General features: G+C 36.0%; 50 protein-coding genes (1 of these 50 running past the window's edge). 25 read left to right on the forward strand and 25 right to left on the reverse strand.

The genetic code is table 11. The annotated features are described in order from the left end of the window. The 8 genes from A9G47_RS12270 to tssB form a co-directional block, all read right to left on the reverse strand. Positions 1 to 2,234, reverse strand: a 2,234-nt coding sequence (locus A9G47_RS12270) for a type VI secretion system Vgr family protein (protein ID WP_065643020.1), incomplete at its 3' end; no start/stop codon positions are given. A gap of 85 nt (positions 2,235 to 2,319) precedes the next feature. Continuing rightward, on the reverse strand, positions 2,320 to 5,142 hold the full coding sequence (gene tssH, locus A9G47_RS12275) for a type VI secretion system ATPase TssH (protein WP_065643021.1): 2,823 nt from the start codon (positions 5,140 to 5,142) through the stop codon (positions 2,320 to 2,322). 77 nt (positions 5,143 to 5,219) lie between these two features. After that, positions 5,220 to 5,708 carry an Hcp family type VI secretion system effector gene (locus tag A9G47_RS12280; protein ID WP_065566602.1) on the reverse strand — a complete coding sequence of 163 codons (489 nt, stop codon included), beginning with the start codon at positions 5,706 to 5,708 and terminating at the stop codon, positions 5,220 to 5,222. A gap of 35 nt (positions 5,709 to 5,743) precedes the next feature. Next, the gene (locus tag A9G47_RS12285) at positions 5,744 to 7,504 is read right to left on the reverse strand and encodes an OmpA family protein (protein ID WP_065643022.1); all 1,761 of its coding nucleotides are present in this window, start codon (positions 7,502 to 7,504) and stop codon (positions 5,744 to 5,746) included. 10 nt (positions 7,505 to 7,514) lie between these two features. Further along, the gene (tssL, locus tag A9G47_RS12290; RefSeq protein ID WP_065566604.1) at positions 7,515 to 8,180 is read right to left on the reverse strand and encodes a type VI secretion system protein TssL, short form; all 666 of its coding nucleotides are present in this window, start codon (positions 8,178 to 8,180) and stop codon (positions 7,515 to 7,517) included. Positions 8,181 to 8,190: 10 nt separating this feature from the next. Further along, positions 8,191 to 9,543, reverse strand: coding sequence for a type VI secretion system baseplate subunit TssK (gene tssK, locus A9G47_RS12295; RefSeq protein WP_065566605.1), 1,353 nt, complete (start codon positions 9,541 to 9,543; stop codon positions 8,191 to 8,193). 27 nt (positions 9,544 to 9,570) lie between these two features. Continuing rightward, the gene (gene tssC, locus A9G47_RS12300; protein WP_065643023.1) at positions 9,571 to 11,103 is read right to left on the reverse strand and encodes a type VI secretion system contractile sheath large subunit; all 1,533 of its coding nucleotides are present in this window, start codon (positions 11,101 to 11,103) and stop codon (positions 9,571 to 9,573) included. Between the two features lie 76 nt (positions 11,104 to 11,179). After that, positions 11,180 to 11,680, reverse strand: a complete 501-nt coding sequence (tssB, locus tag A9G47_RS12305) for a type VI secretion system contractile sheath small subunit (RefSeq protein WP_065643024.1) — start codon at positions 11,678 to 11,680, stop codon at positions 11,180 to 11,182. Positions 11,681 to 12,474: 794 nt separating this feature from the next. Between tssB and ubiU the strand changes: the two genes are divergently transcribed. The 4 genes from ubiU (at position 12,475) to csdE (ending at position 16,121) form a co-directional block, all read left to right on the forward strand. Next, positions 12,475 to 13,470: a ubiquinone anaerobic biosynthesis protein UbiU gene (ubiU, locus tag A9G47_RS12310; RefSeq protein ID WP_065643025.1), complete on the forward strand. Its 996-nt coding sequence runs from the start codon at positions 12,475 to 12,477 to the stop codon at positions 13,468 to 13,470. 129 nt (positions 13,471 to 13,599) lie between these two features. Beyond that, complete coding sequence (locus A9G47_RS12315) at positions 13,600 to 14,478, forward strand: U32 family peptidase (RefSeq protein WP_065643026.1); 879 nt, start codon at positions 13,600 to 13,602, stop codon at positions 14,476 to 14,478. Beyond that, positions 14,447 to 15,658: a cysteine desulfurase CsdA gene (gene csdA / locus A9G47_RS12320; protein WP_065643027.1), complete on the forward strand. Its 1,212-nt coding sequence runs from the start codon at positions 14,447 to 14,449 to the stop codon at positions 15,656 to 15,658. The genes A9G47_RS12315 and csdA overlap by 32 nt, the downstream gene beginning before the upstream one ends. Positions 15,659 to 15,725: 67 nt before the next feature. After that, on the forward strand, positions 15,726 to 16,121 hold the full coding sequence (csdE, locus tag A9G47_RS12325; protein WP_065579518.1) for a cysteine desulfurase sulfur acceptor subunit CsdE: 396 nt from the start codon (positions 15,726 to 15,728) through the stop codon (positions 16,119 to 16,121). 42 nt (positions 16,122 to 16,163) lie between these two features. Here the strand turns inward: csdE and dolP are convergent, their stop codons facing one another. Then, a complete protein-coding gene (dolP, locus tag A9G47_RS12330; RefSeq protein WP_065643028.1) occupies positions 16,164 to 16,742 on the reverse strand; it encodes a division/outer membrane stress-associated lipid-binding lipoprotein in 579 nt (192 codons plus the stop codon). A gap of 235 nt (positions 16,743 to 16,977) precedes the next feature. On the opposite strand from dolP, the gene A9G47_RS12335 reads away from it, so the two are divergent. Then, positions 16,978 to 17,676, forward strand: coding sequence for a DUF1266 domain-containing protein (locus tag A9G47_RS12335; RefSeq protein WP_065579516.1), 699 nt, complete (start codon positions 16,978 to 16,980; stop codon positions 17,674 to 17,676). Then, the gene (locus A9G47_RS12340; RefSeq protein ID WP_065643029.1) at positions 17,673 to 20,369 is read left to right on the forward strand and encodes a J domain-containing protein; all 2,697 of its coding nucleotides are present in this window, start codon (positions 17,673 to 17,675) and stop codon (positions 20,367 to 20,369) included. Before A9G47_RS12335 ends, A9G47_RS12340 begins: the two co-directional genes overlap by 4 nt. 70 nt (positions 20,370 to 20,439) lie before the next feature. On the opposite strand, the gene A9G47_RS12345 is transcribed toward A9G47_RS12340, so the two are convergent. From A9G47_RS12345 to xthA, 3 genes are all read right to left on the reverse strand, one after another. Continuing rightward, on the reverse strand, positions 20,440 to 22,110 hold the full coding sequence (locus tag A9G47_RS12345) for an Hsp70 family protein (RefSeq protein ID WP_065643030.1): 1,671 nt from the start codon (positions 22,108 to 22,110) through the stop codon (positions 20,440 to 20,442). 125 nt (positions 22,111 to 22,235) lie between these two features. Beyond that, positions 22,236 to 23,570 (reverse strand): exodeoxyribonuclease VII large subunit, encoded by a 1,335-nt coding sequence (gene xseA, locus A9G47_RS12350; protein WP_065579513.1) that lies wholly within the window; start codon positions 23,568 to 23,570, stop codon positions 22,236 to 22,238. Positions 23,571 to 23,601: 31 nt separating this feature from the next. Continuing rightward, positions 23,602 to 24,408 carry an exodeoxyribonuclease III gene (xthA, locus tag A9G47_RS12355; RefSeq protein WP_065579512.1) on the reverse strand — a complete coding sequence of 269 codons (807 nt, stop codon included), beginning with the start codon at positions 24,406 to 24,408 and terminating at the stop codon, positions 23,602 to 23,604. Positions 24,409 to 24,524: 116 nt separating this feature from the next. Between xthA and tyrA the strand changes: the two genes are divergently transcribed. The 10 genes from tyrA to A9G47_RS12405 all read left to right on the forward strand — a co-directional run bounded on the left by tyrA (position 24,525) and on the right by A9G47_RS12405 (position 33,799). Further along, complete coding sequence (gene tyrA / locus A9G47_RS12360; RefSeq protein WP_065643031.1) at positions 24,525 to 25,646, forward strand: bifunctional chorismate mutase/prephenate dehydrogenase; 1,122 nt, start codon at positions 24,525 to 24,527, stop codon at positions 25,644 to 25,646. A 142-nt stretch (positions 25,647 to 25,788) separates the two neighbouring features. Beyond that, positions 25,789 to 27,120 carry a phosphoglucosamine mutase gene (glmM, locus tag A9G47_RS12365; protein ID WP_065568351.1) on the forward strand — a complete coding sequence of 444 codons (1,332 nt, stop codon included), beginning with the start codon at positions 25,789 to 25,791 and terminating at the stop codon, positions 27,118 to 27,120. 252 nt (positions 27,121 to 27,372) lie between these two features. Continuing rightward, positions 27,373 to 28,155, forward strand: coding sequence for a F0F1 ATP synthase subunit A (atpB, locus tag A9G47_RS12370; protein ID WP_065568352.1), 783 nt, complete (start codon positions 27,373 to 27,375; stop codon positions 28,153 to 28,155). 36 nt (positions 28,156 to 28,191) lie between these two features. After that, a complete protein-coding gene (atpE, locus tag A9G47_RS12375; RefSeq protein WP_442902731.1) occupies positions 28,192 to 28,425 on the forward strand; it encodes a F0F1 ATP synthase subunit C in 234 nt (77 codons plus the stop codon). A 24-nt stretch (positions 28,426 to 28,449) separates the two neighbouring features. Continuing rightward, the gene (atpF, locus tag A9G47_RS12380; RefSeq protein WP_065568354.1) at positions 28,450 to 28,920 is read left to right on the forward strand and encodes a F0F1 ATP synthase subunit B; all 471 of its coding nucleotides are present in this window, start codon (positions 28,450 to 28,452) and stop codon (positions 28,918 to 28,920) included. Positions 28,921 to 28,933: 13 nt separating this feature from the next. Next, positions 28,934 to 29,467 carry a F0F1 ATP synthase subunit delta gene (gene atpH, locus A9G47_RS12385; RefSeq protein ID WP_065568355.1) on the forward strand — a complete coding sequence of 178 codons (534 nt, stop codon included), beginning with the start codon at positions 28,934 to 28,936 and terminating at the stop codon, positions 29,465 to 29,467. Positions 29,468 to 29,478: 11 nt separating this feature from the next. Further along, the gene (gene atpA, locus A9G47_RS12390; RefSeq protein ID WP_065568356.1) at positions 29,479 to 31,020 is read left to right on the forward strand and encodes a F0F1 ATP synthase subunit alpha; all 1,542 of its coding nucleotides are present in this window, start codon (positions 29,479 to 29,481) and stop codon (positions 31,018 to 31,020) included. 14 nt (positions 31,021 to 31,034) lie between these two features. Next, positions 31,035 to 31,904 (forward strand): F0F1 ATP synthase subunit gamma, encoded by an 870-nt coding sequence (gene atpG, locus A9G47_RS12395; RefSeq protein ID WP_065568357.1) that lies wholly within the window; start codon positions 31,035 to 31,037, stop codon positions 31,902 to 31,904. A 47-nt stretch (positions 31,905 to 31,951) separates the two neighbouring features. After that, positions 31,952 to 33,334: a F0F1 ATP synthase subunit beta gene (gene atpD / locus A9G47_RS12400; protein WP_065568358.1), complete on the forward strand. Its 1,383-nt coding sequence runs from the start codon at positions 31,952 to 31,954 to the stop codon at positions 33,332 to 33,334. A 39-nt stretch (positions 33,335 to 33,373) separates the two neighbouring features. Beyond that, complete coding sequence (locus tag A9G47_RS12405; RefSeq protein ID WP_065568359.1) at positions 33,374 to 33,799, forward strand: F0F1 ATP synthase subunit epsilon; 426 nt, start codon at positions 33,374 to 33,376, stop codon at positions 33,797 to 33,799. Between the two features lie 265 nt (positions 33,800 to 34,064). Here A9G47_RS12405 and A9G47_RS12410 read toward each other — a convergent pair whose 3' ends face one another. The 3 genes from A9G47_RS12410 to A9G47_RS12420 all read right to left on the reverse strand — a co-directional run bounded on the left by A9G47_RS12410 (position 34,065) and on the right by A9G47_RS12420 (position 35,334). Beyond that, the gene (locus tag A9G47_RS12410; RefSeq protein ID WP_065643032.1) at positions 34,065 to 34,442 is read right to left on the reverse strand and encodes a hypothetical protein; all 378 of its coding nucleotides are present in this window, start codon (positions 34,440 to 34,442) and stop codon (positions 34,065 to 34,067) included. Positions 34,443 to 34,544: 102 nt separating this feature from the next. Beyond that, positions 34,545 to 34,892, reverse strand: a complete 348-nt coding sequence (locus A9G47_RS12415) for a hypothetical protein (protein ID WP_065568361.1) — start codon at positions 34,890 to 34,892, stop codon at positions 34,545 to 34,547. 103 nt (positions 34,893 to 34,995) lie between these two features. Beyond that, positions 34,996 to 35,334 (reverse strand): hypothetical protein, encoded by a 339-nt coding sequence (locus tag A9G47_RS12420; RefSeq protein WP_065568362.1) that lies wholly within the window; start codon positions 35,332 to 35,334, stop codon positions 34,996 to 34,998. A gap of 1,143 nt (positions 35,335 to 36,477) precedes the next feature. Here A9G47_RS12420 and A9G47_RS12425 point away from each other — a divergent pair. Together A9G47_RS12425 and cobB are read left to right on the forward strand one after the other, a co-directional pair. Next, entirely contained in the window at positions 36,478 to 37,293 is an 816-nt protein-coding gene (locus A9G47_RS12425) for a hypothetical protein (RefSeq protein ID WP_141674865.1), read from the forward strand. Between the two features lie 87 nt (positions 37,294 to 37,380). Then, the gene (gene cobB, locus A9G47_RS12430) at positions 37,381 to 38,064 is read left to right on the forward strand and encodes a Sir2 family NAD+-dependent deacetylase (RefSeq protein ID WP_065643034.1); all 684 of its coding nucleotides are present in this window, start codon (positions 37,381 to 37,383) and stop codon (positions 38,062 to 38,064) included. Between the two features lie 9 nt (positions 38,065 to 38,073). Here the strand turns inward: cobB and mtgA are convergent, their stop codons facing one another. Together mtgA and mobB are read right to left on the reverse strand one after the other, a co-directional pair. After that, positions 38,074 to 38,769, reverse strand: a complete 696-nt coding sequence (gene mtgA, locus A9G47_RS12435; protein ID WP_065579505.1) for a monofunctional biosynthetic peptidoglycan transglycosylase — start codon at positions 38,767 to 38,769, stop codon at positions 38,074 to 38,076. A gap of 47 nt (positions 38,770 to 38,816) precedes the next feature. Further along, complete coding sequence (mobB, locus tag A9G47_RS12440) at positions 38,817 to 39,311, reverse strand: molybdopterin-guanine dinucleotide biosynthesis protein B (protein ID WP_065643035.1); 495 nt, start codon at positions 39,309 to 39,311, stop codon at positions 38,817 to 38,819. An 84-nt stretch (positions 39,312 to 39,395) separates the two neighbouring features. Between mobB and A9G47_RS12445 the strand changes: the two genes are divergently transcribed. Next, positions 39,396 to 40,424, forward strand: a complete 1,029-nt coding sequence (locus tag A9G47_RS12445) for a threonine aldolase family protein (RefSeq protein WP_065643036.1) — start codon at positions 39,396 to 39,398, stop codon at positions 40,422 to 40,424. 135 nt (positions 40,425 to 40,559) lie between these two features. On the opposite strand, the gene mobA is transcribed toward A9G47_RS12445, so the two are convergent. Continuing rightward, positions 40,560 to 41,147 carry a molybdenum cofactor guanylyltransferase MobA gene (gene mobA, locus A9G47_RS12450; protein ID WP_065643037.1) on the reverse strand — a complete coding sequence of 196 codons (588 nt, stop codon included), beginning with the start codon at positions 41,145 to 41,147 and terminating at the stop codon, positions 40,560 to 40,562. A 201-nt stretch (positions 41,148 to 41,348) separates the two neighbouring features. On the opposite strand from mobA, the gene A9G47_RS12455 reads away from it, so the two are divergent. Next, on the forward strand, positions 41,349 to 41,618 hold the full coding sequence (locus tag A9G47_RS12455) for a YihD family protein (RefSeq protein ID WP_065643038.1): 270 nt from the start codon (positions 41,349 to 41,351) through the stop codon (positions 41,616 to 41,618). A gap of 8 nt (positions 41,619 to 41,626) precedes the next feature. Then, positions 41,627 to 42,352 carry a thioredoxin domain-containing protein gene (locus A9G47_RS12460; protein WP_081303674.1) on the forward strand — a complete coding sequence of 242 codons (726 nt, stop codon included), beginning with the start codon at positions 41,627 to 41,629 and terminating at the stop codon, positions 42,350 to 42,352. A 143-nt stretch (positions 42,353 to 42,495) separates the two neighbouring features. Here A9G47_RS12460 and A9G47_RS12465 read toward each other — a convergent pair whose 3' ends face one another. Together A9G47_RS12465 and A9G47_RS12470 are read right to left on the reverse strand one after the other, a co-directional pair. Further along, positions 42,496 to 44,469 carry a MacB family efflux pump subunit gene (locus A9G47_RS12465; RefSeq protein ID WP_065568371.1) on the reverse strand — a complete coding sequence of 658 codons (1,974 nt, stop codon included), beginning with the start codon at positions 44,467 to 44,469 and terminating at the stop codon, positions 42,496 to 42,498. 1 nt (position 44,470) lies between these two features. After that, positions 44,471 to 45,658 (reverse strand): efflux RND transporter periplasmic adaptor subunit, encoded by a 1,188-nt coding sequence (locus tag A9G47_RS12470; RefSeq protein ID WP_065579501.1) that lies wholly within the window; start codon positions 45,656 to 45,658, stop codon positions 44,471 to 44,473. Between the two features lie 269 nt (positions 45,659 to 45,927). On the opposite strand from A9G47_RS12470, the gene A9G47_RS12475 reads away from it, so the two are divergent. Further along, the gene (locus A9G47_RS12475; protein ID WP_065566157.1) at positions 45,928 to 46,185 is read left to right on the forward strand and encodes a YfhL family 4Fe-4S dicluster ferredoxin; all 258 of its coding nucleotides are present in this window, start codon (positions 45,928 to 45,930) and stop codon (positions 46,183 to 46,185) included. On the opposite strand, the gene ispH is transcribed toward A9G47_RS12475, so the two are convergent. The 5 genes from ispH to folE all read right to left on the reverse strand — a co-directional run bounded on the left by ispH (position 46,186) and on the right by folE (position 52,339). Further along, positions 46,186 to 47,133 carry a 4-hydroxy-3-methylbut-2-enyl diphosphate reductase gene (gene ispH / locus A9G47_RS12480; protein ID WP_065566086.1) on the reverse strand — a complete coding sequence of 316 codons (948 nt, stop codon included), beginning with the start codon at positions 47,131 to 47,133 and terminating at the stop codon, positions 46,186 to 46,188. A 1-nt stretch (position 47,134) separates the two neighbouring features. Beyond that, entirely contained in the window at positions 47,135 to 47,605 is a 471-nt protein-coding gene (gene lspA / locus A9G47_RS12485) for a signal peptidase II (RefSeq protein ID WP_065566087.1), read from the reverse strand. A 112-nt stretch (positions 47,606 to 47,717) separates the two neighbouring features. Further along, on the reverse strand, positions 47,718 to 50,525 hold the full coding sequence (ileS, locus tag A9G47_RS12490; protein WP_065579500.1) for an isoleucine--tRNA ligase: 2,808 nt from the start codon (positions 50,523 to 50,525) through the stop codon (positions 47,718 to 47,720). A 37-nt stretch (positions 50,526 to 50,562) separates the two neighbouring features. After that, entirely contained in the window at positions 50,563 to 51,501 is a 939-nt protein-coding gene (gene ribF / locus A9G47_RS12495) for a bifunctional riboflavin kinase/FAD synthetase (protein WP_065566089.1), read from the reverse strand. 178 nt (positions 51,502 to 51,679) lie between these two features. Continuing rightward, positions 51,680 to 52,339: a GTP cyclohydrolase I FolE gene (folE, locus tag A9G47_RS12500; protein WP_065566090.1), complete on the reverse strand. Its 660-nt coding sequence runs from the start codon at positions 52,337 to 52,339 to the stop codon at positions 51,680 to 51,682. 188 nt (positions 52,340 to 52,527) lie between these two features. Between folE and polA the strand changes: the two genes are divergently transcribed. The 3 genes from polA to A9G47_RS12515 all read left to right on the forward strand — a co-directional run. Then, on the forward strand, positions 52,528 to 55,302 hold the full coding sequence (gene polA, locus A9G47_RS12505; protein ID WP_065643039.1) for a DNA polymerase I: 2,775 nt from the start codon (positions 52,528 to 52,530) through the stop codon (positions 55,300 to 55,302). Positions 55,303 to 55,582: 280 nt separating this feature from the next. Beyond that, a complete protein-coding gene (gltX, locus tag A9G47_RS12510) occupies positions 55,583 to 57,007 on the forward strand; it encodes a glutamate--tRNA ligase (protein ID WP_065643040.1) in 1,425 nt (474 codons plus the stop codon). Between the two features lie 62 nt (positions 57,008 to 57,069). Further along, positions 57,070 to 57,671: the 5' portion of an intermembrane phospholipid transport protein YdbH family protein gene (locus A9G47_RS12515; protein ID WP_176700711.1), read on the forward strand. It continues 1,012 nt past the right edge of the window; the window shows 602 of its 1,614 coding nt (coding positions 1-602); its start codon is at positions 57,070 to 57,072; its stop codon lies beyond the right edge, outside the window.

The raw sequence follows: 57,671 nt of genomic DNA on the forward strand, positions 1-57,671 counted from the left end.
GCCATATTGAGGTTGGCATTTTGGGCTTGCACTGCAATATCGCCTTGGTTGGCAAACAGTTTCATGCCTGATTTATGGGCAAATAGCCCTATCGCTTCGGATGAGGATACGGTGACGTTTTTTAACGCATTGATATCGGTTTGATTTTCGCTAGTTAGGGTTAAGCTGTTGTTTGTTGTCAGTTGGATGTTTTCAGGGCTAGTTAAGGCAATGCCTTCTTGCGCATAGGCCAGTAGGCCACTTTGGGTTAGCTCACTTAAGTTGGCTTTAAGCTGGTCTTGACTGTCGGTATCCGCGCTGTGTGCGTCGGACTGGGTAGCGGCATTTTGTAGGGCTTTGGCAATCGATAAGGCATTTTCCAGTTGGTTTATTGCCGCTTGCATATCCAGTTGTTTGCCTTGCGCTTTCGGCTCGGTTTGGGTGGTTAAGTATAAGCCTTTGTTGGCAGCAATCGCGCCCCATTCATCCGTGCGCAGTTCAAAGCCTTCACCGCGTTGGCTTTTTTTATTATCGACCAAATGCCCCAAATTAAGCTGAGTTTTGCCGTATTCGGTGGCGAGTTTGATATGCTCTTGTCCGCGTTTATCATCCATGCGCAGTTTGTTGTTGGCGGGGGTGCGAATGACATTGCGGTGTTTGTTTACCGTAGTCACATGGTCAGGGTGGGCGCTGTCGTGCATGGCATGGGCAATATACGGCCTATCGGGATTGCCATTCATAAAGGCAATCGCCACTTCCGTGCCGTCAATTAACGGGAAGTGAAAACCATAGGTGTTACCCGAATAAGGTTTGGCTAAGCGTACCCATAAGCTTTCATTGCCCTTTTTCCATTCTTTTAAGTCAAAGTTGAATTTAACTCGGTAGCGCCCGTGAGTGTCAATATAGCCGTAGGTGTCATTATCAGGGCTAGTCACTCGTGCGGGTAAGGTGCCACTGACTTGTGGCCAGCGTATGGGCGCGGGGCGATAAGGTTTTAAGGCTTGATAGGGAATGGCGGTAAAGGTAAGTGCATAGGCATCAGTACGGTTACCTTGTCCTTGTACACTTAAAATAATCACCCCTTCTTCAATCGATTTTAACGGACTGCCCGTGATGTTAATAAGTTGCCCTGGGGCTAATTGATAGCGGTTGCTTTTACCCGTGAGGATTATTTGCTGGCTAATCGCCTGTTCATGGCGGATTTTGGCATACCATTGACCGCTTTCAATGGCGTTATCTTGCTCAATACCGTCATCTTGCGGTGACGGGTTAGCGGTTTGTACTTGGTTGGGATTAGTGGCTTTGTCATTTGGCTTGCTCTGCTGACCTTGTCCGCTTTTATAATGCTCTTCGTAACGGTAATCAGTGCCTTGCGTGGTGGTGGTTTTGGGTTGGGTGTTGATATCGGTGAGTAAATCGGCTTTGGCATCACGGTAGTTGTAGTCTTGAACGGTCACTGAGGCCGGTACCACTTCGCTATGTAAGGTGATATCCCAAACACTTTCCACACCCGTATCGGCCATGCCACTCGGCAGTTTATAGTCGATATTGGCCACCTGTACATAGCCTTGTTCATAATCACTTAACACCATCACATCACAGTCATGCTCGGCGTGGGTTTCAAAACGAAACCAGATACCCACATCGGCCAATAAGCGTTGAATAAATTTCAGGTCGCTTTCTTGCCACTGGGTGATAAACTCCCGTTCAGGGTAGCTATCTTTGAGCACTAACCGGTAATCAATGCCGGTAAAGCCGTGACTGCGTAGTACTTCTTCAACCACGCTGACCACACTTTGATTTTGAAACAGACCACTTTTTTTCCCTATCGCTAAGCGAGCTAATCGGGAAGATAACACGACTTGGTAATGAGCTTCATCTTTATTGACCGATAGCTGGCTAAATTCAGTGATGACCCCATACAAGGTGCGTTTATTGGTGACGGCGGGCAAGTCGCTTAGTGAACGAATAGCGGAAGTTAATGGCTTGTTAATAACAGGATTAAAGAAGAAAGTCGATTTTTGATTAAGGAACACATCGGGCGATAAGGTTTTGTCAGGGCTGGTAAAGGTAACCACATAATGCCAAGGTTGATTTAACTGCTCATCACCATCAACATGCAAAACTGAAATCGGCGCGGTCAGCCCGTCAACGGTTAAGGTATAGCGGTTATGGCTAATCCCCCCTAAGCCGTCTATTAAATGGCTAAACTCGCCACCGAGTTGATCCAAAAGGCGATTAAGTTCATTCGACATAGTAGTGTTCTCCTTTATATTCAATCCTATTACTCTTTATAAATTAGTTTTCATTATTTGTTTTATCTTTTACCTCTTCCTTTTTCTACTCCTTATTTATTTTGCTTTTTTGGTTTTTTTTGCTAGTTTTTTCTGCTATTTTTCCCTTTTCAATTGGCTTAGATGTCACTGTTGTTTTTTTAGATTTTGCAGCTCTTATTTTGCTTCCTTTTGTTACCCATTCAAGTACAATGCCTTCTTTTTCATCAAAATCGAGTTGTAACATGCGGGATGGATTATTATCACTATTAGCGCTTTGTAATAAGAGGTTAGATACCACTGGTAATATTTGTTGATTTAAGATACTGTCAATATTACGTGCGCCAGTATCTGGCAATAAACATGCAGAAACCAAGGTATCATAGAGTTTTTCTCCAACATTAAAGTCAACTTTGTAATGTTTTTGTAATCGAGATGCAACTTTATTGAGTTTTATTTCAACAATTTTACGCAATGCAGCATTAGCCAATGGGGTATAAATAACTGTTTGGAATCGCGCAAGTAACGCAGGTTGGAAGTGCTCCCGTATAATTGGGCGTAATAATTCTTGTTGTGTCGCAATATCGGCATCTGGCATTTGGTCAAAAAGAGCCATTAATTCATCACTACCTAGGTTAGAGGTCATTAATATTAAAGTATTACGAAAATCAATTTCACGACCTTCACCATCTCGCATAAAACCTCGATCAAACACTTGATAAAATAGGTTTAGTACATCCCTATGTGCTTTTTCGACTTCATCCAATAAAACAACGCTATATGGGCGTTTACGAACTGCTTCAGTTAAGATTCCTCCTTGGCCATAACCTACATACCCTGGCGGTGATCCTTTTAATTGTGATACAGTATGTGATTCTTGATACTCAGACATATTAATAGTAATCAGTGATTGCTCTCCACCAAACAGAGTATCAGCAAGTGCTAATGCTGTTTCGGTTTTACCAACGCCAGAAGGACCAACCAGTAAAAATACACCCATCGGGGCATCTTCTGATGTCAGCCCTGTTTTTGCTGCACGAATTCTTTTGGCAATTTCAAATAGAGCATTATCTTGCCCGACAACACGTTGATGTAGATCTTCTTCTAGCATAAGTAAATGGCTTTGCTCATCTTTTAATAAGCTTTCTAATGGAACACCAGTCCAATCTGCAATCACAGAAGAAACCATTCGGCTATCAACATCGAGCGATAATAAAGGTGTATTTTTTTGTAGTTCACTTAATTTTTGCTGTGTTTCAATAAGTTGTTTTTGAATTTTTTCGTCTTGTTGTGGCGTTAGCTTTTCTCGTAAACCAATTAATGTTTCAACCAGATTTTTTTCTTTTTTAAATTGTGCTTGTTGAGTAGTTAATTTTTTTTGTAATTTGCTGAGTTGTAAATCGATTTCAGTTATGCGCTCTGTGGATAATACGTTTTCTCCAAGCGCTAAATCTGCCTCTATAGCCTGCTTTTCTATTGTCAATGATGCAATTCTGGATTCAAGCAAAGTGATTGATTCAGGAATAGTATCAAGTCCCATGCGTACGCGAGCTGATGCAGTATCCAGTAGATCCACTGCTTTATCAGGTAGTTGTCGGCCGCTGATGTAACGCCGAGACAATGAAACGGCTGTTTTGACAGCTTCGTCCAATATATGTACGCCATGGTGTTTTGCATACCGTGATTTTAAGCCTCGTAACATAAGGCAAGCTTTTTCATCATCAGGCTCATCAACTTTAACGATTTGAAAACGACGCTCTAACGCTGCATCTTTTTCAAAATATTGTTTGTATTCAGACCATGTTGTAGCTGCAATCGTTCGTAACTCACCTCTCGCTAAAGCGGGTTTTAATAAATTTGCAGCGTCTGCCCCACCAACTGAATTACCAGCACCAATAATGGTGTGAGCCTCATCAATAAACAGTAATATTGGAGTAGGCGATTGTTGAACTGCATCTATTACATTTTTTAGCCTTTGTTCAAACTCTCCTTTTACGCCTGCACCAGCTTGGAGTAAGCCAAGATCAAGCGTCAATATGTTGACTTTTTCAAGATTTTTTGGAACATTGCCCTCTACAATACGTAATGCAAGTCCTTCAACTAATGCTGTTTTACCTACGCCAGGTTCACCAACTAAGATAGGGTTATTTTTGCGACGGCGGGATAAAATATCTATCATCTGTCTTATTTCATTGTCACGTCCAAAAACTGGATCAATTTTCCCTGTTTTTGCTTTTTCGGTAATATCTTCGGTAAATCGGCTAAGTGCAACTTGATGATGTTTTTGTTGTGTAGTTTGATGTAGATTATTATCGTTCGTTTGAGAAACATCCTGAGTGTTGACGGTTGATTTTTTTGTGTTGTCGATATTATCATCTAAGTACTTATTATCTGAATAATAGCTACTTTTATTTGCTGGATTTTCATCGGACGTTTCATCTAATTTAGCACGCATTTTTTGCAATGAAACAACAGATAAACTGATTAATTGCCATGCTTCTTGTGCTTTTAAACAGTGAGACATTTCTTGCAGTGCTTGTAAAATATGAACTGAACGGATGACTTCTTCCTGATCCTCAAGCGAGGCCTTTAGCCATGATGACTGTAATATTGCAATCAACGATGGCGACAAACTTGGTTTTGTATTAATGGTATGGGGTAATATGTCTAGATAATTCAATAATCCTTGCCAGATTTTGTCCATATCTAATTGATAATGTCTTACAATAAATGAAATATCACCTGATCCTTGTTCTAGTAATTTTAATAACCAATGTTCAAGTGTAATTTCTGGATGTGCTCTTGTTTGACATAATTCTGCTGCCGCTTCAAGTGCTCTTGCACAATACGGATTGAGTCGCCTTAGTAAAACAGAAGGATCGGCAATCATTACTATTCCTTTCGTTATGTTGTTATTTATAAAAAATTGTTGATTCTGTCATTACAACAGAATCAACAAAAACCACATTAGCCTCTACTTTCTACCCAGCTATCTGAGTGAATAATGTTGCCGTCTTTATAAGTCCATGTGATTTTTTCGTAACGTAATTCAATACGTTCTAAATGGTTGTATTGCTCTTTTGTTGGATCTTTAATGTTGTGCATTTCAGGTTTAATAGAAACAACTTTTACGTTATCCATTAATGTATTGAAATACTCAACTTCTTGCCCAGCATCATTAATTTTGTACCATTTAATTTCAATAGACTTTAAGTTTTGGCCTGTAGTTACGGCTTTGTAAAGATAAGGCGACGAAGCATCAACTTCTTTAACAAATTCAAGTGCTTTATGAACACGAGTCCCTGTTAATTTACCTGTATTTCCATCTGTTGGAATGTAGACTTTGTGATCAAACTCAACCACTTCCACACTACCTTCACGCCCTACGACAGTTACAGAACCTTTAATTTCTGCACCGCCGTCATCTTTTAAAAACATATACGCTGGAACTGCCATTGTTTTCTCTCCTTTTTAGTTTTTGTTAAACATTCTTAGTGTTCATTTGCCAAAATACAATTTGACATTTGAGGAACTAAGACAATTTCTACTCGCCGGTTTTTTGCACGACCCTCTAAAGTGTCGTTACTTACTAGCGGTTTTTTTGCTCCATACCCTTGTATAGCAAAACAGGTCTCAGGGATATCACTGGTTTTTATAATCCAGTTTCGTACTGCTGTTGCGCGCTCAAATGATAATTGAATATTTTTATTTTCATCGCCCGTCGAGTCAGTATGCCCTGTAATTAAAACAAGCCACCCAGTGTCTGGGTTAGCATTTATCTGTTTTTTCATTTCCACTAATGCATTAATTAGTGTTTTGGTTGAATCTGATTTTAAACTTGACTGCCCACTTTCAAATAACGCTAAACTATCTAAACGAATCACTGGAGGTGGTTCTTTCATGATAATTTCTTTTTCTTTGATAATAATTTTTTCTGGTTCAGGTGGTTTTGCAACATAATCACTCATAGAGATATTTAATAGCTCAAGTAATTGTTGTCCGTGATATAGCCCCATTCCTAGGCGAACTGGTTCGCCTTGAGCTAAATATCGATTTAATACCGCTCTGTCTTTTTTGAGTTGATCAAGTGCTTGCCGCTTTTCTTCATAGCTATCCATCGAAATTAAATGATAATGTCGTATATCATTTTGTATTTGATCGGAAAGTTTAATGTTGTTCCAAAACGATGCGCCTAAACATCCAATAATAAATATAGAAGTAATCGTAATTAAACCGCATACCATCGAACCAATAGGCGAAAATGGGGAAGATATTGGCATAAATTTAATTAAGGAATCAGGCGGGGTGACGCTATCCTCGATTTTATGGTTATTGGGTAATGGTAAAGTAGTAATGCTTTCCCATTGTTTTTGCATAATATTATTATTTATAATAGATTGATTTACTGGATAAATCGCTATTGCTGTTGGTTTGCATTTTGCAATAGGCTGTTTTGTATCAGCTAATGTGGTTAATACCACATTTTCAATCCAAGATTGTATTTCGTTTAGGAATGGTCTTAATCGCAATCTCCTTTCCCGTTCACTTGAAGGCGTTTTAATATCATTGACCCAATTATTTAGTGGCGATAAATAGCGATCAAGTAGGAACAATTTATGATCGACTAATTGGTACCAGTAAACAGGTAATGGATTTTGTTCATCATAAATTAAACTATTTAGTCCAACATGTGTCGATAAGTAAACAGGTAGTTGATATTTTGCAATTCGACATGTGTCTACCCAAGATTGGCGAAACGCTTGTAATTTAGCAATCAAGAAACCTTGTTTATCTTCAAGTTCAGGAGTTAATGCAAGAAATACACCAACGCGCCCTATCATATCAGGCCATTTTGCTATTAGTGAGTCATAGACAATAGGTAAATGAGAATATTCATCAATATAGATCCAAACTGCTTCAGATGAGACAATAATATTTGATTCCGCTATAGATAAATCTTTTGGAAAGAAGTCTTTTGCTGCACTACCTACCACCAATAAAATAGGTAAGCGATAACGTTGTCTTGCGGGTAATAAATCAAGCTTTTGGGCTAAAAATTCAATATTTGTTGTTGATAATGCAAGCATTCGCCGATAGCGTCGCATTCGCCATAGTAATCCACCTGAGACGGCTAAGACTAAAAGAGCACCAATGATCTTCCAACCAATTGTTATTGGTAAAAAAACAAATAGCAGCAACAAGCTTAATATGGCTGCATAAATAATTTGAATTCTTTTAGGGTAATCGCTCATAAATTCCCCTTTAACCTACAATTTTTTTAATCAACATATCAAGTCGATAATCTAATGCAAAATAAAGAACAATAGCCAAAAGAACAGATAATGCGGTACAGGATAACAACATAGTTTTGCGCCCTAAATAACGATAAGTCTTGGTTTGTTCAATGATCGGATGAGATTGTTCTGGCTCGTATTCTCGTACTGCTTCACGTAGCGCTAGAACTAAATGCTCTCTCTCCATTTGAGGTTTATCTAGATAACATCCTTGAAAGCCAAGTCCAATGACTCTGTCAAAGCAACTTAGTACCAATGAATCTTTTTTATCTGACTTTAAACGTGTACGTATCTTTTCAAATAAATCATAACCTGCATTGTGTGTATTAAAAAAGACAACCTGTAATGGTGCACCTAACCATTCATCATAGTCTTGGTTTTTAGGGTTATCTCGATGGCAAAGTAATACTGTTTCATCTAATATGGCGCATAAAGCATAACTTACGTCATCAATTACATCTTGGCTATATTGCGCGTTATATAATGTTTCTCGAACAGTTGTTACTTGCTGCTTACAAAGCTCATATAATTTATGCCCTGATGGAATATCCGCTTTCGCTTTTAATTGGACAACAACCAATATAGAATCTCGTAATAATTCATCAATGGCTATTGTTTGTGGTTCTATACTCATAATATTGCCCCTATGATCGCAACACCGCGAAAAGTTCTAATGAAATATCAGGCAGCGCTCTTGGCACATAAAACTCACAACATCTTGTGAGCAACATGTTTTTTGCTGCGCTATGAGATAGATCCAGTGCAAAATATTGATTTTCTAAACGCATAGGTATAGCTGCCGGAACATGACTAAGTGCTTTTATTGGAATACCTGATAATGCTGAATGTATGATTTGCCTTACGTCATCAGGTGCACCTGCTTTACATAATATTGGGAACTGCGACTGTAATTGATGTCCAGGCATACTTGATCGTACAGATAAATAAAAATCAGCATCTTCAACAAGACGAGAGTCGTTTAAGCGACCAGTCCATAACGTGTCTTTGTCATGAACTAAATCTATTTTGATCACGCGAGATGGTAAGCTTTCTTCTAATAAATTACGTACTAATCCAAATAGTGGCGGAAAAACTTCATTAAGGTTAGTATGCTGATAAGTAGGGATGGCATCAACATCATTTGTCAACGAAAATGTTAATAGTGCACCAGTTAGCCCTGTTAATGTCAGATAAAGATATTCTGGGTGAATAGTTGGATTATCACGTAAAAATTTTAGTTGAGGCTCAAAAGTATTTAGCGCATTTAAAAGCCAAAATAATGATACATCAGCTATTGCAAATTCAGCCATCTGATCATTGCGCTCATGACGCATACCCATTAAACGCTGACGTTTAGCCTGTATTTGTATACATAAAAGCTCTAACTCTTTTATTAATGTTCCACTTTGAGTGAATAAATTAATAAGTGGCGGGAGATATTCAAAATCAAGAACAAAACGACCATTTAGATCACGCTTAAGATGTGCAATTGGACATGTCAAATAGTCACTATGATCTTCAAAATCAAATAAAAAGGTTAACGCATAACGTTCCACCGCTATTGTTTCAGTATTCTGGCCGAATAGATCTGCTACTTCAACCCATTCTTGCCTATAACGAAGTGGTCTTTCAAGATGTTGATTATCTTGTAAACAGTTACCGCCATTTGCTTGTAGCAATGGTATGCCGACAAATACGGTAACCTCTTCACGCTCAGGTGGAATATCCGTATTTAGTATTCTGGCTTCTGGTAACTTATCGGCAGTATCAGTGTCAATGAATACACCATCACGAAAACGAATACTGATTGACTCCGCCTGTAAGCGATCTATCGTCAGCGCTTGTATATCAATAGCTAATTTTTCAATTCCCCATGGGTTAGCTACTGTCATAGCAGCTAACTTTTGAGAGGAAAACTGTTGCCATAATGTTTGTTGTTGGAATTGTTGAGGCGTCAAAAAGACGCCTTCGTTCCATAAAGGACGAAAAATTTTCATGAATACTACCATCCAGATTTTTTGATATTAAGCCTTAGCTTTTGGCATTTGTGATACCATTGATAAATTAATATCCATACCTTCAACCTGGAAGTGAGGAATCAAAAATGTCTTAACACGGAAAAATCCTGGGTTATCTTCAATATCTTCAACAATAACTTTTGCTTCTCGTAGTGGGTGCGATGCTTGAACTTCATCACTCGGATCGGTCATTTCGGTAACAAGATTGCTAACCCATTTATTTAGCTCAAGTTCAAGTACTCGACGATCTTTTGTAGTCCCAATATTTTCTCGTTGAATTACTTTTAAATAATGAGCAATGCGTGATAATAAGAAAATATATGGTAAGCGCGCGTTTATACGGCTGTTTGCAGTTGCTTCTTTTGTATCATATAGTGCTGGTTTTTGTGCTGAATTTGCAGAGAAAAAGCAAGCATAATCTCTATTTTTATAAAAAGAAAGTGGTATAAAACCTAAATTAGCAAATTCAAATTCACGTGTTTCTGGAATAAGAACTTCGGTTGGAATCTTAACTTGATTACCCGTGCCTAAGTCATAAAGATGAATAGGTAAGTCTTCAACTAGCCCACCTGCTTGTGGACCTCGAATTTGTACACACCAACCATTACGAATAAAACTCTGTACCATGTTAGCTGCAAAAGCATATGAGGCATTAGCCCATAAATAACGGTTATGCTCAATTCCTTTAACATCTTCAATATAGTTAAAACTACGAACAGGCACTGTATCTGGACCATAAGGTAAACGAGCTAACACTCTTGGCAAGGTTAATCCAACATAACGTGAGTCATCAGTTTCGCGGAAACTATTCCATTTCGTATATTCAGCTCGATCAAAATAATTTGCAATATCTTTAATTGCTGCGACTTCTTCCATGGTTTCTTTACCAAAGAATTTCGGGCCAACAGAGCTAATAAATGGCATATGCGCTGCGGCTGCAACTTTTGAGATATTACGCAATAAAGCAATATCTTGTGGGTTACGGTCAAATTCATAGTTTGAGATAGTCACGCCAATAGGCTCGCCACCCGGAGTGTCATATTCTTGAATATAAGTGTGGCGATAAAAACCAGTTTGAATAATTTCTGGCGCATCTTCAAAATCTTGGCGAAGCTCTTCTTTTGAAGCATCTAATAATTCAATTTTTACATTACGTCGGAAATCCGTACGATCTACTAAAAATTTTAGACCACGCCATGTTGCCTCAATTTCTTGGAAAGTTTCATTATGCATAATTGCATCTAATTGTCGGCTTAGCTTTTGGTCGATTTGGCTAATGTGATAGTCTAATAAATGTTTATCTAATTTTTCAACTTTTTGCGATGAGCTCTGAATCAATTTAAGTAAAATATCAACAGCCATCGTAACACGTTCATCTTGTGAAGCTTCAAATAATGCATCATTATCTTCATATTTATCGATTTCGCCTGCTTTTTGAATCGGATTTAAATTGATTTTACTAAATAAAGATTGGTAAACACTCCCATTATCTTCTAAAACTGTTTGGCTTGCATTTTTTTGTTCTTTCTGTTCTTTCATTGCTTTTCCCTTAATTGTCTATCAACAACCATATAATTTATTTAGAAATTAACTGAATTTAGTTTGTTAAAAATACTTATTTTGTGTTTTCAGATACAATTGCCTCTAATTCAGCGCGAAGCTCATCAGATAACTGTTCATCTTTTACTATTTTCTCTAATTCATAACGAAATGTAGCGTTGTCTAGTAAGTTAGATTTCAAGTCCCTTAATAAATTACGCATAGCAAGTAAAGAACGGAGTTGAGGAATATTTCTTGCAACTTGTTCAGGTTTAAAGTCATTCATCGATTCAAAAACGAGATCTACACTAATATCGCTACCATCATCAGCAAGGGTATTTGGCACATTGATTTTAGCTGTAGGCCTAAATTCTTTCAGTACAGCATCAAAATTATTTTTATTGATGGATACTTTTTCTTTTTCCGAAAGAGGGCGTTTATCTTTACCGCGACCATAATCCCCAATAGACAAAATCTTTAATGGTAATTCTATTTTCTTTTGGGCTCCACCAGTATGAAGATCTAGTTGAATATTAACGCGAGCAGGTGGTACTTCGTTTTGATAGCTATTTGACATATATTATTCCTTATGAAACAGATAATTTAATTGCTTATTTGATAATATAAAGAGATTATCTTTAGAGGTAGTAAATTATACTAATATCCCACAAATTACAATAAAATTCCACATGTTACAAATATTTTGTAAATGAGGATTGTCAAATATTTTGATTATCAAAATAGCATAACATATTAATAAAAATTAAATTATTTTTATTTGGTAGGTATATTTTGGGAAGTTTTTTAGCGCAAAAATAAAGCAAATAAAAAATATTTTTTAATCTTTTTTTGTTGTTTTTTATTCTGCGTTGTGCGCATCAAAAATACAATTTGGGCTATGTAGCCTTCTTTAAATCTAAAATAATAAAATTAAAAAATAATCGTGTCACCATGATAGAAATGAGAATTCAAACATGAAAAAATGATATAACTTCAAATTGTATTCAATTTACAAAAAGAAAAGTTTGTGCTGTTATTAAGTAACTATTTGAAAAATTACAATTAAAAACTAAATGGTTGATAACCTCATCTTAAAATTTTGGTTTTAAGGTGGTTTCGCAAAAAAACATAATAATCATAGCATTATGTAAAATATAAACTAAAGAATTATAAACACCGTTATCTTATGTATTGAAAATAACTGTTTAACTTTAAATAGGATAAAAAACACACTCCCGTAAAGCCAAAACTGCTATCAAGATACTCAATTTGCTATTTTTTAGTTGAGAAACCGCTTTCTATTCGCTTTACACTCAGAATTATTGCATAATACCTAGCGTACAAAATACTGAATTTAAGTTAGGATTGATTATGGAACTTCTTTGTCCAGCTGGATCGTTGCCCGCTCTTAAAGTAGCAATCGATAATGGTGCTGATGCCGTTTATATTGGTTTGAAAGACGATACCAATGCCCGCCATTTTGCTGGTTTAAATTTTAATGAAAAACGGTTGTTAGAAGCTTCAGATTATGTACATAAACGTGGTAAAAAGCTACATATTGCGATTAATACTTTTGCACACCCAGATAATTTTCAACGTTGGCAACACGCTGTTGATACTGCAGCAAATATTGGGGCTGATGCTTTAATTATTGCTGATTTAGCTATATTGGATTACGCCGCTGAAAAATACCCTGATATTGAACGCCATGTTTCGGTACAAGCATCATCGACCAATGAAGAATCGATCAAGTTCTACTATAATAATTTTGGGGTTCATCGTATCGTTTTACCTCGAGTGCTTTCTATGCATCAAGTTAAACAGTTATCTCAAGTTTCACCTGTAGCGCTTGAAGTGTTTGGCTTTGGTGGTTTGTGTATTATGGCAGAAGGTCGATGTTACTTATCATCTTATTTGACGGGTGAATCCCCTAATACCGTTGGCGCTTGTTCGCCAGCTAAATTTGTGCGTTGGGAAGAGACTGATAAAGGGCTTGAATCACGGCTTAATAATGTGCTAATTGATTGTCATAAAAAAGGAGAAAATGCAGGTTACCCAACACTATGCAAAGGGCGTTATTTTGTTGGTGATATGCTTTATCATCCTATTGAGGAGCCAACTAGCTTAAACACCATTGAACTATTACCCGAATTGTTCGCAGCGAATATTGCTTCAGTCAAAATAGAAGGTCGTCAACGTAGCCAAGCCTATGTTGAGCAAGTCACTAAAGTATGGCGCCAAGCTATCGATCGTTACTTAGCTAATCCTCAATCATTCCAAGCAGATAAAAGCTGGTTGGATACGCTAGGTTTTGTTTCGGAAGGCACACAAACAACTTTAGGTGCTTATCACCGTAAATGGCAATAACCCCATGATCAGTCGATAATCAAAAAGGATAGACTTTCTGTCTATTCTCGATTTTGCTTATACAATAAGCCAATAATGCAAGCTTTAATCATTTGAATAAGATTTAACATAAATATAGTGAGCAAAACTATGAAATACGCATTAGGACCAGTGCTTTATTACTGGCCTAAAATCAAAACCGAGGCTTTTTATCACGCCGCCAAAGATAGCGAAGCCGATATTATTTATATGGGCGAAACGGTTTGCAACAAACGCCGAGAAATGAAAGTGCTAAACTGGCTAGAACTCGCAAAAGAAATTGCTAAATCGGGAAAACAAGTGGTACTTTCAACGCAGGCTTTACTTGAAGCACCATCAGAATTAAAAGACTTACGGCAATTAGTGAACAATGGCGATTTTTTAATTGAGGCAAACGATTTAGCCGCCATCAATATTGCTCAAGAACATAAATTACCGTTTGTTACAGGTCCTGCTATTAACTGTTATAACGCTTTAACGTTAAAATTATTACAAAAACAAGGTATGGTACGTTGGTGTATGCCTGTTGAGCTTTCACGCGATTGGTTAAGCAATGTTCTTAAGCAGTTTGAGGCGTTGAATATTGAGCGAAATTTTGAAGTCGAAGTATTTAGCTATGGTTATTTGCCTTTAGCGTATTCGGCTCGTTGTTTTACAGCACGATCAGAAGATAAACCTAAAGATAAATGTGAAACGTGTTGTATTAAATATCCTGTTGGTCGTGAGGTGTTTTCGCAAGAACAGCAAAAAGTATTTGTGCTAAATGGCATTCAAACCCAAAGCGGTTATTGTTATAATTTAGGCAATAATCTTAACGAAATGAAAGGATTAGTTGATATTGTTAGGATTTCGCCTTTAGGTATTGAAACGCTCGATATTGTTAAACAGTTTAAAGCTAACGAAGACGGATTGAATCCGTTGCAAATTGAATACAAGCGAGATTGTAATGGTTATTGGAATGGGATTGCAGGACTTGAACTTGCCCAATAAATATTTTACGCCTGAGCAATTTAGAGCTGATTTTCCCGCGTTAAATAGGCATTGTGTGTATCTTGACTCGGCAGCAACCGCACTCAAACCGCGTGCAATGATTGATGCAACACTTGCCTACTATTCAGAAAATACCGCAACAGCTCAGCGTAGTTTGCATAATGCGGCCTTGCAAGTCACGGCAACGATTGATAAAGCAAGACAAAATGTTGCTAATTTAATTCACGCTCAAAGTAGTGCTGAAATTATTTGGACTCGTGGTGCGACTGAGTCATTTAATTTAATTGCGCAAAGTTACGCTCGTCCGTTACTACAATCTGGCGATGAAATTATTGTGAGCGAGTTGGAGCATCATAGCAATTTATTGCCTTGGTTGATTGTTGCAGAGCAAACCGGGGCTAAAGTCATTCAATGGTCGTCAGATGTTAATGAGTTATCTTTATTAATGTCTGCTAAAACAAGAATTGTTGCAATAACACAAATGTCGAATGTAACGGGTTTTTGCCCTAACTTAGAAGCAATTAGCGATATTGTTCACCAACATAATGCAATTTTAGTCGTGGATGGAGCTCAAGGAATCGTTCATCATAATGTCGATGTAACAGCACTTAATATCGATTTTTATTCTTTTTCGGCGCATAAGCTATATGGTCCAACAGGCCTTGGGATCTTGTATGGTAAAAGAGCATTATTTGAACAAATGTCGGTTTGGCATGGTGGCGGTAAAATGTTAAAACGCACGTCGTTTGATGGTTTTATTCAAGAAGATCTGCCTTATAGATTTGAAGCAGGCACACCGAATATTGCGGGTATTTTTGGCTTTAATGCAATACTTCAATGGTTAGAACGTTGGGATAGCAATCAAGCAGAGCACTACACTAAGCAACTCGCTGATTATGCAAAATCACAACTCAACAAGTTTACTGATATTCAATTTTACAGCAAGGATCATAGCCCAATAATCACGTTTAATATCAATCATATTCATCATAATGATATTGCTATTTTATTGAGTGAACAAAATATTGCGATTCGTACAGGTGAGCTTTGCGCTCAACCGTTGATGAATAAGTTAGGTTGCCACGGCGCTATTCGTTTGTCGTTGATGCCATATAATAATCAACAAGATGTAGATAATTTTATTTCCGTATTGCAAAGTGCGATTGAAATACTCATGTGATTTTATATTCAAACGAATATCTTTCTGAGTTTTTTACAAAATAGTCAACCACAAATAGGTCAATATTATGCTATCACAGCAAAGTTTAACCGAATTATTTTCGCAACAACATAATTGGCAAGATCGTTATCGACAATTAGTAATGCTAGCAAAGCAATTGCCTGATTTCCCTGAAAATGAAAAAACTGAGCAGAACCAAGTCCACGGATGCGAAAACCGTGTATGGCTAACTTATCAAAAACAACAAGATAATAAGTATATTTTTCAAGGTGATAGTGAGGGAAGGATTGTCAAAGGCTTATTGGCCATTTTAATCATTATTGCTAATAACAAAACAGCACAAGAAATTGTTGATATTGATTTTTCATCCCTGTTAAGTCAGCTAAAAATTGCCGATGAACTAAGCCAATCACGCTTGCAAGGCGTTACTAAGTTAATTGAGCGCATAAAATCGGTTGCGTAAAAAAGGGGGGCTAATGCGCCCCCCTGCCTTTTATCGTTACCGTTAATTTTCAGTATAAGTGTAAAGTGTGATGACTTTTTTTACACCACTGACTTTGCTTGCAATTTCAGCTGCTGCTTTACCTTCTTCTGGGGTAACCATTCCAATTAAAAACACTTCGCTATTTTCGGTTACCACTTTAATTTTGCGAGCTTTTGTTTTGGCATCTAAAACTAACCGAGATTTAACTTGAGTTGTTATCCAAGTATCATTAGTAATAGTCACTGCCCCAACGGGTTCCCCAATACGAATTTGGTTATAAACTTTTTTTACTCCATCAACTTGATAAGCAAGTTTTTCTGCTTGTTCAACTTGTTGACTATTTGCTTGTCCAACTAAAAGGATATTACCACCATAAGCACTCGAAGCAATACGCGAGCCAATAAACAAAGGTCCATGGTCTTTAATTTTTATCCCCATACGTGAACTGAGCGTTGTATCATCAACTTGGGTACCAGTAGTGCGAGGATCAGAGGCAACTTTTGCCGTAGCCCCTGCACCAATTCCTATAACAGCAGCAACGCAGCCTTGCAATATTAATATGCAAGAGATTAACATTGCCATTATGGCGATCTTTTTCATTATAGCTCCTTATGATTTATTGCTCTGTAATAATCAAATTCTAATAGATTGTTTGTATTATGCCTTGTAGATATTGATTTGCAAATAATTTTATGATTTATGCTAGCTTATAGCAGTATTTCTATTTTATTAAACTATATCATAAATTTCTGTTTGAATTTCAATTGTTATTTTAGTGTGAAATCTGCTATCTTTGTATAATAAATAAAATAAATCAGATGATTGGAATAAAAATATGAATCAAGATTGTGTCGATTGGCTATATGGTTTATCTGCACCGATGGTTGCTTTAAATAAGAGACATGGTGCAAGTTACACTTCGCCATCTTTTTTTCCTGACAGAACATTTGTTGATATGGAGGATGATTGGGGAATAGACTCTCGCCAAGCATTACTAAACTGTGTGTTTAATATGGTTGATGATGGGCATGCACCAATATTATCTCGATATTATTCAGTGTACTCTCGATTTTCTGAATCAGAATGGCGTGATTATTGCCAAGCACAAGATGATTATCAAAAAGTATTACTGGCGTTTGTTGAACAAACTTTTTGTGTATGTGGCTATGGTGGCATTCGTAGTTGGGATTATGCCCGTATGGGATATTTGCTACGCAATGGCACAACTAATAAATATATTAGCGAAGAAGAAGCGCTATGGATTTTTTCAAGAATTGCCGCTCGTTCTCAATATTTTTATAGATCTTGGCACCATTACTGTGCTGGTTGGGCGATTGGATTTCAATATTGGGAAACGCTCAATAATAAAGAAGATCTGGAGGCATTACGTTGTGAATTAACCCGAGCATCACAAACACATACCATGAAAATATTAATTAGCGATAAGGATTCACCTTGTAATCGCCTACCTTGGTATACTGAAATCGACAAACTAGAAAAACCAGAATCATTAGCGGAGTATGATTGGTCATGAATACAAATTTTTGGCAATTATTGGGCATCGAAAAAACAACAGATACCACGGTTATTCGTCAAGCATATCGTGTAAAGTTACCATTATATCATCCTGAAACAGATCCCGATGGATTTAAAGCTCTGCGCAAAGCGTATGAATTGGCAATGAATTATGCCAAATCGCCCGAAACAGCTATTGATGAAACTACACAGAATTCAGAAAAATCAACGCCACAACTAACAAAAGAACAAATTAAAGCGAATGAAATTTACGATGCTTATCAAGCCCTGTTAGAAGATCCACTGCGATGCTATAACATTGATGAGTGGCAAAAATTTATCGGTTCATTCTATGACTATCCAATGGAGGTTATTGATTCGGTAAAATGGCGACTATTAGAATTAAGTTACGAAACAACAAATATCTCTGAATCATGTGTCAAAGTTTTAGCCGATAATTTGCGCTGGCGTCAGCAACTCATGACACAATACACTGATGAACTTGAAAAATATGATAATTATTTAAATCACATTGATCGTGGTGATTTATTTGATTACACATGCTTACCAGCAACAAATAAAACACTACAAAATGCAACTATCGATTATATATATAATGCCAAATGGTTATTTTGGGAAAGTAGTTCGGAAGACGTTTATGAATTTTTATGCCAAGATACCGTTATTTACCTTCCTAATGATAAAAAATTTATGCTCGAATTTGCTCATTGGCACAGTGCTGCAAGCCTAAAAAATCAATCTATTTTGGATTACGCTTTAAAATGCATTGCCGAAGGCGATCAAGACGAAAATATGACTATCGAGTGGAAATATATTGCTGCCATCCAATATACTTTGCTTGAAGATAAACAAAATGCCTTACGGGCTTGGTTAGAATTGTATTATTCAGGTCATTATCAACAAAAAGCAGAAAGCTGGATAGCAGGTTGGTGTGCTTATTTTGAAAAAAATCACTTCCCATTATTAGTTATGGCGCTAAATAATAGTTATTGTGTCGCTGCCGATAAAACAGAAAATTATTTGTATACTATTCCGCAAATAACGGTAACTACAACATCACGATTAGCCTCATTAGAGAATATTGATGAGTATCCAAAAGAAATTATCGATTTTGTTAATTGGGCTTTAGATATAAGCTGGAATTACAAACAAGTCATACCAATATTGTTACTGGATGACGGCAATAATCGATTATATCGTTTATACCGGCATGCCATTATGTTGCGTCACGGCAATGAAATATTATTACAAGAAATTTTAGACGATCAAAGCGATGATCCATTTGAACAATTTATTTTACAACATTTACAACGCCAAGCACGACAACATCTTGCATGGCTTGCAGAACTTTCACCCGTGCAAGAATTTAAAACATGGTTATTTGATAATAATGAAAATGCTCAACTTCCACCTCAATTCGATCCCGACGAGAATGGTAAGCTAGCTGTATATGCTCGTTTATGGCTAGATAGATTCAGCGATATTCCTGATATTGCTAAATCACATTTATATCAAAGTTTTTCTTATCCAAATATGGAAATGTTTGACTGGGTTACGTTTTTAAAATTTAATAATTATTATCAACTACCAAAATCTCCAGATCCTTCGGTTATTGCTAATAAGAAAGAAGCTTATTGGCAATGGTATCGTTGTTATTTATTAGTAATTGCAATTTCTTATGAACCAATAGAAACTGCAAAATATCTTCGGCAAGAAAATAATACTTTTATTATTGATGAAAATAACCCATTTAAACCATTAATAGCGATATTTAAGCATGGCAACTGGCAAAATGAAACCGAGCTGTATAACCTAATTAATAATGATAGTGGGCTAATTAATAATGTTTTAATTAATTATCCAAATTCAATTGAATGGTTTATTGATGCGCCTCACCTTATTGATTTTGACGATATTGAGCAAAAACTGGAGCAAATATGGACACAAAAACTGGCGAATCGAAATCCAATTTATTTAATGCTGTTATATATAATTGTATTAAATAAACCTGAGCAAAAAAATAAATTAGATACAATTTTACAAGATATTACAGGTGATAATAAAGAGTTAATAAAAATAGCCAAAAATCTGCAAGATAATTGGAACGCACCATCTTTTGATAGCCCAAAAAAAGACAGTTATAACAAACAAGTTGCTAAAATAATGACAATTGCCAAACGTTGTTTGTCTAATTATTACGGTATATGTGATAACTATGATCTAGAAATGTTAGACGAGTTTAAAAATAGCAGTGACAAAGATTTAGTCTTACGGCTTTGTGCGTCATTGCTTATAGCAAAACATCGTGAAAATCGACAAAAGCTGGAATCACAGCCATTACCTAAAAATAAATGGTGGCAGTTTTGGCGTTGGAAAGGACGAACTAATATAAAAGGTTTTATTATACAATTATGTTGTAACTTCATAGTGTTAGGATTGATGGTCGTACTTAACAATAATTTTGAGTTGAATAGTCCTACTTTATCTATGATTTGTTATTTTGTTGTTGTAACCAACTCGTTTTTTGCATTAAAACGACGTTTTAATGATATCGATAGAGGAGAACCTTTCAGTGCTTTTGTGGCTAAAATACTGGTTTTTTCATTATTTTTGGCGCCATTTTGGGTTTCTTACATCAAACATACTAACCGTTTTGGACCGCCAGTAGAAGAGGCTATCAAGAAAAAGTAAGCCGCGTAAAAAATCCCCTTTTATATTTATCATAAAGGGGATTGATAATATTTTTAAATATCTTTATTTGTTATCGATTCAGATCTTGTAGATTAGATTCAATTTCACCACGAATTTCGTTAATTTCTTCAGAATTTTGTCTATTTAGTACTTCCATAAAAACTTCGATATATGATCCAATTAATAGCCGTTCATTCCCCAATGATTGTGCCCATGCACGTTCCAGCCTTGCTAATAAAGTACGATTCGGCATTTCGTCGCGAGGGTGAATTTTAAGTGCTTTTAAGCGTTCATGACTTTCTTGCTTTTGTTTGTCGGTTAAACCTATCGGACTTTGATCAATCACTTTACCATGTTGCTTGCCTGTTTCAAGCAAAACCACATCAACTTCTAATAAGCCATTTAGATCATAACTAAAGCGGACATCAATTCCTTGTGTTCTTTCCATTGGCGTTAGAGGCACTTCAAACTCATCAATAAAAACATTATTTTCAACGCGTGGATTTTCACCTTGATAAACCGAAATACATATTACTTTTTGTTGAGGGTAAGTTGTGTAAAATGTTTTTACTTTCGAAGTTGGCACAATGGTATTACGTTCAATAATGGGGGAAAATAACCCACTGACATTATTTGAACAACTTTCGATCCCTAGTGTATAAGGGCATACATCAGTTAAAATAACTTCTTCAACATCAGCATTTCGCAATCGACAAGCTGCTTGAACTGCGGCACCTTGTGCCACGATTGTTGTCGGATTTATGTGGCGATAAGGTAGTTTTGCAAATAATTTTGTCACTAGCTCTCGAACTACACCCAATTGTGATGAACCACCGACTAAAACAATATGTTCAAGTTCATTAGGTTTTAAGCGAGCATCACTTAAAGCCTGTTCAACTGGGGCACGTAATCGATTAAGTAATGATAACCAAATTGATTTTGCTTTTACTTCGTTTAATGCAAATTGCCATGGTTTGTCTTGCCAAAACCAAGTCAAAGTGTGCGTTTGTTCACCACTTAGCTTACATTTTAGTTGTTCAGCTAAATCTAATAAACGCGCATAATCATCAACTGGGATATCTGGTTGTTTAAGTTTCCATTCTCTTAAGCATGCTTTGACAATTTCATCCGTAAAATCTTCACCACCTAAGTAATTATCACCTGCTGATGCATGCACCTCAATTATCGGCATGGCATATTCTAGTACAGTCACATCAAACGTGCCGCCACCTAAGTCAAAAACTAAAGTGTTACCAGACTGTTCTTCATGTAATCCATACGCCATTGAGGCCGCTGTTGGCTCATTAATTAAACGCACTGCATTTAGTCCAGCAAGCTCGGCAGCAAAGCGGGTCTGTTTACGCTGTTCGTCATTAAAATAAGCTGGAACAGATATGACGACATCATGAATTTCTTGTTGTAGAAAAGTCTCAGCATCAGCCTTTAGTGATTTTAAAACTAATGCTGAAAGCTCAGTTGGTGTAAATTTTTGATCACCTAATTCAAAAACTTTATTTGATCCTAAAAAACGTTTAAATGCCGCCACACTACGACTAGGATGAGTGGTTAAACGAGATAAAGCTGCGTGACCAACTAAAATCGAATTATCTTCATCAAGGCTGACTGCCGAAGGTGTAACAACTTCGCCTATTGAGTTGGGAATAAGTGTCGGCTGACCATTTTGCCAAACACAAATTAAACTATTGGTAGTACCTAAATCAATACCGATTGGATAATGCATAAACTCTCTAAATAATATAATAATTCCTTATTGTTTAGATTATATACTAGCGATCACCAGAATTGCAAAAATGATACTAAAAATGAGTAAAATAGGTTTATCTATCATCTTTAAATATAATTATTTTATTTATTGATTTTGGTAATTTGGCTAACAAGTTTACCTTTTTTCAGTCTTGTTACGATAATGTCGCCCACCGTGACTTGCTCAGAACGACGAACCACTGCATTGTTTTGGTCGGTGGTGACTGAATAACCTCGCTCAAGCGTAGCTAGCGGACTAACATTGTTAAGTTGAGAGGTTTGTAAAACGAATTGATGTTGTGATTTTGTTAACTTTTGTTTAATTAAATTAATAAGTCTTTGCTGTTTTTGTTCAACTACTTGTTGTAAATAGGTAATATTATTTTGTGGTGATACACGTAATAATCGCTTATCCAAAAAATTATAGCGATTTGATAGTCTGAGTAAATATTGCTGAATATTTTCAGATAATGAATGGCGATAAGCTAGAAGTTGATTTAATTGTTTTTCTAGCTTTGTTTGTGGATGTTGAGTTTGTAATTGATGTCGCCATTTATTGAGTCTTGCTCGACACTGCATTAAATAATAATCCATTGCCATGGATAAATGCTGTTCTTTTGCTTGAATACGTTTTATCTGATCTAAATTATCATGACTTACTAACTCGGCAGCAGCAGATGGTGTAGCCGCTCTGACATCAGCAACAAAATCTGCAATGGTAAAATCAATTTCATGTCCAACCGCACTAACCGTCGGTATTTTGCTTGAAAAAAGGGCTCTTGCTACTATTTCTTCATTAAATGACCATAAGTCTTCAAGCGAACCTCCGCCTCGCCCAATAATTAACACATCACATTCTTGCCGAATATTGGCAATTTGAATCATCTTAGCAATTTGTCCCGCTGCCTCATTGCCTTGTACTTGAGTTGGGTAGATGATTAAATGTAAGCTAGGATCACGACGCTTTAATATTTGGCAAATATCATGTAGCGCAGCACCCGTTGATGAAGTGATAATGCCAACAGTACGAATATTTTCAGGAAGTGGCTGTTTATACATGGGATCAAATAAACCTTCGTCTGACAGTTTTTGTTTTAACTGCTCAAACTTTTGCTGTAGTAATCCTGCTCCTGCGGGTTGAATTTTATCAATAACTAATTGATACTCACCACGAGCTTCATACAATGTAACTGTTGCTCGAACTAAAACTTGCTGTCCATTTTGTGGTGTAAAGCCAGCACGTAAATTACTATTGCGAAACATTGCACAGCGCACCTGTGCACTGTCGTCTTTTAATGAGAAATACCAATGGCCTGACGATGGACGAGAAAAGTTTGAGATTTCGCCCATAAGCCAAATCTGACCAATAGCATCACAAAGCAACTCTTTCACCATTTGATTGAGATCTTTAATCGATAAAATTGAACTACCTTGCATACTATTATCCTTATGGTAACTATATCTATGGTTATGATAAATCAAATTGAGCCCAAATTGGTGCATGATCAGATGGTTTTTCCATCGCTCTGATATCATAATCAATACCTGTTTGCAGGTAGTAATTCATCATTTTTTTGCTAGCTAAAATCAAATCGATGCGTAGCCCTGTATGGGTATCAAAACCTTTAGAACGATAATCAAACCAAGAATATGTTTTTTCTTTTGGATAAGCATTACGGTAAGTATCAGTAAAACCAAGTGACATTAAATCGTTTATCCATTCACGCTCTTCGGGCAAAAATGAACATTTACCTGTACGTAACCAACGTTTTCGGTTTTCTTCGGTAAGACCTATATCTAAATCGGTTGGGCAAATATTCATATCCCCCATTATTAATGATAATTGGCTATTTAATTGCTGCTGTTCGATATAAGTTATTAAATCTTGATAAAATTTACGCTTGGCAGGATATTTTATTTCATGATGTAAACTTTCACCTTGCGGAAAATAACCATTAATTACCATTAAATTGCCTTGGCTAGTTGGTAACTCAGCAATAATCAAACGGCATTGTGCGTCTTCGTTATCGGTTGGAAAACCACATTGTACTGAAATGGGTTTTTGTTTAGTTAACAATGCCACACCATAGTGGCTTTTTTGCCCGTGATAATGTAAGTGATAACCAAACTGAGCAAGCTCTTCAACGGGAAATTGGTCATTATGTACTTTGGTTTCTTGAAGACCAATAATATCTGGTTGGTGGGTATCAATAATTGCCGCCAGCTGATGAATTCGGGCTCGAAGGCTGTTAATATTAAAAGAGATAACTTTCATGATTATTTTATTGTGTTACATTTAATGTTGTAGTTGCCCCATCCTACCAAAAATACGTTATACTGTTAAGCTATTACATAAAGAGTTGTCATTTGTGATAAAAGGAATAGCCGAATATGTCTACGGAATTAACTGCCTTGCGCGATAAAATCGATGAAGTTGATAAATCAATTTTATCATTAATTACCAAACGATTAGCATTAGTTACCGAAGTTGGTGAAGTAAAAAGTAAACATGGTATTCCTATTTATGATCCTAAACGTGAAGCAGAAATGCTAAACAAAAGGCGACAAGAAGCTGAAAATGCGGGTATATCTCCCGCATTAATTGAAGATATTTTACGTCGTTTGATGCGTGAATCGTATATTAGCGAAAATGAAAAAGGTTTCAAAAAAGTTTATACAGGCCAAGGTTCTATAGTCATTGTTGGTGGTAATGGACAAATGGGGCGGTTGTTTGCTCGGTTATTTACCTTATCAGGCTACCAAGTTAAAACGTTAGGCTCTAAAACTATGCATCAAGCTACTGAAATAGTTGCTGATGCTGCTGCGGTTATTGTCACAGTGCCAATAAATAAAACTTGTGAAATCATAAAACAATTACCGCAATTGCCAAAAGATTGTATCTTAACGGATTTTACTTCTATCAAAGCTAAACCACTTGAAACGATGCTAGAAAAGCATCAAGGACCCGTTGTCGGATTGCATCCTATGTTTGGCCCTGATGTGCCTAATTTAGCCAAACAAATTATCGTTTATTGTGAAGGTCGCGAACCGACTAAATATCAATGGTTAATTGAGCAAATGCGTATATGGGGTGCTAATTTATGCGCTATTGATGCCAAAGAGCATGATAAATGCATGTCGTTCATTCAAGCATTACGCCATTTTACCTCTTTTTCATACGGCGTAAATTTACAACGTGAACAGGCTGATTTAGAGCAACTAATTGCACTATCATCTCCTATCTATCGGCTTGAACTGATGATGGTTGGACGGTTGTTTGCTCAAGATCCCGCTCTTTATGCCGATATTATTATGGCATCAGATGATAATATTGAATTAATCAAGCGCTATTATGAACGCTTTGGGCAAATGGTGAAATTAATTGAACAACGTAATAAAACTAAATTTATTGAGAATTTTAATGAAGTCACCGCCTGGTTTGGCAATTATGCAGAACGCTTTATCAAAGAGAGCCAAGTATTATTAAAATTTGCCAACGATAGTCGAGAATAGTTTTATAATGAAACGTCTATTTTATTGAGTTTTTTTACAACTTGGGGTATACGGTTATCAAAAAAATCACATACAACTTTAAAGTAAAGTATTGTTAATTAAATGTTGTCCAACATAACAAATATTAGTATGAGGGTACAAAATGTCTAATCGGAAATATTTTGGTACAGATGGGATTCGCGGTAAAGTTGGGCAGCATCCTATTACGCCAGATTTTGCGCTTAAATTAGGTTGGGCTGCAGGCCGTGTTCTTGCTAAAGATGGTGTTAAAAAAGTATTAATCGGTAAAGATACCCGCATTTCAGGCTATATGCTTGAGTCAGCACTAGAAGCAGGTTTTGCCTCCGCTGGCGTTGCAGCAGCTTTTACAGGCCCTATGCCAACCCCCGCTATTGCCTACTTAACTCGCACTTTTCGGGCTGATGCTGGAGTGGTCATTTCTGCTTCACATAACCCTTTTTATGATAATGGTATTAAGTTCTTTTCAGCCGAAGGAAAAAAACTTGATGATGCAATTGAATTAGAAATCGAGGCTGAACTTGAAAAAGAGATCGATTGCGTAGAATCAAAACAACTTGGTCGAGCAAGCCGTATCACCGATGCAGCGGGACGCTATATCGAATTTTGTAAGAGCACATTCGATCATGATTTAAGTCTAGCTACATTAAAAATTGTTGTCGATTGCGCTAATGGCGCAACTTATCACATTGCACCCAAAGTGCTTCGTGAACTTGGTGCTAAGGTCATAAAAATTGGCTGTGAACCTGATGGTGTTAATATCAATGAAAACTGTGGTGCAACTGACGTTAAAGCTCTCGCTAAATGTGTTATTGATGAAAAAGCAGATTTAGGCTTTGCATTAGATGGTGATGGCGATCGTATCATCATGGTTGATCATAAGGGACGCAAAATTGATGGTGATCAAATTATTTACATTATTGCTCGCGAAGCACTAAGGCAAGGTCAACTCAAAGGTGGAGTTGTTGGCACATTAATGAGCAATATGGGGCTTGAAATTGCACTTAAAAATCTTGGAATTTCTTTTGTTCGAGCCAAAGTAGGTGATCGTTATGTTCTTGAAAAATTAGTAGAAAAAAACTGGCGCTTAGGTGCTGAAAATTCAGGCCATGTGTTATTATTAGATAAAACCACCACGGGTGATGGTATCGTTGCAGGCTTACAAGTACTAGCGGCAATGGTGCGTAATGATATGTCATTAGCTGATTTATGCAGTGGCATGACAATGCTACCGCAAGTCTTAATTAATATCCGTTTTTCAGGCAAAGAAGATCCACTAAATAGTACTGCTGTAAAATCAGCTATTGAAAAAGCAGAAAAACAGCTTGGCAATCATGGGCGAGTTTTGATCCGTAAATCAGGTACAGAACCACTGATTCGCGTCATGGTTGAGGGAAACAATGAAATGGAAGCCCAAAAATTAGCAGAAACTATTGCCATAGCAGTTAAAAATTAAAAATAACCTCATTTATGCCCATTAATTAAGCCATTGATTGAACAATCTTTGGTTTAAAATAATAGATGAAGTTGCGCATATTTACACAAAATTAGTAAAAAGTGTCTAAATTTTTAATTTCGTTAATCAAAGGTTGACTTAATATAGGCAATTGGGTTTAAAATAGTGGCTTCAATTATTACAACGATTGCTTATACCTTTCTAGGTAAATAAGCAGTATTCTTTATTTTTAGGAATAAGTAAGAGGGTTATATGTCTGTTTCCTCTCCAGCTTCACCACAAGCTTACATCAAGCATCATCTTGAAAACTTGCAAGTAGGTTCGGGTTTTTGGACCTTAAACCTTGACTCACTATTCTTTTCAATTCTACTTGGTGTAATCTTTTTATGGATCTTTCACCGCGTTGCTAAAAAAGCAACTAGTGGAGTGCCTAGTAAATTACAATGTGCTATTGAAATGATTTTTGAATTTGTCAACAATACTGTTAAAGATATGTTCTCAGGTCAAAATAAGCTCATTGCACCGCTAGCTTTAACAGTGTTTATTTGGGTTTTCTTAATGAATTTTATGGATCTTATCCCGGTTGACTTTCTCCCTTATGCAGGTCAATACCTAGGTCTATCACATTTAAGGGTTGTTCCAACAGCAGATGTTAGCATCACTATGTCAATGTCTTTAGGCGTCTTTGTCCTTATTATTATTTATTCTATTAAATATAAAGGGATTAGTGGTTTCATTAAAGAATATACACTTCACCCTTTCAATCACTGGGCATTTGCGCCGATTAATTTAGTGCTTGAATTAGTTAGTCTTTTAGCTAAGCCTGTTTCTTTAGGGCTTCGACTTTTCGGAAATATGTACGCAGGTGAACTTATCTTCATCTTAATTGCTGCATTATTGCCTTGGTGGTCACAGTGGGTATTGTCATTACCATGGGCCATCTTCCATATTTTAATTATTACATTACAAGCATTTATTTTTATGGTGTTGACGATCGTCTATTTAGCTATGGCGTCGGCAACGGAAGATCATTAATTTTAATATTTTTTTGATAATAAACTGGAGTATATAATGGATATTAGTATGTTATTTGTAGCCGCAGGTATAATGATGGGATTAGCTGCAATTGGTGGTGCAGTTGGTATTGGTTTATTAGGTGGCAAATTTTTAGAAGGTGCTGCTCGCCAACCAGAATTAATGCCTATGTTACGTACTCAATTCTTTATCGTAATGGGCTTAGTTGATGCGATCCCAATGATTTGTGTGGGTATTGCGCTTTATGTTATTTTTGCTGTCGCTGGCTAATAAAAATTTAAGAGGAATCGTGTCATGAATATGAACGCAACGCTCCTCGGCCAAGCAATTACATTTGTATTGTTTGTTTGGTTCTGTATGAAGTTTGTTTGGCCTCCAGTTATCGGCGCAATTGAAAAGCGTCAAAAAGAGATAGCCGAAGGACTTGCTTCAGCAGAAACAGCAAAAAAAGATTTGGAATTAGCCAAAGCAAATACATCTGACATAATGCAACAGGCTAAGGTTGAGGCCAATGCAATTATTGAGCAAGCAAACAAACGCAAAGCAGCCATTCTTGAAGAAGCAAAGCAAGAAGCTTCTCGTGAAAAAGAACGAATTGTTGCTCAAGGGCTTGCCGAAGTAGAGGCCGAACGCAAACGAGCTAAAGAAGAGCTCAAACAACAAGTCGCTACACTCGCTATTGCTGGTGCAGAAAAAATTATTCAACGTTCTGTTAATGAAGCCGCAAATAGCGACATCATTGATAAACTCGTAGCTGAACTATAAGGAGATATGAGCAATGGCTGACTTAATTACGATTGCTCGCCCTTATGCTAAAGCCGCTTTCGAGTTTGCGGTAGAAAAAAACAGCATCGAATCATGGCATAAAATGCTAGTGTTAACATCAGAAGTAAGTAAAGATGCTCAAATAAAGAGCGTTTTAACATCTGACATGAAAGCCGATTCGGTGGCTAATTTACTCATCAATATCTGCAAAGATGTGTTAGATGAGTTTAGCACTAACTTTATTAAGATTATGGCTGAAAACAAACGGTTATCACTTCTTCCCGAAGTACTAACTTTGTTTGAGCAATATTGTTTAGAGAAAAATGCCCAAGCAGATGTAGATGTGATTTCTGCTAGTGAGCTAACCAATGAACAACTTAATAAGATTTCTGTCGCTGTCGAAAAACGTTTATCACGAAAAGTAAAACTAAAATGTCACATAGATAAATCGCTCATTTCTGGTTTTATTATTCGTACGGGCGATATGGTTATTGATAGTAGTATCAGAGGGCGTTTAAATCGTTTAACTGACGCTCTACAGTCTTAAGGGGACTGATAATGCAGCTAAATTCAACTGAAATAAGTGAACTAATTAAAGAGCGGATAGCTCAGTTCAATATTGTGAGTGATGCTCACAATGAAGGAACTATCATATCTGTAAGTGATGGTATCCTTCGAATCCATGGACTAACTGATGTAATGCAAGGTGAAATGATTGCATTACCAGGAGGTCGCTATGCAATGGCTCTCAATCTTGAAAGAGACTCTGTCGGTGCGGTGGTCATGGGACCATACGAAGATTTATCTGAAGGAATGAAAGTCCAATGTACTGGTCGTATATTACAAGTACCAGTTGGTGAAGGTTTATTAGGTCGTGTTATTAACACATTAGGTGAGCCAATTGATGGTAAAGGTTCACTTCAACATGATGGCTTTTCACCAGTTGAAGTTGTTGCACCAGGTGTTATCGATCGTAAATCTGTTGATCAAGCATTACAAACTGGCTATAAAGCCGTTGACTCAATGATTCCAATTGGTCGAGGTCAGCGTGAACTTATCATCGGTGACCGTCAAACAGGTAAAACAGCACTTGCTGTCGATGCGATCATCAATCAACGTGACTCTGGCGTAAAATGTATCTATGTCGCTATTGGCCAAAAACAATCAACTATTGCCAATGTTGTGCGTAAACTTGAAGAACATGGTGCATTAAAAAATACGATTGTTGTTGTTGCCTCTGCATCTGAATCAGCAGCATTACAATATTTAGCGCCATATGCCGGTTGTGCAATGGGCGAATACTTTCGTGATCGAGGCCAAGATGCATTAATTGTTTATGATGATTTATCTAAACAAGCGGTTGCTTACCGTCAAATTTCGTTATTACTTCGTCGCCCACCTGGACGTGAAGCTTACCCAGGTGATGTATTTTATCTTCACTCTCGTTTACTTGAACGTGCTGCGCGCGTCAACGAAGCCTATGTTGAAGAGTACACTAAAGGCGAAGTTAAAGGTAAAACAGGTTCTTTAACGGCATTACCAATTATTGAAACGCAAGCTGGTGACGTTTCGGCATTCGTACCAACTAACGTAATTTCGATTACTGATGGTCAGATATTCCTTGAAACTAGCCTATTTAACTCAGGCATTCGCCCAGCGGTTAACCCAGGTATTTCGGTTTCTCGTGTTGGTGGTGCTGCGCAAACTAAGATAATGAAAAAATTATCAGGTGGTATCCGTACTGCGCTTGCACAATATCGTGAATTAGCTGCGTTCTCACAGTTTGCTTCTGACTTAGATGAGGCAACAAGAAATCAATTGAGCCACGGTGAAAAAGTGACAGAATTACTCAAACAAAAGCAATATGCTCCTATGACTGTTGCTGAGCAATCAATTGTACTTTATGCCGCTGAGCGTGGTTATTTAGAAGATGTTGAACTCGCTAAAGTGTTACCATTTGAAACCGCACTACTTGCTTATGCTCATAGTCAATATGGCGATTTTGTTAAACAAATCGATGAGACCGGTAATTACAATGATGAGATTGAAAGTAAGCTAAAAGCATTACTTGAAAGCTTTAAATCAACTCAAACTTGGTAAGGGTGGGGTAAAAAATGGCTAATGCAAAAGAGATTAGAACCAAAATTGCCAGTATCCAAAGTACGCAAAAGATCACTAAAGCGATGGAAATGGTTGCCAACTCTAAAATGCGTAAAACGCAAGATAGAATGGCAGCTAGCCGACCATATGCAGAGATGATCCGTGAAGTAATTGGACATTTAGCGTTAGCTCAGATAGGCGCCAAACATCCATATTTAGAAGAAAGGGATGTAAAGCGAGTTGGCTATCTTATCATTTCAACCGATCGTGGTTTATGTGGTGGATTAAATATCAACCTTTTCAAGGCGGTTATTACTGACATGTCAGCATGGCAGGAGAAAGGTGTCGAAGCAGATGTAGCTTTAATTGGTTCACGAGGTGTGTCGTTTTTCTCTTCAGTAAAAGCGAATATCTTAACCCAAGTCACTAACTTGGGAGACGAGCCAACTTTATCAGATTTAATTGGTCCGGTAAAAACAATGTTGGAGGCTTATGACGAGGGTAAGATTGATAAATTATATATTGTAACAAATAAATTTATTAATACCATGTCACAAAAGCCGACAATACAGCAGTTATTGCCATTACCACATTCAGAAGATGACAAACTCAAAGCTTCATCATGGGATTATATTTATGAGCCTGATGCTAAATCACTATTAGATGTGATTTTACGTCGCTATATTGAATCACAAGTCTATCAAGCAGTGGTTGATAATTTAGCGAGTGAACAAGCAGCAAGAATGGTAGCCATGAAAGCGGCAACAGATAACGGTGCAAACCTAATTAATGAATTGCAAATTGTGTATAACAAAGCGCGCCAAGGTGCGATTACTAATGAATTGATTGATATTGTATCCGGTGCAGCCGCGGTTTCAGGTTAGTGCTAAATATTGGCTTATAGTTAAGAAAAAGACGTAGAGGATTAAAAATGGCTACTGGAAAGATTGTCCAGATCATCGGTGCGGTGGTTGATGTCGAATTCCCCGAAGATGCAGTACCAAAGGTATATGATGCATTAGAAGTGGAAACTGGCGCTGAAAAATTAGTTCTGGAAGTTCAACAACAATTAGGTGGTGGTGTTGTTTGCTGTATTGCGATGGGATCATCTGATGGTTTAAGACGTGGACTTAAAGTGGTAAACACTGGTCACGGCATTGAAGTACCAGTGGGGACTAAAACACTGGGGCGTATCATGAACGTACTTGGTGATCCTGTTGATAAAGCAGGCCCAATTGGGGAAGAAGAGCGTTGGGCTATCCACCGTGCAGCACCGACTTATGAAGAACTTGCGAACTCAACTGAATTACTTGAAACAGGTATTAAAGTTATCGACTTAATTTGCCCATTTGCTAAAGGGGGTAAAGTGGGTCTATTCGGTGGTGCTGGTGTGGGTAAAACCGTTAATATGATGGAGTTAATCCGTAACATCGCTATCGAACATTCTGGTTACTCAGTATTTACAGGTGTAGGTGAACGTACTCGTGAAGGTAATGACTTTTATCACGAAATGAAAGAATCAAACGTGCTTGATAAAGTATCGTTAGTTTATGGTCAGATGAATGAGCCACCAGGCAACCGTTTACGCGTTGCGTTAACTGGTTTAACCATGGCAGAAAAATTCCGCGATGAAGGTAAAGATGTATTATTATTCATCGATAATATTTATCGTTATACCTTAGCTGGTACCGAAGTATCTGCGTTATTAGGTCGTATGCCATCGGCAGTAGGTTATCAACCGACATTAGCTGAAGAAATGGGCTTATTACAAGAGCGTATCACTTCAACTAAAACAGGCTCAATTACGTCAATCCAAGCTGTATATGTACCAGCAGATGACTTGACTGACCCATCACCAGCAACAACATTTGCTCACTTAGATGCAACAATCGTATTGAGCCGACAAATCGCCTCATTAGGTATCTATCCAGCGGTGGATCCATTGGATTCAACCAGCCGTCAATTAGATCCTTTAGTGGTTGGTCAAGAGCATTATGATTGTGCCCGTGGCGTTCAGTCGATTTTACAACGTTATCAAGAATTAAAAGATATTATTGCGATTCTTGGTATGGATGAGTTATCAGAAGAAGATAAATTAATTGTTGCTCGTGCGCGTAAGATTCAACGCTTCTTATCTCAACCATTCTTTGTTGCAGAAGTATTTACTGGTTCACCAGGTAAATATGTACCATTGAAAGATACGATAAGTGCATTTACGGGTATCATGAAAGGCGATTATGACCATATACCAGAACAAGCGTTCTATATGGTTGGTTCAATTGATGAAGCGATTGAGAAAGCAAAATCTCTCTAGGAGATTCATTGAGCAGATCGTATTAACGGAGATAGTAATATGGCACTAACTTCCTATCAATTAGAAGTTGTTAGTGCTGAATCTCACCTATTTTCAGGTGATGTTCAGCGAATCAGAGTAACTGGTCAAGAAGGTGAGCTCGGGATCTATCCTGGTCATACACCTTTACTCACAACAATAAAACCAGGTATGGTTGGTATTGTGAAAACGAATGGCGAAGAAGAGTTTATCTATCTGTCTGGTGGTATTTTAGAAGTTCAACCTAACATCGTAACCATCTTAGCAGATACTGCTATTCGGGGTGAAGACTTAGATGAAGCAAGAGCGCAAGAAGCGGTAAGGCAAGCGCAGGAACATATTAATCACCTAAGTGATGATGTGTCATTTGCTCAAGCATCTGCCGAACTATCTAAGGCATTAGCAAAAATTCGTGTTATTGAATTAACTCGCCGTGTCGGCCAATAATTTGCTTTTTATGTTGTAGTGCACAAAAAAGGTTACTGGATAGAATTGCTGAGTAACCTTTTTAATTTTAGCGTTCCAAATGTTAAGCGTTAGTTTTCTTTCAATACTCTTCAATATTATTTTCTTATTAAATTGATACTGAAACCTATTTCTAAAACTTTTTAATAGAAAACTCGCAATAACTTAAAATTTCTTTTTCATTTAAATATAGGAAAATTAGGGTTATACCTACTACTTAGCTGTTTTCGTAAAGTAACAAGGACAGTTATTCAACAGTTTTTGAAACAAAGTAAACTACACCCAATCCAGCAGAGCAAGAATCATAAATATCATTTTCATTAGCCTCTACAGCGTCATTTTTCGTTATGGCTTGATAACTGTTACCATCATCATCATAGAAAACAAAATGATAAACTTGTGTATATATATACTGTTTTTTTATTGTAGTATTTGTATTTTTCTTCTTTTCTGATGCCAATAAGGTGACTTTGGTTTTGGACGGATCTAAATTTCCCATATCAACGATACCAGCATATTGCATTTGCCTTAGTGCATCGTTCATAAACTGATTTGAGCAATTAGGCACTTTAGCAAAAGAGATAGCTGGTAATATTAGCCCAATAATTAAAATAATTTTTTTCATGTTATAACCTTAATTTTGTTTTCTTTATTCTGTGTAGCTAACTTGTAAAGCTACAGTATCAATTCATTAAATAATTTTTGAAATCTTTGGCAATTTGATCCATTAATCAAAATAATCAATCTGGCGTTTTGATACTAAATAACTATCAACTTCACCTATCGAGCAGTCTTTATTAGAAGTTTCACTTTTGGTGATAACTTCATAAGCTTTATTTTTATTATCATAAAAAACAAAATGGTAAATTTGCGTATATAAATCCTTACTTTTGTGTTCAGATGCTAAAAGGGTTATTCTCAATTTTGATTGATTCAAGTTTTCAATCTCCACTATATTACTATTTTTCAACCACTCCTTAGCCTTATCCAAAGCGCGAGTATGGCAATCTGGCCCTTTAGCAAAAGATAGCATTGGGCATAATATTAACAATATTACTAAAGAAAGCTTTTTCATATAATTACCTTAAGTTATTCTTTTTTTTAACTTATATTATTTTTATCATTGACTAAAAACACGCTAAAATGCCAAATTTACTTGCCTATTATTAGATAAGCTACTAATGAACTTGACTTTTGGATATTAGATATTTATTCACATCACTGATTGAACATTCTTCATATGATGCTTGGCTTTTGGTAATAACTTGGTAGCTATTACCATGTGTATCATAAAAAACAAAGTTATATATTTGCGTATACACCCCTTTTTTTATTTCTTCTGATACCAACTGTGTTATTTTGGTTTTAGATTCATCTAACTTTCGAATATCTACTATGTTCTCGTTTTTCATCCAAGCCAAAGTCATATTCATAGGCCAAGAATAACAATTAGGTCCTTTAGCAAAAGAGGCTAATGGGCACAACATTAACAATATTAGTATAGAAAACTTTTTCATCTTATTACCTCAATTCATTCATTTCTTATCTTTGGCAGAATATAACCACCTAATAATTTAACAATCGTTCGATTGATAACTGGCTAATAAGTTTTTGTCCTTGCCCAACTTACCTCTTCAATTAAACTTATTGTTTTCATATAATTATTTAATTTAATTATTTTATAGTGAGTTAGCTTATCATAAACGTGTATTGTTAATACACTATTTGTTATATTAATCCTCGCCTTCAAAATGGATAAATGTCACCGCTGTGATATCAATAAAAAGGGGGGAAGCAAGAGCTTCATATTTAGTCTTCGGGTTTAGATAAAGAAGTCAAAGAAATTGATGATAAAAAAGGCTCAACCAATGAAAATGATTAAGCTAGTTGTTATATTGTTGGTTAATTTTATAGGTGGATTACTAAGCTATCGATAGTGTTATCACTTTATCAGGAAACACGGCACACCTGCGTCTTATTATTTACTATTTTATGGTTTGTGTTATTGCTGTTTTATTATTATTTCAATCTTTATATTAAATAAAACGATCATCAGGTTTAGTTTTTTGTGGGATGATTGTTGGTATTTTAATAAGTTTTATCTTATGGATTACCTGTCCATTCATTGTGGGAAATTATTATAGATCATCAGCCCTGAATATAGCTATTATTATAATCTATCTACTTATACCATCAGCTATTACCCTTAATTTCGCCATATTTCCAGTAAGCTTATTATGTTGTCATTACTCAATTGTTTGGATTGAAAAAATATATAACAAAATTATTCATATGATTAGGTCATCTTAAACCGTATAGAGACAACCAATACGGTATGTCCATTCAAATTAAGTTTTAATATAATAAAAACCAGTCAGAAAACCCATTGATTTTATTGAAGTTTTTATTTTGAAAAAATGATAAGAAATAATAACATGAATCCTTTTGCTGCAAGCTATACCTTATGGTGTACGGGTTAATACATTAAGTCTATTGTAAAGGCGGATACTATTTAATATTTTGGCTAGGATCATATAAAGTATTGAGATTTAATCTTACATAACTTATTAAATAAAATAATATTATGGATTTTTATAATAAAAAAAATGATATAGTATGAAAGATTAATTTTTGATTATTAATAAAGATGTGATTTTTTAATGAAGAAAATTACTTCCTTCTTATTTTTTATACCCATTATATGGTTAATGTTTTCTTTTTCATGTTTAGCTAAACCAAAAGTTATCCATGTTCTTGTTGCACTATGTGATAACAAATACCAAAAGATTGTTCCTGTTCCAAAAGCTATAGGTAATGGACAAGATCCTAAAAGTAATCTTTATTGGGGAGCCGCTTATGGTTTTAAAACCTACTTTGCAAAACAAAAAGAGTGGCAAGTTATAAAAATTAATCGGCCAAGCAATGATAAAATATTAGAAGAAATAATTTATAAACATCAAAATCAAGATGTTTATATCATAGCGCAAGCATATAATGGTAAATATATAGATGATACTGTCAATGATTTTCTAGATTATGCTGCTGGTAAAAAAGAGCAATCCTATTTGTTTGGTGATAAAAAAGTTATTGTTGGAGGCAAGGCTGATTTAGTTGTTTATATTGGTCATGATTCGTTAATGGAATGGTCATGGCGTAAATATTTACCTGATAGCTGGCGATGGGAAACACTCTCAAAAGAGCAACAGGCAAAACAAAAATCGCGTTATGCAGCAGTATTTGCATGCAAAAGTCAGCAATATTTTTCACCACCGCTATCTCGTTTAGGTATTACACCACTGATTTTAACTATGCACCGAATGGCGCCTGAAGCATATAGCGTTTATGCAATGATTGATAGTTGGCTAAAAGTTGATCCCAAAGAAGTTACTCGCCAAAAGGTAGCAAGCGCTTATAGCCAATATCAAAAACTAAATAAGCCAGCATTACAGATTTTTACAACTGAATATAAGCAATAATCCTAATTATTTTTTAATCACACGATAAGCACTATAGATGTTTAATTTATAGCAAAATAATTAAATAGCGAAGGTATATATACAATTATGAAATCACCTAAAATTGTCATTTTAACTGGCGCTGGTATTTCAGCTGAATCTGGATTATCAACGTTCCGTGCACAAAATGGATTGTGGGAAGGGTATAATGTAGATGATGTTGCAACCTATGAGGGATATCTTCGAGATCCGATTGCTGTTCATCAATTTTATAATATGTTGCGTAATAAATTACAAGATCCTAATGTTAAACCCAATGCTGCACATTTTGCATTGGCAGAACTAGAACAAAAGTTAGGTTTTGATAACGTATTAATTGTGACACAAAATGTAGATAATTTGCATGAACAAGCTGGATCAAAAAATATTATTCACATGCATGGTGAGTTATTAAAAGTTCGTAATGAAAAAACAGGGCAGATTATTGATTGTAATAAAGATATCGATTATGCACAAAATACATTAATCCGCCCACATATTGTTTGGTTTGGAGAGATTCCATTACAAATGGATGCTATCCATGACGCACTGTTACAGGCAGATTATTTTATTTCAATAGGTACATCAGGAAATGTTTATCCAGCAGCGGGGTTTGTTCAGATTGCAAATCAATCTGGTGCTAAAACCATTGAGCTGAATTTAGAGCCTAGCTTTAAACAAAATTTATTCCAAACAAAAATTTATGGGCCTGCAAGTAAAATTGTTCCTGAATTTATTAAGACATTTATCTAACAATAAACGCTATTTTAGCTTTTTTAGATAATTTTTATTACCCAAATTATTCATTTGGTTATAAATCCATTTAGCTCTTTTTTGTACCCGTTCACTTGGTATTGTTGGACTCCAACGCCTTGGATTAGGTAATATTGCTGCAAGTAAACTTGCTTGCTTTGCAGTTAACTGATTAGCACTAACATTAAAATAGTGCTGAGCGGCGGCTTCAATACCAAAAATACCCTCTCCCCATTCAGCACAATTTAAATAGATTTCCAGTATACGTTTTTTGGGCCAAAATAGTTCTATCCACAATGTAAACCAAGACTCAACACCTTTGCGAATCCAGCTACGAGATGGCCATAAAAAGATATTTTTAGCAACTTGCTGAGTGATTGTGCTAGCTCCTTTGAGTTTTTTGCTATTTTGATTATGATCTAAGGCGATGCGAATAGCATTAAAATCAAATCCCCAATGCACAGCAAAATTTTGATCTTCTGAGGCTATTACGGCAATTTTAATATTGTCCGAAATTTCATTCCAATCTTTCCAAACTCGTTGTTGAGGTATATTCCAATGCATGACTTTACGTTCTATCATTAACATAGACCCATATGGAGGATTCCACCAACGCATAGCTAAAGTTGAAAAAACAGATAGTAGCATTAGTCCGATTATTACCTTTTTGGCAATGGCTAGAATTTTTTTTAATAAACGAATCATGCTAATTTTATATAATATAAAGTAAAAGGTAGATAAGATACGATATATTATTGTTTAAATAAATATCTTTTTATAAAATCAACAATTTGAATTGGTTGATTGATATCAAAAATAGGCACAGAAACATCTAATGGTTCGTCACTGGCTATCGCTATTGTAAACTCATCTATATAGAGGGGCTTTTTATTTGCTAGACGATGACAAATGATTTTAGGAATATTTTCGTCTTTAAATCCTTCAATCAATATAATATCAACATCATTAAATTGATTAATGAGCGTGATTAAATCTGCTGGTTTATTCGGTGTTTCTTGAATCATTGCATAACGATTATTACAGGCAATAATTGTTTGCAAAGATCCAGCTTTTCGCAATTCATAACTATCTTTACCAGGAATATCAAACTCAATATTATGGTGCGCATGTTTTAATGAACCAATAGTAAAACCTTGTTCAACGAATAATTCAATGATCTTTTTTAGTAAAGTTGTTTTGCCGTTACCACTATAACCACAAATCCCAATAATTTTCCGGTTGTTCATCGATTCTTTACTCTAATGTGCTATATTGAAGATTAGGTAATATTACACTAATTTATACAATGCCTGTTGGAGAAGGAGCGTTATATGTACGATTTTTTGAATGATTATAATCAAACGGTTCACCCTCATTTACTAAAAAATTTTATTGATATTGCTGATAAAAAATTGAGTGGTTATGGTTTAGATGATATCTGTGATCATGCAATAGAAAGCATAAAAAAACAATTGAAATCACCAAAGGCTGATATTCATTTTATGCCTGGAGGAACCATTACTAATTTAACAGTAATTTCACATATATTAAGACCTTATCAAGCGGTTATTGCAACTGATACAGGGCATATTAATGTGCATGAAACTGGCGCTATTGAGGCGACAGGGCATAAAGTGTTAACAGTGCAAACGGAAGATGGGAAACTGACACCAGAATTGATTAAGCCGGTTTTAACTCATCATTGCGATGAGCATATGGTACAACCTAAACTTGTCTATATCTCAAATACGACAGAACTCGGTACGGTATATACAAAGCAAGAACTCAAAAAACTATATCAATTTTGCCAAAAAAATCACCTTTATCTTTATTTAGATGGTGCAAGATTAGCGATGGCATTAACGGCAAAAGATAATGATATTACTTTTCCTGATTTAGCAAAATATACTGATGTATTTTATATTGGTGGAACTAAAGTGGGGGCTTTTGCTGGTGAAGCGGTGATATTTAATAATCTTTCCATTAATCAAGATTTTCGTTTTAGCATGAAGCAAAAAGGGGCAATTTTAGCCAAAAGCTGGGTTGTGGCTGTACAAATTAAAGCATTAATGCAAAATAATCTTTATTTTGAGTTAGGGAAACACAGTAATGAGATGGCTGATAAATTAAAAACACTATTTGAGAAAGCAGGGGTAACATTTATCGCCAAACCACAAAGTAATCAGCTATTTGTTAATTGCCCAATCCAACTGGCTGAAAAAATTCTTGCTCATTACGCCGTAGATAATCTTGGACAAACTGATGCTAAACACATTGGTTTACGTTTTTGCACCTCATGGTCCACACAAGATGAAGAAATAGAATTATTTGCTGAGCAATTTCAGACATGGTTGGCATAATAAATAGCGATTAGGCGTTGATATGAGCTACTTTAAATAAATAACCTATTTAAATAAAATAACCTGCCCCCATTATTAAGGCTATATTATCTATTGATAAATAGCCTTAATACCGATGATATACTTATCTTATTTCTATCTCAGTAGTTTTTTATTTGCTTGTTTAAGTTCTTCAGGCGTATTGATATTAATAAAACAAAAAGTCTGATCATTAAAATCAACGGATTTTGCATCAATTTGTTCTAAAAATGACATTAATTTACGATTACCTTGTTCCAGATACAATTTAAGTTTTTGGATAACTGCTTTATGAATAAGCAAAATAGTTGGGTGATTATACTGACCATCACACGGATAGATTGCTTCGCTGTTTGAAGTATGTATTGCTAAACGCGCGATTAAATCATCTGGTAAGAAAGGGGTATCACAACTAACAAATAAATTCCAATCTGTTTCACTACGTAATAACCCACTGTAAATGCCAGATAATGGCCCTAAATAGCCAGTTAGATCATCGCTAAATACTGGGTATTGAGCTTTTCGATATTGATTAGTATTACGATTGCAGTTAATCATAATTGAGTCAACTTGAGGTTTGATATGGTTAATGACATGCTGGTAAAGTGGTTTTCCGTTTAACAACAGTAATCCTTTATCATCACCATTCATTCGTAAGCTTTGCCCTCCTGCTAGAATAATTGCAGTAATTGGTACACTTTTCATAAATTATTTCTCTTTTGCATTGCCAAAAAACAAAATAACATTACTATATAACAAAGTTGTTTTAAGTTTTAGCATACATATTTTAAACACAGCAGCTCAATTATTCATGAAATTGAGTATATACCAGCCTGTTTTTAATATGTAAATTAAATTTTATATCATCATCTTCAATTACTTTGAGGATTAAAAAAGGTATTAATTATGAAATGTCATCGTATTGATGAAGTAATGGAATTATTACAACCCGCTTGGGAAAGTGATTCAGATCTTAACCTATTACAATTTTTAGCTAAATTGGGTCAAGAAGCGGGGTTTGAAGGTGAATTAAAGCACTTGAGTGACGAAGTTTTAATTTATCATTTAAAAATGCGAGGCTCAGATAAGAGCGAAGCTATTCCAGGCCTAAAAAAAGATTATGAAGAAGATTTTAAATCTGCGTTGTTAAAAGCACGTGGAATTATAAAAGAATAAGGAGGATTATGAATATGAAAAAAACGCTGATAGCAATTAGTATTGCACTTTTTTCTGTAAACTGTTTTGCAGATGAAGGTAAAACAACAACTAAATCCGAAGTATCAATAACCACAACTGCGCCAGAGCCGATCGAATTAGGCAAACAATATGCTGCATTACCAACAAACCCTTCACCCGACAAAGAAGTTATAGAGTTTTTTTCGTTTAATTGTCCAAGCTGTTTTAGATTTGAAATTCAAAATCAAGGTTCGCACACCATTGGTAAAGCTTTACCAGAGGGGGTCAAATTTAAACGTTATCATTTAGAGGATTTTGGACCACTAGCTAAAGAGCTTGCGCAAGCGTGGGCTGTAGCGAATGTCCTTGGTATTGAAGATAAAGCTTCAGTTGCACTTTATAATGCGATTCAGAAAGATAAAACAATAAAAACCGCTGATGACATTAAAACGGTTTTTGATAAATTGGGTGTTAACGCTGAAATGTATGATAAAACCAAAGATGGCTTTTTAGTTAAAGCCTTTATGGCGCAACAAGCAAGTGCAATTAAAGAGATGAAACCAGAGTCTATCCCGACTGTTATTGTGAATCGTAAGTTTTATATTATATCAAACCAGCTTAATGTAAGTAGTGATGAAGCTTATATTAATGATTATGCAAGGGTTGTTGCATTTGTGTCTGACCTAGATCCTAATGCAAAAGTAGAGCAAAAAACAAATTCCGATAAAAAATAATGTGATGATATATCATTGTTATCATTTTTTACTAAAAGTATAACCTATTATTTTTAATAGATAAGTTAAGCGTTTAGTACTAATATTACCATCCCTTTGCATAGCTATTTTACGCAAAGGGATTTTTTATTATAAGAATATGATTATTCTCTTTCTAAAGCATGAATAGGATCAAGCTTAGCAGCTCGTCTTGCTGGAAAGTAGCCAAAGATAATGCCAATTATACTGGAGCAACTAAATGCGGCAATAATGGCAAGAATGGAAAAACTCATAGCAAATGACGTAACAACAGCATTAAAAACAAACCCAATAGCAAATGAAAGTAAAATACCTATTGTTCCACCAATTAGGCAGACTAATACAGCTTCGATCAAAAATTGTTGTAGTATATCACTTGAACGAGCACCAACCGCCATACGTACACCAATTTCGCGAGTTCTTTCGGTGACCGAGACTAACATGATATTCATCACCCCAATACCGCCAACAATAAGTGAAATTAGCGCAATAGCTGAAACCAATAGAGTCATTACCCAAGTTGAGGAATTAATTGTTTCTCGTATATTGTCTGAGTTAAAAATATAAAAGTCTTTTGTGCCATGCCTTTTTAACATAATTTGATTAATAGCTTGCTCAGCAACCGATAGATCAACATTATCGTTAACGCGTACCGTAATACTTTTTAATGACGTTTGCCCAACCATACGATTAATAACTGTGGTATAAGGTAACCAAATATTTAAACTCTCATTGCTACCAAACCCTTGTTGTTGTTTGGTAGCAATACCAATTATTCTTACTGGTAATTGTCCCACCATTAAAATTTTTCCAATAGGATTTTGATTGGCAAATAATCGTTTAACCGTATTTTCATCGATTACCGCATCTTGTGTGGAAGCAATAATACTTGTTTCATCGAAAGATTTCCCCTGTGTAATATTATAGCCACGAACGGCAAAAAATTGCTCACCAACACCATTTACAGTTCCTATTACAGCAAGGTTGTTAATTCGAAAATAGACACTAGTTGCAAGGTTTGGGGTCGTACTATGAACAAAGCTTTGTTGAGCTAAAAAATCCGCATCAGATGAGCGCAATGTAGTGATTTTATCCGCATTGCGATCACCAAATCCCGATCCGGCATAAATTTCTAAAGTACTCGTTCCTAATGAATTAATATTAGATAAAATTTTTTGTTTGGTACCTTGACCTAACGCAACCACTGACACCACAGAGGCAATACCAATTATAATACCTAACATAGTTAAAATAGTTCGTAACCGTTGTGAGACCATCGATAAAATAGCCATTTTAAACGCATCACGAAAACGATAATATTTTGCCCAGAAATTATCTTGCGTTTTAGTCGCTTCGATCTGCTTAACTTGGCGATTAGCATTACAATTTTGTTCAGATTGGTAATTTGGATTAATTGAATCAGAAACAATATTCCCATCACTAATTTCAACAATTCGCTGGGCACTTTTAGCAATATTTGAATCATGAGTAACAATAATAACGGTGTGACCTTGTTGGTGCAATTCTTGTAATATTGCCATCACTTCTAAGCCACTTTTACGATCGAGGGCTCCTGTTGGTTCATCAGCTAAAATAATTTGCCCACCATTAATTAGAGCTCGACCAATACTGACTCGTTGTTGCTGTCCTCCTGATAACTGGCTCGGTTTATTATCTATTTTATCGGCAAGCCCTAAACGGGTTAAAATTTCATTCGCTCTTTTTTGTCGTTGCTCGCTAGTAATACCCGCATAAATAGCAGGAATTTCTACATTTCCTCGTGCGGTTAGTGCATTTAATAAATGATAACGTTGAAAGATAAAGCCAAAATGCTCACGACGTAATTCAGCTAGCTCATCAAGGGATAACTTCCTTGTTGCGCGTCCACTAATAGAGTAAGTCCCTGAGGTTGGTTTATCTAGGCAGCCTAAAATATTCATCAAAGTGGACTTTCCAGATCCTGAAGCCCCAATAATAGCGACCATTTCACCAGCATTAATTGTCAGATTGATGCCTTTAAGAACTTGTATGGTTGAATCTCCTGCTGGAAACTCACGAACAATATTCTCAAGCTTGATAAGCGGTATATTATTCTCCATGTTAGAATCGAATCCTTGGTGATCTTGCATTATTGCCTATTGAAGCGCCATTAGCACTACTGACCACAACAATATCACCTTCTTTAATACCTGATTTTATTTCAACATTGATATTGTTATCGGCACCCACAATAACCTCACGCTCTTCAATTTCTTTATATTTATTTAACAGATAAATAATCGCTTTATTTTTGTCTAATTTTTTTTGGATGGCTTGAGAAGGAATAGTTAACACATCTTTTGCTTCGGACAAAACGATATAAACTTGCGCTGTCATTGAAATTCTTAAAATATGATCGGGATTATCCACATCAAATAACCCATTGTAATAAATTGCACTTTTTGTGGATGATGAGCTTGACGAGATTGCCTCTGTATTAATCGAGTCTGGCGCAGGCTCGATTGCGCGCAGAGTTAAACCATCAAAACGCCTATTAGGTTGACCTAAAATAGTAAAATAAACTGGCATTCCTTTTTTAACATTAACCACATCAGCTTCAGAAATTTGTGCCTCAATGGTCATTTTATCAAGCTGAGCTACTTTAACTATGGTTGGTGCACTTTGCACGGAGTTGACTGTTTGCCCTTCATCGACTGGAATTGCGACAATTATACCATCAATAGGTGAGCGAATTTTAGTATATCCTAAGTTCACTTTCGCTGTATCTACGGCAACTTGTGCCTTAACAATATCGGCATCAAGTGCTGCAATATCGGCTTTAATTACATCAAGCTCGGCTTTTGCTGCATCCAAATCAGATTGAACACCAACGCCTTTATTAACCAACTTGCGATGGCGATCATAGGTTAATTGATAGTTAATTAATTTTGCTTTTTTAGCTTCACGTTGTGCTTCTAAACTATTGAGTGATGCTTCTGATTGTTTTAAATCATTACTTTGTTTAAGATCGTCAATCTCGGCAATCATATCGCCTTGTTTAACTTCATCACCCAATTCAACATAAAGCTTTTTAATTTGACCCGAAACTTGAGCACCAACACTGACTTGTTTAAATGCACTAATTGTCCCATCTGCTAGGACTGTTTTTTCAATATTGCCTTTTGTTGCCGGTGACGTAATATAATTAACTGTCGTTTGCGAAGAGAAAAAAATTATTTTTGTAATATAAATAATTGCAAAAGTAATGACGGCTATGAATAAATACTTTTTTTTAAAAAACTTTAACAATCTTTTTCATCCTTATGTTTTGTTATTATTTTTTCGACATTGTATCGCAATAAATAAAAATGAAATTGATAACTATTCTTAATAAATTGTAATAATTATGAAAATTATCTAATATAAGTTATTCATTTTATACTACAACGCATATTTTTCTGAAACTTTTTTACAATAATTGAACGACCCAATCAGCCATAATGTGATCTTTATTCTGATTTATTCGCGATTGCGCTATAATGGCGCAAATTTATAGAGTTGATGAAGATAACAAAGCAATGGCACTAAAAATAACATCAAAATGTATCAATTGTGATATGTGTGAGCCTGAGTGCCCAAACGAGGCTATCTCAATGGGCTTTGACACATATGAAATCGATCCGAATAAATGTACGGAATGTGTGGGTTATTATGATCATTCTACTTGCCAGCGCGTTTGCCCTATTCAAAATGCAATTATAGCAGATCCTCAACACGTTGAAACACAAGAGCAATTACTTTTGAAATTTGAGCGACTTAAAGCTATTACTAAATAATTAGCTAGATTTGACATCGATGCGTAATTCTTTAGGAATTTCAAAAGTGATATTTTCTAAAATACCATCTGTTTCAATGAGTGATGTACAACCAAGACTTTTCAAGTGATCAATGACTTGTTGCACTAAGATATCGGGAGCAGAAGCACCAGCGGTTACCCCTATGGTATGCGCGTTTACTAACCATTCTTTTTGGATGTCTGAAGCAAAATCAATTAAATAAGCCTGTTTACTATTGCGTCTAGCAAGCTCTGCTAGACGATTTGAATTAGATGAATTTTTAGAACCGACGACCAAAACAATATCTGCGCGCGAGGATAGCTGTTTTACCGCTTGTTGGCGATTGGTTGTGGCATAGCAAATATCATTTTTACGTGGACTACGAATATCAGGAAAACGTTTTTTTAAAGCGACAATGATCTCGGCAGTATCATCAACCGATAAAGTTGTTTGAGTGGTAAAGCAAAGGTTATTTTCGTTTTTTACTTGTAGTTTTTGTACATCATCTATCGATTCGACTAAATAGATACCACCTTCAGGATTATTATACTGCCCCATTGTCCCATCAACCTCAATGTGACCAGCATGACCGATTAAAATGACTTCTTCGCCACGATAACTAGATCGAGCAACTTCCATATGTACCTTAGTCACGAGTGGGCAAGTCGCATCAAAAACGCGCAACTTACGTTGTTTGGCTTCTTCTCGAACGGCTTTAGATACACCATGCGCTGAAAATATAAGAATCGTGTTGTCAGGAACTTCATTAATATCTTCAATAAAAATCGCACCTAATTCTTTTAGGCGATTGACAACGTAGCGATTATGTACAACCTCGTGGCGGACATAAACGGGTGCACCAAATAACTCTAGTGCACGTTCAACAATGGTGATAGCACGATCAACACCTGCACAAAATCCACGAGGGTTGGCTAAAATAATTTGCATGTTATGCTGTCTTCTTCGGTTTTTTGTAATTACAGAAAATAAATAAGCCAATACCCGCACAAATTGCACAGTCAGCAATATTAAAGGTTGGATAATGCCAATTACCAAAGTTAACATCTAAAAAGTCAACCACAAAACCATGGTAAATACGATCAAATAAATTACCAAATGCGCCTCCCAGAATCAGTGATAATGAAAGGTTCTCTAATTTTTGTTTACGACTATTGCGGTATAACATATGCATAATCACGGCACTGATTATCAAAGCAAAAACAGCAAGCATTGTACGTTGACCTTCAAAAATGCTAAAGGCAGCCCCAATGTTGCGGACATAAGTGATCGAGAAGAAGGGTAGAAGGTTCACTGATTCAAATAACGAGAAGTTATTTATAATCCAAAATTTACTTGTTATATCAATGATAAAAACAATGATTGCAAATAATAACCAGTAAAGTCCGTTATCTTTTTTCATATAATTTATGCTCATTATTATATTTCCGCCGACAATCGTCGGCGGAAAGGGTACTAAGTTGCTATAGGGATCGCTATAGCTGATTTTGTGCGTTAAATGGCTTTATTATTGCTTATGCAAAATACCTTATCTCGCCATTGCCATGGATGTTTTCCTCACAACGCTTACATAAATGGGTTGTTGGTTCATTATCTGTTGTGTAGTGCCAACAACGAGGGCATTTATCGCCTTGTGCTTTGGTCAACTCAATTTTCAGCCCTTGAATATCACTTTGTACAGCGTTTTCTGGTGCTGTTTGTAATGGTTTAACGTTAGCTTGTGATGTAAGTAAAACAAAACGCAATTCATTTTCTAATTTAGCTAATGTTGTAGCAATCTCTTCATCAGCATAAAGAGTAACGGCCGCTTCAAGTGCACCACCGATTACTTTATCATTACGACCTTGTTCAAGTACTTTATTCACTTCGCTACGAATTGTTAAAATTTTCGACCAGTATTCACTATTCAAGGTTTCATTATCCGATAATGCAAATAATGCGCTATACCATTCATCTTCAAAAACGAATTCTTGTTTTTCTGCTGCTGGTAAGTATTGCCAGATTTCATCTGCAGTAAATGATAAGATCGGAGCAATCCAGCGAACCATAGCTTGAGCAATATGATATAAAGCGGTTTGACAACTGTGGCGTGCAATACTATCACTTTTGGCTGTGTACTGACGATCTTTAATGATATCTAAATAAAATGATCCCATTTCGATTGAACAAAATTGCATAATGCGTTGTACAACTTTATGGAAATCATAATTTTCATATGCCTGAATAATGTGTTCTTGTGCTTCTTTCGCCATGCTCACCGCCCAACGATCAAGTACAACCATATCATCTGGCTTAACCATATCGGTCACTGGATCAAATCCATTTAAATTCGCTAGCAAAAAGCGAGCAGTATTACGAATACGACGATAGCTATCCGCCGCTCGCTTGATAATTTCATCTGAATAACTCATTTCACCCGAATAATCGGTAGATGCAATCCATAAACGTAAAATATCGGCACCAAGCTTATTCATCACTTCTTGGGGGGTAACGATATTACCGAGAGATTTAGACATCTTACGACCTTGTCCATCAACCACAAAACCATGAGTAAGTACTTGCTTATAAGGTGCTTTGTTATCAATTGCAGTAGATAACATTAACGAAGACATAAACCAACCACGATGTTGATCTGAACCTTCTAAATATATATCGGCATCATGACCTTCGAATTCTGGACGAGCGCGAACCACCGATGAAAAAGTAGATCCTGAATCAAACCAAACATCTAACGTATCAGGAACTTTGCGATAATCATCAGCATCTGGACCGAGAAGATCTTTAATGTCCGCATCCCACCAAGCTTGAATGCCATCTTTTTCAACTAACTTAGCTATTTTTTCAATTAAAGCTAATGTGTCTGGGTGAAGTTCCTCAGTCTCTTTGTGTACAAACAATGTCATAGGTACACCCCACGTACGCTGACGAGAAATACACCAGTCTGGGCGATTAGCAACCATAGTTTCAATGCGCGCTTGTCCCCAATCCGGGATCCAACGCACTTGTTTAATTTCTTCTAATGATTGCAAGCGCAAATCTTGCTTTTCCATGCTAATAAACCATTGCGGTGTCGCACGAAAAATAACAGGTGTTTTATGGCGCCAACAACATGGATAGCTATGTTCAATATTTTCAAAGTGTAATAATGCATTATGTTCTTTTAAGATCTCAACAATGACTTTATTCGCTTTAAATACAAATAACCCGTCTAAACCTGCACCTGTTCCTGATAAGTAGCAACCATTACCACCAACAGGATTGGCGACTTCAAGTCCATATTTTTGACCTACCATAAAGTCTTCTACCCCATGACCAGGGGCGGTGTGTACTGCACCAGTACCAGCATCAATAGTAACGTGATCACCAAGTACAACTGGCTCATCAAAATCAAGGAATGGATGTTTAAAACGCAATAACTCAAGCGCATCACCGTGACAGCTACCTAACACTTTCCATTCACTGATATTGGCTCGTTTCATCACAGATTCAACTAAATCAGCTGCTAAAATTAAGCATTCTTTATCATTGACTTGAACAAGCTGATATTCAAAATCAGTGTTTAAAGCAATTCCTCGACTTGCTGGTAAAGTCCAAGGTGTGGTAGTCCAAATTACAGCATAAATCGTTAAGTCGGTATTGATACCAAATTTATTTGCTATAGCTTGATTATCGACCGCTTTAAATTTTACATCAATTGCTGGCGATGATTTATCATAATATTCCACCTCAGCTTCTGCCAAAGATGACATACAATCCGTACACCAATAGACGGGTTTAGCACCTTTGACTAAATGGCCATTTTTTATAACGTTACCTAAAGTGCGGATAATATTTGCTTCCGTATTATAATCCATTGTACGGTAAGGATTTTGCCAATCACCCAATACACCCATACGGATAAAATCCGCCTTTTGTAGTTCAACTTGTGAAGCCGCATAATCACGGCAAATTTGGCGAAATTCAGCAGACGAAACTTTAACCCCAGGTTTACCAACTTGCTCCTCAACTTTTTGCTCAATCGGTAAACCATGACAATCCCATCCAGGGATATAAGGTGAATTATAGCCACTCAATCCTTTTGATTTGATAATAATGTCTTTAAGGATTTTATTAACGGCATGACCAATATGTAATTTCCCATTGGCATAAGGAGGACCATCATGCAAAATAAAGCTTTTTTTACCTTTTTTCGCAGAGCGAATTTTGCGATAAAGTTCTTTATCGTACCAATTTTGTAACATTGCTGGTTCGCGCTTAGCAAGATCGCCTCGCATAGGAAACCCTGTTTCAGGTAGATTCAATGTATTTTTATAGTCTGTCATGCTGATTTATTCCAGTTAAATTTGTTGATACTACTTTTTAATTGGTTAATTGTGCACTGATATTTTTCGCAGTGCAAACATCTTGTGTAATTTGTTGTTTTAATTCTGCTAATGAATCAAATTTTTTCTCATCGCGTAATTTTTCGATGAATGTTATGTCTAAATATTGTCCATAAATATCATCCGAAAAGTCAAATATATTCACTTCTAAAATCGCCTTTTTTCCATTAATGGTTGGTCTTAAACCAATATTGGCAACGCCATCATAAAGTTGATTATTACAAATATTTCTAACTTTAACAAAATAGACGCCTTGTAGTGCAGGCTTTTTTCGGTGTAAGTGAATATTTGCGGTTGGAAAACCTAATTGTCTTGCCAAAGCATTACCATGTATTACGCGACCTTGAATGGTATAATCTCGACCTAAAAGACAATGAGCCAATTTAAAGTCGTTATTTAAAAGTGCTTGGCGCACAGCTGTGCTACTAATACGAAAATTATTCCAAACAAATGTTGGCATACTTTCGACGATAAAATCGTTGTTATGTGCATATTGCTGTAAAAGGTTTATATCTCCTTTACGGTCAAATCCAAATCGAAAATCATCACCAATGGCGATATATTTAACTTGCAGCTTATTAATCAACCAATCTTGAATAAAATGATTCGCTGACATGTGAGCAAATTTTTTTGTAAATGGAATTGCGAGAATATAGTCAACACCAAATTTTTCAATAAAAATGACTTTTTCCTGAAATGAAGTCAACCGTGAGGGCGCATTATTTTGTGTAAAAAACTCTAGTGGTTGTGGCTCAAACAACATCACAACTGTAGGCAAGTTTCGCTTTTTACCTTGTTTAATAATATGGTTAATTAACTGTTGGTGCCCTAAATGAACACCATCAAAATTTCCCAAGGTTAAAACACATTGAGAGAATTGATTTTTTAAATTAGTTATACCACGGATAATCTTCATGAAAACAATGTTATTTATATTAAGTAACCAAGAATTATACCAATCTTTCTTGAAGATGCACGAAATATAAAGCTAGGTATTGCGGTTTTCTCTCAAGCTTTTTGCACTAGTTTTGGCAACAGCTTGATTGTTGACCAATGTCCAAAACTTAATTAACCAAATATAACCATTAGTAAGATCAGTAATGATTAAGTGCCCGTAAAAACTCTTGTCTTGTGCTTGGATTAGTTTTAAATCCACCACCAAGCGCAGTAGTTGTTGTGATGCTACTAGAGTCTTTAATTCCTCTTGCTTTTACACAGTAGTGAGTGGCATCAATTGAAACAGCAACATTGACCGTACCAAGCAAAGTTTGTAGAGCTACTAAAATTTGTTGGGTTAACCGTTCTTGTACTTGGGGACGCTGTGAAAAAAACTCAACAATGCGATTGATTTTAGACAGACCAATTACTTTATCTTTTGGAATATAAGAAACCGTTGCTTTACCGTCTATTGTTACAAAATGGTGCTCACATACACTAGTTAATGTAATGTCACGAACGGTAATCATCTCATCCACTTGCATTTTATTGTCGATTAACGTAATTTTCGGAAAATTTTCATAATAAAGGCCAGAAAAAATCTCATCAACATACATTTTTGACACACGATGAGGGGTCTGAGCAAGGCTGTCATCCGTCAAATCAAGTTCCATTAATTTCATAATTTCACGAAAATGAGCCTCGATTTTTGCTTTACGCTCATTATTATTCATAGCTAGATGGCATGATGGAGTTTCAAGATTTTTGGCTGCTAGTGCATCTTTGACTTTTTGCGCGGCAAGACTTAATACTGTCATTTATCAAATACTCAGGTGAAATTGAATACGATATTATATAACACTTGTGGTGCAATATATAGTTTTTTGCTGAAACGTCTAACTAACCTGAAACATCTTTACATTATATTATCTATGATGATAAGAATATTATGACTAATTAGGTTATACTGTCAGTTATTATATAGCATAACGTTTAGGTAACTATAATGCCAAATAACACACCAATTATTTTAATTGATGGATCTTCTTATCTTTACCGTGCTTTTTTTGCATGCCCTCCTTTAACTAATGCCAAAGGTGAACCAACAGGCGCTATTTTTGGCGTCATTAATATGATTCGTAGCTTGTTAAATCAATACGATCCGACACATATTGCTGTTGTATTTGATGCTAAAGGCGGATCGTTTCGTAACGAAATTTATAGTGAATATAAAGCTACTCGTGAAGCGATGCCTGAAAATCTTCGCCCACAAATTGAGCCTATTCATACCATTTTAAAAGCGATGGGACTACCACTGCTTTGTGTTGAAGGTGTTGAAGCAGATGATGTAATTGGTACATTGGCTAGGCAAGCAGAAAAGGCAAATCTTGAAGTCTTGATTAGTACTGGCGATAAAGATATGGCGCAGTTAGTAAGCGATAAAATTACACTTATTAATACCATGAATAATACCATTCTTGATTCAAAAGGTGTCATGGAAAAATTTGGTGTTCCGCCAGAAAAGATGATTGATTATTTAGCGTTAAGAGGTGATTCTTCCGATAATATTCCTGGTGTGCCTGGAGTAGGTGAAAAAACAGCACAAAGTTTATTATCCCAATTTGATGGTGTAAAAGATATTTATAATCGATTAGATGATGTTGAAAAATTGGCTATTCGAGGAGCTAAATCCTTAAAACAAAAATTGATTGATAATCAGAATGATGCTGAACTTTCTTATCTATTAGCAACAATCAAAACGGATGTTAAATTAGATTTTACCAATGAACAATTATTGATCGGAAATATTGACGTTAATGCGTTAATTGAGTTATTTAGTTATTATGGTTTTCATCGTTGGCAAAAAGAATTAATTGCAGGTACCTTCCTAAAGCAACAAAAAAATATGGTTGTCGAGATTGAAGATGATTTATTTTCTCAAGAACAACCTACAGCAACTTTGCAAAAAAATGAAACCGATTACCAGTGTATATTAACCAATGAACAACTCGATGAATGGATAACCAAATTAAGCAACAGCAAGCAATTTGCTTTTGATACCGAAACGGATAATGTTGATCATGTGCACGCTAAATTAGTTGGTATCTCATTGAGTGTTGAACCTTACCAAGCGGCTTATATTCCACTTGCTCACCAATATTTAGGTGTTCCAAAACAGCTTCCTCTCAATGATGTTCTGGCTAAATTGAAACCAATACTTGAAAATCCAGAAATAAAAAAAATCGCTCAAAATGCAAAATTTGATTACAGCGTATTGGCGAACTATGGCATAACCGTTCAAGGTATCGCATTTGACACTATGCTTGAATCTTATGTACTAAACAGTACTGAACGTTATGATATGGATAGTTTGGCCAATCGCTATTTGAACCACAAGACGATTACTTATGATGAATTAACTAAATTTGATAAAATTCAAGTTACTATTGATGCTATTGAGGTAGAAAAAACCACACAATATGCTGCGGAAGATGCCGATATTACATTGCAATTGCATCATAAGTTATGGCCAACTCTTGAAAAAAACCAAAAATTAAAAAAACTATTCACTGATATTGAAATGCCACTTGCTATTGTAATAGCTGAAATGGAAAGAACAGGCGTTCTAGTGGATGCTAAATTATTAAATAAGCATTCAGCTGAGTTGAATAACAAATTGAACGAAATTCAAGAAACGTTACAATTGTTAGCAGGTGAAAAATTTAACCCAGCATCACCTAAGCAAATTCAAGTTCTTTTATTTGATAAGCATCAATTACCAGTACTCAAAAAAACGCCCAAAGGCGATCCTTCAACTAGTGAAGAGGTTTTGAGCGAGCTAGCTAATCAATATGAGCTACCACGCATGATTTTACTTTATCGTAGCTTAGCTAAGTTGAAAAATACCTATACTGATAAATTACCATTAATGCTTAGCCCAGTTGATCATCGGATACACACTAATTATAACCAAATTGGTACGATAACAGGACGATTGTCTTCAAATGAGCCTAATTTACAGAATATTCCTGTTCGCAATGAAGAAGGTCGTCGAATTCGACAGGCATTTATTGCACCAACAGGTTATAAGATTATTTCTGCCGACTACTCACAAATCGAATTGCGTATCATGGCACACTTATCGCAAGATAAAAGTTTACTTGATGCTTTTTCTCACAACAAAGATATTCATCGTGTCACAGCTAGCGAAATTTTGGGAAAATCTGAATCTGAAGTAACTTCTGAAGAGCGAAGACGAGCAAAAGCCGTTAACTTTGGACTAATTTATGGTATGAGTGCATATGGCTTATCAAAACAAATTAATATTGCTCGAAAAGAAGCCCAATTTTATATCGATCGCTATTTTGAACGCTATCCAGGTGTTCAAACGTATATGGACGAAATCCGCCAACAAGCGACAGAACAAGGTTATATTGAAACGCTATCTGGTCGACGATTATATCTACCTAAAATTAAATCAGGAAGTGGCATTGAACGCCGAGGAGCTGAACGAGCCGCCATTAATGCGCCAATGCAGGGCACAGCAGCTGATATTATCAAAACAGCGATGATTAAGGTAAGCGACTGGATTAAAAGCCAGCCTATAGGTAATATTAGGATGGTAATGCAAGTACACGATGAGCTCGTATTTGAAGCAAAAGAGGAGTTGGTTGAGCAATATAGTGACCAAATAAAATCCATTATGGAAAATTGTTACCAACTATCCGTACCATTAAAGGTAGACGTGGGAATAGGCAATAACTGGGATGAGGCACACTAATTAATGCCAAATCAGCGCCAAATAAGTTAGCCTTAAATAAAATAGTTAATCACTTTTTTATGTTAAAGCGCATATTTTACGGAAAATTTTTTATAAATTATGGCGTAACTTTTTGGCACTAATGGCACTATTGCTCAAACTTTTCGGCGTGTTAGAATAAGCAACTAAATTGAATTGATATCAACATGTTATTCTGCTTGTTAATATTGGCAGAATAAAAAGGCATTTGTCGCCATTTGGCTATTTAAGTTTGCTTTTTTGTTATTATTAGGATTATTTCATGAAAATAAAAACCCGTTTTGCACCTAGCCCAACAGGCTATTTACATGTAGGTGGTGCACGTACAGCGCTTTATTCTTGGCTCTATACTCGCCATGCCAAAGGTGCATTTGTATTACGTATTGAAGATACTGATCTTGAACGTTCAACGCCAGAAGCGATTGAAGCAATAATGGATGGTATGAATTGGTTAAAATTATCATGGGATGAAGGTCCTTATTATCAAACTAAACGTTTTGATCGTTACAATCAGGTTATCGATGAAATGTTAGCCAACGGCACAGCTTATCGTTGCTATTGTTCTAAAGAACGGCTTGAAAAATTGCGCGAAGAACAAATGGCAAAAGGTGAAAAAGCGCGTTACGATGGACATTGCCGTTGTGATTCAGTACAAAAAGAACACAGCCATAATGAACCTCATGTTGTGCGTTTTGCTAACCCTATTGATGGCACTGTCATCTTTAATGATTTAATTCGAGGGCCGATTGAGATTGCCAATAGAGAACTTGATGATCTTATTATTCGTCGCACTGATGGTTCACCAACCTACAATTTTTGTGTAGTAGTTGATGATTGGGATATGGAAATTACTCACGTTATTCGTGGAGAAGATCATATTAATAACACACCTCGTCAGATTAATATTCTAAAAGCGTTAGGTGCACCTATTCCTGAATATGGACATGTATCGATGATCTTAGGCGATGATGGACAAAAATTATCTAAGCGTCATGGTGCGGTAAGTGTAATGCAATATCGTGATGATGGCTATTTGCCTGAAGCTCTACTTAACTATTTAGTGCGCCTTGGTTGGTCTCATGGCGATCAAGAGATTTTCTCAGTACCTGAAATGATTAACTATTTTTCATTAGGTGCGGTGAGCAAATCAGCCAGCGCCTTTAACACTGAAAAATTACTTTGGTTAAACCATCATTATATTAATCATCTGGACGCTGATTATGTCGCTCAACATTTAATATGGCATATGAATCAACAAGGATATGATTTATCAAAAGGCCCTGACCTTATTACGATTATTAAACTATTTGGTGAACGTTGTAAAACCCTTAAAGAAATGGCTGAGTCGTGTGCCTATTGTTATCAGGATTTTGATGATTTCGATGCAGATGCAGCTAAAAAGCATCTACGTCCTGTCGCTAAAGAGCCATTGGAAGCCATTAAAGCAAAAATTACAGAAATTGCTGATTTTGATTGGCAAATTGATAAAATTCACCATGCTATTGAAGCAACAGCAACAGAGCTCAATGTTGGTATGGGAAAAGTCGGCATGCCACTACGCGTTGCCATAACAGGCATAGGGCAATCACCATCGGTTGATGCGACGGTTTTTGCGGTAGGAAAAAAGCGAACGCTTGCAAGAATAGATAAGGCACTTGCATATATTACACTGCGTGAGCAATCTTAAAATTAACCTATAGTAATTGCAGGATGTTGCCTGCAATTATTTTTGCCAAACCGAGAACTTCTATGGTTCGCTTAAAAAAACGTTATTGGTTTTTATTGATTATTTTGCTTACCAATTTGATATTAGGTTTTTGTGGTTGGCATTATTGGATATCATTTAAAGAAAAATATCATCTATCGATAGATTGGCATGGCATAAATATGAGTTTTGAAGGCTTATCTTTTGATGAGTTTACTATATCTCAGCCGTCTCAATTATCCGTAACAGCGAAAAATTTACTTGTCTCATGGTCACAGTTATCGGCAAAAAACATTGATATTTACTGGCAACCAAATGATGCAAAAGCGCTTGTCAAAGCCACGCAAAAAGTTGTTGATACAACAATTCAAGATGTGCATCAAGCTAATTTTGACCTCTCCACTATTTCAACCATGCTTGATTGGTTGCCGAAAAAAATCCATATCGATTCGTTAACATATTATGCACAAAATAACCAACAATTTGACGTAAAAATTGATGCAACTAAACAGTTAGAATCTATACAATTAGCTGTGTCGAGTAATAATCAATATTCGGCAAAACTGTCTACCACTTTACTATTTAATGAAGTGGATTCACGTATTGATATTCAAAATGGTATTTTGGCCAGTAATTTAAGCCAATT

Origin of the sequence: Gilliamella sp. WF3-4 (assembly GCF_001690275.1) — a bacterium.
GTDB classification, from domain to species: domain Bacteria; phylum Pseudomonadota; class Gammaproteobacteria; order Enterobacterales; family Orbaceae; genus Gilliamella; species Gilliamella apicola_C.

Excerpts from the sequence above, each read along its gene's own strand:
- atpB (WP_065568352.1), top strand. The coding sequence starts at position 27,373 with ATGTCTGTTTCCTCTCCAGCTTCACCACAAGCTTACATCAAGCATCAT.
- A9G47_RS12285 (WP_065643022.1), bottom strand. The coding sequence starts at position 7,504 with ATGAGCGATTACCCTAAAAGAATTCAAATTATTTATGCAGCCATATTA.
- gltX (WP_065643040.1), top strand. The coding sequence starts at position 55,583 with ATGAAAATAAAAACCCGTTTTGCACCTAGCCCAACAGGCTATTTACAT.
- mobB (WP_065643035.1), bottom strand. The coding sequence starts at position 39,311 with ATGAACAACCGGAAAATTATTGGGATTTGTGGTTATAGTGGTAACGGC.
- folE (WP_065566090.1), bottom strand. The coding sequence starts at position 52,339 with ATGACAGTATTAAGTCTTGCCGCGCAAAAAGTCAAAGATGCACTAGCA.
- glmM (WP_065568351.1), top strand. The coding sequence starts at position 25,789 with ATGTCTAATCGGAAATATTTTGGTACAGATGGGATTCGCGGTAAAGTT.
- A9G47_RS12460 (WP_081303674.1), top strand. The coding sequence starts at position 41,627 with ATGAATATGAAAAAAACGCTGATAGCAATTAGTATTGCACTTTTTTCT.
- ubiU (WP_065643025.1), top strand. The coding sequence starts at position 12,475 with ATGGAACTTCTTTGTCCAGCTGGATCGTTGCCCGCTCTTAAAGTAGCA.
- A9G47_RS12280 (WP_065566602.1), bottom strand. The coding sequence starts at position 5,708 with ATGGCAGTTCCAGCGTATATGTTTTTAAAAGATGACGGCGGTGCAGAA.
- ispH (WP_065566086.1), bottom strand. The coding sequence starts at position 47,133 with ATGCAAATTATTTTAGCCAACCCTCGTGGATTTTGTGCAGGTGTTGAT.
- tssK (WP_065566605.1), bottom strand. The coding sequence starts at position 9,543 with ATGAAAATTTTTCGTCCTTTATGGAACGAAGGCGTCTTTTTGACGCCT.
- tssB (WP_065643024.1), bottom strand. The coding sequence starts at position 11,680 with ATGTCAAATAGCTATCAAAACGAAGTACCACCTGCTCGCGTTAATATT.
- A9G47_RS12475 (WP_065566157.1), top strand. The coding sequence starts at position 45,928 with ATGGCACTAAAAATAACATCAAAATGTATCAATTGTGATATGTGTGAG.
- cobB (WP_065643034.1), top strand. The coding sequence starts at position 37,381 with ATGAAATCACCTAAAATTGTCATTTTAACTGGCGCTGGTATTTCAGCT.
- ileS (WP_065579500.1), bottom strand. The coding sequence starts at position 50,525 with ATGACAGACTATAAAAATACATTGAATCTACCTGAAACAGGGTTTCCT.
- atpA (WP_065568356.1), top strand. The coding sequence starts at position 29,479 with ATGCAGCTAAATTCAACTGAAATAAGTGAACTAATTAAAGAGCGGATA.
- A9G47_RS12425 (WP_141674865.1), top strand. The coding sequence starts at position 36,478 with ATGAAGAAAATTACTTCCTTCTTATTTTTTATACCCATTATATGGTTA.
- atpD (WP_065568358.1), top strand. The coding sequence starts at position 31,952 with ATGGCTACTGGAAAGATTGTCCAGATCATCGGTGCGGTGGTTGATGTC.
- ribF (WP_065566089.1), bottom strand. The coding sequence starts at position 51,501 with ATGAAGATTATCCGTGGTATAACTAATTTAAAAAATCAATTCTCTCAA.
- tssC (WP_065643023.1), bottom strand. The coding sequence starts at position 11,103 with ATGAAAGAACAGAAAGAACAAAAAAATGCAAGCCAAACAGTTTTAGAA.
- A9G47_RS12345 (WP_065643030.1), bottom strand. The coding sequence starts at position 22,110 with ATGCATTATCCAATCGGTATTGATTTAGGTACTACCAATAGTTTAATT.
- atpG (WP_065568357.1), top strand. The coding sequence starts at position 31,035 with ATGGCTAATGCAAAAGAGATTAGAACCAAAATTGCCAGTATCCAAAGT.
- atpH (WP_065568355.1), top strand. The coding sequence starts at position 28,934 with ATGGCTGACTTAATTACGATTGCTCGCCCTTATGCTAAAGCCGCTTTC.
- A9G47_RS12455 (WP_065643038.1), top strand. The coding sequence starts at position 41,349 with ATGAAATGTCATCGTATTGATGAAGTAATGGAATTATTACAACCCGCT.
- A9G47_RS12415 (WP_065568361.1), bottom strand. The coding sequence starts at position 34,892 with ATGAAAAAGCTTTCTTTAGTAATATTGTTAATATTATGCCCAATGCTA.
- tssL (WP_065566604.1), bottom strand. The coding sequence starts at position 8,180 with ATGAGTATAGAACCACAAACAATAGCCATTGATGAATTATTACGAGAT.
- xseA (WP_065579513.1), bottom strand. The coding sequence starts at position 23,570 with ATGCAAGGTAGTTCAATTTTATCGATTAAAGATCTCAATCAAATGGTG.
- csdA (WP_065643027.1), top strand. The coding sequence starts at position 14,447 with ATGGGATTGCAGGACTTGAACTTGCCCAATAAATATTTTACGCCTGAG.
- atpE (WP_442902731.1), top strand. The coding sequence starts at position 28,192 with ATGGATATTAGTATGTTATTTGTAGCCGCAGGTATAATGATGGGATTA.
- csdE (WP_065579518.1), top strand. The coding sequence starts at position 15,726 with ATGCTATCACAGCAAAGTTTAACCGAATTATTTTCGCAACAACATAAT.
- A9G47_RS12465 (WP_065568371.1), bottom strand. The coding sequence starts at position 44,469 with ATGGAGAATAATATACCGCTTATCAAGCTTGAGAATATTGTTCGTGAG.
- A9G47_RS12420 (WP_065568362.1), bottom strand. The coding sequence starts at position 35,334 with ATGAAAAAGTTTTCTATACTAATATTGTTAATGTTGTGCCCATTAGCC.
- mtgA (WP_065579505.1), bottom strand. The coding sequence starts at position 38,769 with ATGATTCGTTTATTAAAAAAAATTCTAGCCATTGCCAAAAAGGTAATA.
- polA (WP_065643039.1), top strand. The coding sequence starts at position 52,528 with ATGCCAAATAACACACCAATTATTTTAATTGATGGATCTTCTTATCTT.
- tssH (WP_065643021.1), bottom strand. The coding sequence starts at position 5,142 with ATGATTGCCGATCCTTCTGTTTTACTAAGGCGACTCAATCCGTATTGT.
- dolP (WP_065643028.1), bottom strand. The coding sequence starts at position 16,742 with ATGAAAAAGATCGCCATAATGGCAATGTTAATCTCTTGCATATTAATA.
- A9G47_RS12445 (WP_065643036.1), top strand. The coding sequence starts at position 39,396 with ATGTACGATTTTTTGAATGATTATAATCAAACGGTTCACCCTCATTTA.
- A9G47_RS12405 (WP_065568359.1), top strand. The coding sequence starts at position 33,374 with ATGGCACTAACTTCCTATCAATTAGAAGTTGTTAGTGCTGAATCTCAC.
- mobA (WP_065643037.1), bottom strand. The coding sequence starts at position 41,147 with ATGAAAAGTGTACCAATTACTGCAATTATTCTAGCAGGAGGGCAAAGC.
- xthA (WP_065579512.1), bottom strand. The coding sequence starts at position 24,408 with ATGAAAGTTATCTCTTTTAATATTAACAGCCTTCGAGCCCGAATTCAT.
- tyrA (WP_065643031.1), top strand. The coding sequence starts at position 24,525 with ATGTCTACGGAATTAACTGCCTTGCGCGATAAAATCGATGAAGTTGAT.
- A9G47_RS12340 (WP_065643029.1), top strand. The coding sequence starts at position 17,673 with ATGAATACAAATTTTTGGCAATTATTGGGCATCGAAAAAACAACAGAT.
- atpF (WP_065568354.1), top strand. The coding sequence starts at position 28,450 with ATGAATATGAACGCAACGCTCCTCGGCCAAGCAATTACATTTGTATTG.
- A9G47_RS12335 (WP_065579516.1), top strand. The coding sequence starts at position 16,978 with ATGAATCAAGATTGTGTCGATTGGCTATATGGTTTATCTGCACCGATG.
- A9G47_RS12410 (WP_065643032.1), bottom strand. The coding sequence starts at position 34,442 with ATGAAAAAAATTATTTTAATTATTGGGCTAATATTACCAGCTATCTCT.
- lspA (WP_065566087.1), bottom strand. The coding sequence starts at position 47,605 with ATGAAAAAAGATAACGGACTTTACTGGTTATTATTTGCAATCATTGTT.
- A9G47_RS12315 (WP_065643026.1), top strand. The coding sequence starts at position 13,600 with ATGAAATACGCATTAGGACCAGTGCTTTATTACTGGCCTAAAATCAAA.